The 57124-nt window shown below is 74.6% G+C and carries 52 protein-coding genes (2 of these 52 cut by a window edge); 13 read left to right on the top strand and 39 right to left on the bottom strand.

The genetic code is table 11. The features are described from left to right. A protein-coding gene (locus QWY28_RS07415; protein ID WP_300951679.1) for a 3-isopropylmalate dehydrogenase crosses the window boundary here: on the bottom strand, positions 1-1044 show its 5' portion. 45 nt of this gene lie to the left of the window's left edge; only the first 1044 of its 1089 coding nucleotides appear in the window; it begins with the start codon at positions 1042-1044; its stop codon lies off the left edge, out of view. 11 nt (positions 1045-1055) lie between these two features. After that, entirely contained in the window at positions 1056-1181 is a 126-nt protein-coding gene (locus QWY28_RS07410) for a hypothetical protein (RefSeq protein WP_300951678.1), read from the bottom strand. A 406-nt stretch (positions 1182-1587) separates the two neighbouring features. On the opposite strand from QWY28_RS07410, the gene QWY28_RS07405 reads away from it, so the two are divergent. Further along, positions 1588-2157 carry an O-methyltransferase gene (locus QWY28_RS07405; protein ID WP_300951677.1) on the top strand — a complete coding sequence of 190 codons (570 nt, stop codon included), beginning with the start codon at positions 1588-1590 and terminating at the stop codon, positions 2155-2157. Between the two features lie 102 nt (positions 2158-2259). Here the strand turns inward: QWY28_RS07405 and yczE are convergent, their stop codons facing one another. After that, a complete protein-coding gene (gene yczE / locus QWY28_RS07400; RefSeq protein ID WP_300951676.1) occupies positions 2260-2922 on the bottom strand; it encodes a membrane protein YczE in 663 nt (220 codons plus the stop codon). A gap of 61 nt (positions 2923-2983) precedes the next feature. Between yczE and yczR the strand changes: the two genes are divergently transcribed. Both yczR and QWY28_RS07390 read left to right on the top strand, forming a co-directional pair. After that, positions 2984-4420, top strand: coding sequence for a MocR-like transcription factor YczR (gene yczR / locus QWY28_RS07395; RefSeq protein WP_300951675.1), 1437 nt, complete (start codon positions 2984-2986; stop codon positions 4418-4420). Positions 4421-4604: 184 nt separating this feature from the next. Then, complete coding sequence (locus QWY28_RS07390) at positions 4605-6221, top strand: ABC-F family ATP-binding cassette domain-containing protein (RefSeq protein WP_300951674.1); 1617 nt, start codon at positions 4605-4607, stop codon at positions 6219-6221. Here QWY28_RS07390 and QWY28_RS07385 read toward each other — a convergent pair. Next, the gene (locus QWY28_RS07385) at positions 6182-6652 is read right to left on the bottom strand and encodes an MSMEG_6728 family protein (protein WP_300951673.1); all 471 of its coding nucleotides are present in this window, start codon (positions 6650-6652) and stop codon (positions 6182-6184) included. The genes QWY28_RS07390 and QWY28_RS07385 overlap by 40 nt on opposite strands. An 81-nt stretch (positions 6653-6733) precedes the next feature. On the opposite strand from QWY28_RS07385, the gene QWY28_RS07380 reads away from it, so the two are divergent. Beyond that, positions 6734-7297, top strand: a complete 564-nt coding sequence (locus QWY28_RS07380) for a hypothetical protein (protein ID WP_300951672.1) — start codon at positions 6734-6736, stop codon at positions 7295-7297. Between the two features lie 44 nt (positions 7298-7341). Here QWY28_RS07380 and QWY28_RS07375 read toward each other — a convergent pair whose 3' ends face one another. The 11 genes from QWY28_RS07375 to QWY28_RS07325 form a co-directional block, all read right to left on the bottom strand. Then, a complete protein-coding gene (locus QWY28_RS07375) occupies positions 7342-8061 on the bottom strand; it encodes a DsbA family oxidoreductase (RefSeq protein WP_300951671.1) in 720 nt (239 codons plus the stop codon). 46 nt (positions 8062-8107) lie between these two features. Beyond that, positions 8108-9136, bottom strand: a complete 1029-nt coding sequence (gene ilvC / locus QWY28_RS07370) for a ketol-acid reductoisomerase (protein ID WP_300951670.1) — start codon at positions 9134-9136, stop codon at positions 8108-8110. A 105-nt stretch (positions 9137-9241) separates the two neighbouring features. Further along, positions 9242-9781 (bottom strand): acetolactate synthase small subunit, encoded by a 540-nt coding sequence (gene ilvN / locus QWY28_RS07365; RefSeq protein ID WP_300951669.1) that lies wholly within the window; start codon positions 9779-9781, stop codon positions 9242-9244. Then, complete coding sequence (locus QWY28_RS07360; RefSeq protein ID WP_300952287.1) at positions 9778-11652, bottom strand: acetolactate synthase large subunit; 1875 nt, start codon at positions 11650-11652, stop codon at positions 9778-9780. Before QWY28_RS07360 ends, ilvN begins: the two co-directional genes overlap by 4 nt. Before the next feature lie 290 nt (positions 11653-11942). Next, positions 11943-13154, bottom strand: a complete 1212-nt coding sequence (locus QWY28_RS07355; protein WP_300951668.1) for a VOC family protein — start codon at positions 13152-13154, stop codon at positions 11943-11945. Between the two features lie 31 nt (positions 13155-13185). Next, the gene (locus QWY28_RS07350; RefSeq protein WP_300952286.1) at positions 13186-13908 is read right to left on the bottom strand and encodes a GNAT family N-acetyltransferase; all 723 of its coding nucleotides are present in this window, start codon (positions 13906-13908) and stop codon (positions 13186-13188) included. Positions 13909-13910: 2 nt separating this feature from the next. Further along, positions 13911-14927 carry a S66 family peptidase gene (locus QWY28_RS07345; protein WP_300951667.1) on the bottom strand — a complete coding sequence of 339 codons (1017 nt, stop codon included), beginning with the start codon at positions 14925-14927 and terminating at the stop codon, positions 13911-13913. Between the two features lie 287 nt (positions 14928-15214). Then, positions 15215-16153 carry an FUSC family protein gene (locus QWY28_RS07340; protein WP_300951666.1) on the bottom strand — a complete coding sequence of 313 codons (939 nt, stop codon included), beginning with the start codon at positions 16151-16153 and terminating at the stop codon, positions 15215-15217. A gap of 68 nt (positions 16154-16221) precedes the next feature. Beyond that, complete coding sequence (ilvD, locus tag QWY28_RS07335; protein ID WP_300951665.1) at positions 16222-17919, bottom strand: dihydroxy-acid dehydratase; 1698 nt, start codon at positions 17917-17919, stop codon at positions 16222-16224. A gap of 191 nt (positions 17920-18110) precedes the next feature. Further along, on the bottom strand, positions 18111-19190 hold the full coding sequence (locus QWY28_RS07330; RefSeq protein ID WP_300951664.1) for a hypothetical protein: 1080 nt from the start codon (positions 19188-19190) through the stop codon (positions 18111-18113). A 25-nt stretch (positions 19191-19215) separates the two neighbouring features. Beyond that, positions 19216-20316 carry a WD40/YVTN/BNR-like repeat-containing protein gene (locus QWY28_RS07325; protein WP_300951663.1) on the bottom strand — a complete coding sequence of 367 codons (1101 nt, stop codon included), beginning with the start codon at positions 20314-20316 and terminating at the stop codon, positions 19216-19218. Between the two features lie 42 nt (positions 20317-20358). Here QWY28_RS07325 and QWY28_RS07320 point away from each other — a divergent pair, with 42 nt between their 5' ends. The 4 genes from QWY28_RS07320 (at position 20359) to QWY28_RS07305 (ending at position 23816) form a co-directional block, all read left to right on the top strand. Beyond that, a complete protein-coding gene (locus tag QWY28_RS07320) occupies positions 20359-21228 on the top strand; it encodes an EamA family transporter (protein ID WP_300951662.1) in 870 nt (289 codons plus the stop codon). A gap of 81 nt (positions 21229-21309) precedes the next feature. Further along, on the top strand, positions 21310-21549 hold the full coding sequence (locus tag QWY28_RS07315) for a hypothetical protein (RefSeq protein WP_300951661.1): 240 nt from the start codon (positions 21310-21312) through the stop codon (positions 21547-21549). A 136-nt stretch (positions 21550-21685) separates the two neighbouring features. Then, complete coding sequence (locus QWY28_RS07310) at positions 21686-22612, top strand: alpha/beta fold hydrolase (RefSeq protein ID WP_300951660.1); 927 nt, start codon at positions 21686-21688, stop codon at positions 22610-22612. 1 nt (position 22613) lies between these two features. Further along, a complete protein-coding gene (locus QWY28_RS07305) occupies positions 22614-23816 on the top strand; it encodes a PQQ-dependent sugar dehydrogenase (RefSeq protein WP_300951659.1) in 1203 nt (400 codons plus the stop codon). On the opposite strand, the gene QWY28_RS07300 is transcribed toward QWY28_RS07305, so the two are convergent. The 11 genes from QWY28_RS07300 to gatC form a co-directional block, all read right to left on the bottom strand. Further along, positions 23806-24561 carry an ECF transporter S component gene (locus tag QWY28_RS07300; RefSeq protein WP_300952285.1) on the bottom strand — a complete coding sequence of 252 codons (756 nt, stop codon included), beginning with the start codon at positions 24559-24561 and terminating at the stop codon, positions 23806-23808. The two genes, QWY28_RS07305 and QWY28_RS07300, sit on opposite strands and share 11 nt — an antisense overlap. 65 nt (positions 24562-24626) lie before the next feature. Beyond that, positions 24627-26195 (bottom strand): ABC transporter ATP-binding protein, encoded by a 1569-nt coding sequence (locus QWY28_RS07295; RefSeq protein ID WP_300951658.1) that lies wholly within the window; start codon positions 26193-26195, stop codon positions 24627-24629. Beyond that, positions 26192-27310 (bottom strand): CbiQ family ECF transporter T component, encoded by a 1119-nt coding sequence (locus QWY28_RS07290; protein WP_439117234.1) that lies wholly within the window; start codon positions 27308-27310, stop codon positions 26192-26194. Before QWY28_RS07290 ends, QWY28_RS07295 begins: the two co-directional genes overlap by 4 nt. 7 nt (positions 27311-27317) lie before the next feature. Next, positions 27318-28313: a hypothetical protein gene (locus tag QWY28_RS07285; RefSeq protein ID WP_300951656.1), complete on the bottom strand. Its 996-nt coding sequence runs from the start codon at positions 28311-28313 to the stop codon at positions 27318-27320. Further along, entirely contained in the window at positions 28253-29335 is a 1083-nt protein-coding gene (locus tag QWY28_RS07280) for a prenyltransferase/squalene oxidase repeat-containing protein (RefSeq protein WP_300951655.1), read from the bottom strand. Before QWY28_RS07280 ends, QWY28_RS07285 begins: the two co-directional genes overlap by 61 nt. 280 nt (positions 29336-29615) lie before the next feature. Beyond that, positions 29616-30959, bottom strand: coding sequence for a phospholipase D-like domain-containing protein (locus QWY28_RS07275; protein ID WP_300951654.1), 1344 nt, complete (start codon positions 30957-30959; stop codon positions 29616-29618). Between the two features lie 134 nt (positions 30960-31093). Then, positions 31094-31834: a calcium-binding protein gene (locus tag QWY28_RS07270; RefSeq protein WP_300951653.1), complete on the bottom strand. Its 741-nt coding sequence runs from the start codon at positions 31832-31834 to the stop codon at positions 31094-31096. Between the two features lie 31 nt (positions 31835-31865). After that, positions 31866-33275 carry a phospholipase D-like domain-containing protein gene (locus tag QWY28_RS07265; protein WP_300951652.1) on the bottom strand — a complete coding sequence of 470 codons (1410 nt, stop codon included), beginning with the start codon at positions 33273-33275 and terminating at the stop codon, positions 31866-31868. 216 nt (positions 33276-33491) lie between these two features. Then, positions 33492-35000 carry an Asp-tRNA(Asn)/Glu-tRNA(Gln) amidotransferase subunit GatB gene (gene gatB / locus QWY28_RS07260; RefSeq protein WP_300951651.1) on the bottom strand — a complete coding sequence of 503 codons (1509 nt, stop codon included), beginning with the start codon at positions 34998-35000 and terminating at the stop codon, positions 33492-33494. Continuing rightward, complete coding sequence (gatA, locus tag QWY28_RS07255) at positions 34997-36547, bottom strand: Asp-tRNA(Asn)/Glu-tRNA(Gln) amidotransferase subunit GatA (protein ID WP_300951650.1); 1551 nt, start codon at positions 36545-36547, stop codon at positions 34997-34999. Before gatA ends, gatB begins: the two co-directional genes overlap by 4 nt. Then, positions 36544-36843: an Asp-tRNA(Asn)/Glu-tRNA(Gln) amidotransferase subunit GatC gene (gatC, locus tag QWY28_RS07250; RefSeq protein ID WP_300951649.1), complete on the bottom strand. Its 300-nt coding sequence runs from the start codon at positions 36841-36843 to the stop codon at positions 36544-36546. The genes gatA and gatC overlap by 4 nt, the downstream gene beginning before the upstream one ends. A 101-nt stretch (positions 36844-36944) precedes the next feature. Here gatC and wrbA point away from each other — a divergent pair, with 101 nt between their 5' ends. From wrbA to QWY28_RS07235, 3 genes are all read left to right on the top strand, one after another. Next, complete coding sequence (wrbA, locus tag QWY28_RS07245; protein ID WP_300951648.1) at positions 36945-37544, top strand: NAD(P)H:quinone oxidoreductase; 600 nt, start codon at positions 36945-36947, stop codon at positions 37542-37544. A 201-nt stretch (positions 37545-37745) separates the two neighbouring features. Continuing rightward, positions 37746-38267: a SigE family RNA polymerase sigma factor gene (locus QWY28_RS07240; protein ID WP_300951647.1), complete on the top strand. Its 522-nt coding sequence runs from the start codon at positions 37746-37748 to the stop codon at positions 38265-38267. After that, a complete protein-coding gene (locus QWY28_RS07235; protein ID WP_300951646.1) occupies positions 38260-39399 on the top strand; it encodes a hypothetical protein in 1140 nt (379 codons plus the stop codon). Before QWY28_RS07240 ends, QWY28_RS07235 begins: the two co-directional genes overlap by 8 nt. 21 nt (positions 39400-39420) lie before the next feature. On the opposite strand, the gene ligA is transcribed toward QWY28_RS07235, so the two are convergent. Further along, the gene (gene ligA, locus QWY28_RS07230; RefSeq protein WP_300951645.1) at positions 39421-41589 is read right to left on the bottom strand and encodes an NAD-dependent DNA ligase LigA; all 2169 of its coding nucleotides are present in this window, start codon (positions 41587-41589) and stop codon (positions 39421-39423) included. Between the two features lie 169 nt (positions 41590-41758). On the opposite strand from ligA, the gene QWY28_RS07225 reads away from it, so the two are divergent. Both QWY28_RS07225 and QWY28_RS07220 read left to right on the top strand, forming a co-directional pair. Beyond that, the gene (locus QWY28_RS07225; protein ID WP_300951644.1) at positions 41759-42370 is read left to right on the top strand and encodes a TetR/AcrR family transcriptional regulator; all 612 of its coding nucleotides are present in this window, start codon (positions 41759-41761) and stop codon (positions 42368-42370) included. A 20-nt stretch (positions 42371-42390) separates the two neighbouring features. Continuing rightward, on the top strand, positions 42391-44025 hold the full coding sequence (locus QWY28_RS07220) for an MFS transporter (RefSeq protein ID WP_300951643.1): 1635 nt from the start codon (positions 42391-42393) through the stop codon (positions 44023-44025). Between the two features lie 15 nt (positions 44026-44040). Here QWY28_RS07220 and QWY28_RS07215 read toward each other — a convergent pair whose 3' ends face one another. The 12 genes from QWY28_RS07215 to QWY28_RS07160 form a co-directional block, all read right to left on the bottom strand. Continuing rightward, positions 44041-45060 (bottom strand): uroporphyrinogen decarboxylase/cobalamine-independent methonine synthase family protein, encoded by a 1020-nt coding sequence (locus tag QWY28_RS07215; RefSeq protein WP_300951642.1) that lies wholly within the window; start codon positions 45058-45060, stop codon positions 44041-44043. After that, the gene (mnmA, locus tag QWY28_RS07210; RefSeq protein ID WP_300951641.1) at positions 45057-46166 is read right to left on the bottom strand and encodes a tRNA 2-thiouridine(34) synthase MnmA; all 1110 of its coding nucleotides are present in this window, start codon (positions 46164-46166) and stop codon (positions 45057-45059) included. Before mnmA ends, QWY28_RS07215 begins: the two co-directional genes overlap by 4 nt. Next, positions 46163-47350, bottom strand: a complete 1188-nt coding sequence (locus QWY28_RS07205) for a cysteine desulfurase family protein (protein WP_300951640.1) — start codon at positions 47348-47350, stop codon at positions 46163-46165. The genes mnmA and QWY28_RS07205 overlap by 4 nt, the downstream gene beginning before the upstream one ends. Before the next feature lie 79 nt (positions 47351-47429). Next, complete coding sequence (locus QWY28_RS07200; RefSeq protein WP_300951638.1) at positions 47430-48434, bottom strand: endonuclease/exonuclease/phosphatase family protein; 1005 nt, start codon at positions 48432-48434, stop codon at positions 47430-47432. Positions 48435-48447: 13 nt separating this feature from the next. Then, the gene (proB, locus tag QWY28_RS07195; protein WP_300951637.1) at positions 48448-49575 is read right to left on the bottom strand and encodes a glutamate 5-kinase; all 1128 of its coding nucleotides are present in this window, start codon (positions 49573-49575) and stop codon (positions 48448-48450) included. Further along, positions 49568-51097, bottom strand: coding sequence for a GTPase ObgE (obgE, locus tag QWY28_RS07190; protein ID WP_300951636.1), 1530 nt, complete (start codon positions 51095-51097; stop codon positions 49568-49570). Before obgE ends, proB begins: the two co-directional genes overlap by 8 nt. A gap of 115 nt (positions 51098-51212) precedes the next feature. Further along, on the bottom strand, positions 51213-51467 hold the full coding sequence (gene rpmA, locus QWY28_RS07185) for a 50S ribosomal protein L27 (protein WP_166189404.1): 255 nt from the start codon (positions 51465-51467) through the stop codon (positions 51213-51215). A gap of 43 nt (positions 51468-51510) precedes the next feature. Then, complete coding sequence (gene rplU, locus QWY28_RS07180; RefSeq protein ID WP_300952284.1) at positions 51511-51819, bottom strand: 50S ribosomal protein L21; 309 nt, start codon at positions 51817-51819, stop codon at positions 51511-51513. A gap of 174 nt (positions 51820-51993) precedes the next feature. After that, entirely contained in the window at positions 51994-55527 is a 3534-nt protein-coding gene (locus QWY28_RS07175) for an Rne/Rng family ribonuclease (RefSeq protein WP_300951634.1), read from the bottom strand. Positions 55528-55821: 294 nt separating this feature from the next. Beyond that, positions 55822-56550 carry a TIGR03936 family radical SAM-associated protein gene (locus QWY28_RS07170; protein ID WP_300951633.1) on the bottom strand — a complete coding sequence of 243 codons (729 nt, stop codon included), beginning with the start codon at positions 56548-56550 and terminating at the stop codon, positions 55822-55824. A gap of 9 nt (positions 56551-56559) precedes the next feature. Then, on the bottom strand, positions 56560-56982 hold the full coding sequence (locus tag QWY28_RS07165; RefSeq protein ID WP_300951632.1) for a DUF4190 domain-containing protein: 423 nt from the start codon (positions 56980-56982) through the stop codon (positions 56560-56562). Continuing rightward, positions 56979-57124, bottom strand: the end of a protein-coding gene (locus tag QWY28_RS07160; protein ID WP_300951631.1) for a winged helix DNA-binding domain-containing protein. The gene runs 1006 nt beyond the window's last position; 146 of the gene's 1152 nt are visible here — the last part of the coding sequence; the start codon falls outside the window, past its right edge; the stop codon is at positions 56979-56981. Before QWY28_RS07160 ends, QWY28_RS07165 begins: the two co-directional genes overlap by 4 nt.

The following is a 57124-nucleotide window of genomic DNA, read 5'->3' as shown; positions in this document are numbered from 1 at the left end:
GCTCCGGACGGTGCCCGGCTCGCGCCCGGCGAGGTCGGCGACGACCGCGGCCTCGATGACCGCGGCGGCGTCGGCGTGGCCGAGGTGGTCGAGCAGCAGCGAGGCCGAGAGGATCGCCGCGGTCGGGTCGGCCTTCTGCTGGCCGGCGATGTCGGGCGCCGAGCCGTGGACCGGCTCGAACATGCTCGGGGCGGTCCGGTCGGGGTTGACGTTGCCGGACGCCGCGAGGCCGATGCCGCCGGTGATGGCGGCGGCGAGGTCGGTGATGATGTCGCCGAAGAGGTTGTCGGTGACGATCACGTCGAAGCGCTGCGGGTCGGTGGTCAGGTGGATCATCGCCGCGTCGATGTGCATGTAGTCCGTGGTCACGTCGGGGTGCTCGGCGGCGACCTGCTCGAACAGCCGCCACCACACCGACCCGGCGTTGACCAGGACGTTGGTCTTGTGGACCAGGGTGAGCTTCTTGCGGGGCCGGCGCTCGGCGCGCGCGAACGCGTCGCGGACGACCCGCTCCACGCCGTACGCCGTGTTGACCGACACCTCGGTGGCGACCTCGTGCGGGGTGCCGACCCGCAGGGCGCCGCCGTTGCCGGTGTAGGGGCCCTCGGTGCCCTCGCGGACGACCACGAAGTCCACCTCGCCGCGACCGGTCACGGCCTCCGACAGCGGGGAGACGCTGCCGGGGAAGATGCGCGACGGACGCAGGTTGACGTAGTGGTCGAGCTCGAAGCGCAGCCGCAGCAGCAGCCCGCGCTCGAGGATGCCCGGGGGCAGGTTCGGGTCGTTCGGCTTGCCACCCACGGCGCCGAGCAGGATCGCGTCGTGGTCGCGGACCTCCGCCAGCACCGAGTCCGGGAGCACCTCGCCGGTCGCGAGGTAGCGCTCGGCGCCGAGGTCGTAGCGGGTCTGCTCGAACTTCACGCCGGCGGGCGAGGCGACCTCGAGGACCTTGAGGGCCTCGGCGGTGACCTCCGGGCCGATGCCGTCGCCGGGGATGACGGCGAGACGGACCGTGCCAGTGGGGCTGGTGGTGTGGGTGGTCATGGGGCCGGACGTTAGTTGTCGTCGGGGCGCTGGCCGCCGTTGTCCCGCAGGTCGAGAGAGCGCTGCACGGCCTCGTGGCTGCGCGGGTTCTCCGGGTCGTGGCTCGCGGGTCCCCACTCGGGATACATGTCGTACATCGGTCGTCTCCTTGCGGTCTGGGTGTCGTCTCGGGTCGAACGTCCGAGGACGCCCCGCGGAGGAACGACGGCCGCACGGGTCGCGTGGGCCGAGGACCGACAGGGATGCGGATCGCGCACGTGCTGGGGCTGATCCGCCGCGGTGGCGTCTTCGGGCTGCTGCTCGCTCGTCGGGGCGAGCGGCAGGTGGTGCGAGGAGTGAGGCCCGGGAGCAACGCCGACCACCGCGGCGAGGGGGCCTCACGTGGCAGTGGTTACTGCTGGGCCTCGCCGCGGCGCTCGATGAGTACGAAGACGCTCCGCATGATGGCGACGAACCTACGCCGCCGCGTCGGCCCCGCACCACTGGTTTCACCGAACCGTCCGCGATCCGAGACATCCGTCCCGGGATGGGAGACTCCCCGGCATGAGCGCGCCGCCCGACCTCCCCGACGTGGTGTCCCGTGCGTTCGCGGTCTCGCGGCGCTCCGGCTACGTCTCGTTCTGCCGCAACGAGACCGGGCGCCTGCTGGCCACCCTCGCCGCGACCCGCGGCGGGACCATGGCGGAGTTCGGCACCGGCTGCGGCGTCGGCACCGCCTGGCTGCGCTCGGGGGTCCGCGACCGGGCCACCCGCATCGTCACCGCCGAGCTCGACGCCCGGCTCGCCGGCGCGGCCGCCGAGATCTTTGCCGACGACCCCCAGGTCGAGGTGCTCTCGGCCGACTGGTCGACGCTGCTCGACAAGGGCCCCTTCTCGCTGCTCTTCCTCGACTCCGGCGAGCCCACCGAGGTCGGCGTCGACGCCGTCGCGGACCTCGTCGAGGAGGGCGGCATCGTCGTGCTCGACGACTTCACCCCCTGCGAGATGTGGCCGCCGGTCACCGACGGCCGTGTCGACACCCTGCGGGAGCAGTGGCTCACCGACGAGCGGTTCACCTCCGTCGAGGTCATGGTCGCCTCCGACGCCTCCACGCTGATCGCGACCAAGCGCTAGCCGCTCACCGGCCGGCCCCGACGGTCGCCGCGAGCCCTCTCCAGCGACCACATGGTCGCTGCACACGCGTCAGGACGCGTGTGGAGCGACCCCAAGGACGCTTCACACCGGCTCGGTGCGCCCCAGCTCCACGGTCCAGGCGGGCAGCCAGGCCTGGGTGAGCGGACCGATGGCGAGCGCGTAGAGCACCGTGCCGAGGCCGAGCGCGCCGCCGAGGGCCAGGCCGGCGAGGACGACGACGACCTCGATGCCGGTGCGGACCAGGCGCAGGGACCGGCCGGTACGTCGCGCCAGGCCGGTCATCAGCCCGTCGCGCGGCCCGCGGCCGAGCTGCGCGCCGATGTACATCGCCCCGGCGTACCCGCACAGCGCGACGCCGCCGACCACCAGCGCCAGCCGCAGGAGGACCGCGTCGGGCGGGTCGAGCAGCCACAGGGTGGCGTCGGCGGCCAGCCCGACCACGAGCGCGTTGGCGATCGTGCCGAGGCCGGGCACCTCGCGCAGCGGGATCCACAGCAGCAGCACCACGAAGCTCATCCCCACGACGGCCTGGCCCAGCGTGATCGGCACGTGGCGGATCAGGCCCGAGTGCAGGACGTCCCACGGCGCGACGCCGAGCCCGGAGCGCACCATCAGCCCGAGCGAGACGCCGTACAGCACGAGCCCGACGGACAGCTGCACCAGCCGGCGGGGCATCCGGCCGGCGCGCAGCTGCGCGAGCGGGCCGAGGTCGGCGAGGGCGGGCGGGGAGGCGAGGGCGGTCACGTGACCACCATCCGCCAGATTGGACTGCCGCCCAATAGCCAATCGTGGGACAGTGGCCTGCATGCAGCAGTCCATCAGCGCGGCCCGGGTGGCCACCCTGGTCGCGGACTTCCCGCGCACCCCGGCCTACGCCGGCCTCGCCGACGCCCTCACCCTCCTCATCGGCGACGGGCGGATCCCCCTCGGCACCCGGCTCCCGAGCGAGCGCGAGCTGACCCAGGCCCTGGGCGTCTCGCGCACCACGGTGACCCGGGCGTACGCCGCGTTGCGCGAGGGCGGCTACGCCGAGGCGCGCCGAGGTGCCGGGACCTTCACCCGGGTGCCCGGCGGGCGGGCGCGGTCCCACGACCGGGCGCTGCTCCCCCGGCCCGAGGACGAGGCGGCCATCGACCTCAACTGCGCGGCCGCGTCCGCGCCGGCCGGCCTGGCGGCGGCGTACGCCGAGGCGGTGGCCGAGCTGCCGGCGTACCTCGGCGGCCACGGCTACTTCCCCGCAGGGCTGCCCGGGCTGCAGGCGCAGGTCGCGGCGGCGTACGAGCGGCGCGGGCTGCCGACCGACCCGGCCCAGGTGATGGTCACCCCGGGCGCGCTCAGCGCCGCCGGCATCGTGGCCGCGGCGTTCGCCGGGCCCGGCCGGCGCGCGCTCGTCGAGTCGCCGGTCTACCCCAACGCCACCCAGGCGCTGCGGCGCACCGGCGCGCGCCTGGTCGAGGCGCCGGTCGACCCCGACGGCTGGGACCTCGACGCGGTCGGGTCGGTGCTGCAGCAGGCCCGGCCGGCGCTGGCCTACCTCGTCCCGGACTTCCAGAACCCGACCGGGCACCTGATGAGCGACGCCCAGCGCGAGGCGTACGCCGCGCACCTGCGGCGGGCGGGCACGGTCGCGGTGGTCGACGAGGCGCACCAGGCGCTGGCGCTCGACGGGCAGGAGATGCCGCTGCCGTTCGCCGCGCACGCGCCGGGGACGATCACCATCGGCAGCGCGAGCAAGAGCTTCTGGGGCGGGCTGCGCCTGGGCTGGATCCGCGCGCCGCACGAGCGGATGGCCGACCTGACCGAGGCGCGGGTGGCGATGGACCTCGGCGCGCCGGTGCTCGAGCAGCTGGTGCTGGCGCGACTGCTGGCCGACGGCCCGGCCCTCCCCGACCAGCTCACCCGCCTGCGCGAGCAGCGCGCGGCCCTGGCGGCCGCCCTGGCCGAGCACCTCCCGGAGTGGCGCTTCCGGCTGCCCGGCGGCGGCCTGGCCGTGTGGTGCGAGCTGCCCGGACCGCTCGGGACCGCCGTCGTCGCCGAGGCCGAGCTGCGCGGCGTGATCGTCGCGCCGGGGCCGGTCTTCGCGGTCTCCGGCGGGCTCGACCGGTTCGTGCGGGTGCCGTGGACGCGGCCGGTGGCCGAGCTCGAGGAGGCCGTCCGCCGGCTCGCCGCCGCCTGGGCGGTCGTCCGGGACCGGCCGGCCGGGGCCGCCCGGCGACGTACCGGCCGGGTCATGGTCGCCTGAGAACACAGGTGGTCCGAGGGACCCGGGGGCCTGGGAAAACCGGTGGAGCCCGGCCCGGGACGTCCCTAGGATCGCGGTGTCCCATCCCCGACGACAGGAGCCGCGTTGTTCCGCTGAGGTGATCCCCGCGCCGCGTGAGCCGACCCGGCCGCGCGACGCATCCCCCACCTCCCCGGGAGCAACCGTGCCCTCGTCCCCTGTCGTCGCGCTGTCCTCCGTCGGCCTCACCTGGCCCGACGGCACCCCCGCCCTGCGGGACCTCGACCTCCTCCTGCCGCCGGGTCGCTCCGGCCTCGTCGGCGCCAACGGCTCCGGCAAGTCGACGCTGCTCCGGCTCGTCGCCGGCGTCCTGGCGCCCACGACCGGCCGGGTCACCGTGACCGGCGAGGTCGGCCACCTGCCCCAGGACCTCACCCTCGACGCCGACCGCCCCGTCGCCGACCTGCTCGGCCTGACCGAGGTGCGGCGGGCGCTCCGCGCGGTCGAGGCCGGCTCGGTCGACCAGCACCACTACGACGTCATCGGCGACGACTGGGACGCCGAGGACCGCGCGGTCGCCGAGCTCGGGCGGCTCGGGCTGCCCGCCGGCGTCCTGGACCGCCGGCTCGGCGAGCTGTCCGGCGGCGAGGTCACCCGGCTCGGCCTGGCCCGCGTGCTGCTGGGCCGCCCCGACGTCCTGCTGCTCGACGAGCCGACCAACGACCTCGACGCCGCCGCCCGCGCGCAGGTGCACGACCTCGTCGCCGGCTGGAGCCGGACGCTGCTGGTCGTCAGCCACGACCGCGACCTGCTCGAGCACGTCGACCGGATCGGCGAGCTGCGCGACGGGACGGTCCGCTGGTACGGCGGCGGGTGGTCGTCCTACGCCGCGCAGGTCGCCGCCGAGCAGGAGGCCGCCGCTCAAGCCGTCTCGACCGCGCGGGCCGACCTGCGGCGCCAGCGGGCCGACCGTGAGGAGGCCGAGCGGGTCCTCGCGCAGCGCCGGCGGCGGGGCCGAGCCGTGCAGCTGTCGGGCAGCCTGCCGCCGATCGTGGCGGGAGGGAAGCGCAACGCCGCGGAGCGGTCGGCGGCGACGTACCGCAGGGTGCACGAGGAGCGGCTCGAGGCGGCCCGCGGTCGGCTCGAGGACGCCGAGGCCCGGCTGCGCGAGGACCGCGAGATCCGGGTCGACCTGCCCGGCACCGAGGTGCCGCGCGGCCGGCTCGTGCTCAGCACCGACGCGCTGGTGCTGCGCACCGGCCGAGCGGTGTCGCTCGACGTGGCGGGGCCGGACCGGGTCGCGGTCGTCGGCCCCAACGGCGCGGGCAAGACGACGCTGCTCCACACCCTCGCCGGCCGGCTCGCCCCGGCCGCCGGGTCCGCCCGGGTGCACGTCCCGGTGGCACTGCTCCCCCAGCGGCTCGACCTGCTCGACGACGACGCGACGGTGGTCGAGAACGTCGCCGCGCGGGCGCCCGGCCACGAGCCCGGCGACGTGCGGGGGCGGCTGGCCCGGTTCCTGTTCCGCGGCAGGGCCGGCGACCGGCGGGTGGGGACGCTGTCGGGCGGTGAGCGGTTCCGCGCGACGCTGGCCGCGCTGCTGCTGGCCGACCCGGCACCGCAGCTGCTGCTGCTCGACGAGCCGACCAACAACCTCGACCTCGCGTCGTACGACGCCCTGGTCTCGGCGCTGGCGTCCTACCGCGGCGCGCTGGTCGTGGCCAGCCACGACCAGCGCTTCCTCGCCGACGTCGGCGTGGACCGGGTGCTGGACCTGGGCGCTCAGGCCGCGGAGGAGGTCGGGTCCGGCGGCCAGACATAGGGCAGGTCGCCGGGCACCCCGGGGAAGAGCGGCCCGTAGTGGTCGGGGTCCTTGCGCACGAGGTTCGACTGGTGGCTGCGGTGCAGCGCCTCGTCGCCGAGCCACGGCGGCAGCTCCCCGGCCTCGGCCAGCTCGGCCTGCGTGCGCACCTCCCGCACACCGGCCGCCGCCAGGTCGCTGCCGATGGTCGCCGCGCAGGTGTCGCCGTACCCCAGCTCGACCCACGCCTCGCAGCAGGCGAAGGAGTACCGGCCCAGCGCCTCGAGGTGGCCGCGCCACATCTTGACGGCCGGGTGGTTGCGCCAGCCGTACGTCGGCACGGTCAGCCCACGCAGCACCTGGATGCACTCCACCCGCTGCTTGCCCAGGCGCTTCTGGTCCAGCACGCGGGCGGAGCGGTCGAAGTCGGCGTACGGGAGGAACGTCTGCACCCCGCCCCGGTGCCCATCGGGTGCTCCGGGACACCGGGCGCCCTGCTGGGGCGGAGCCCCCAGGCGTGGCAGGATCCGGCCGTGCCCGAGCCCACACCCGACCATGCCGGCCCGGACGCCCCTCGGGGGCGCAGCGAGGTGCTCACGCCGGCCCTGCCCGTCCGGGTGGCGGCCACCCTCGTGGGGGCGCTCTTCGGGGCGGCCCTGGTGTGGGCGCTGGCGCAGGTCGCCACCGGCGACCTGGAGTGGACGACGACGAACGTCATCGGCTTCCCGCTGGTGGTGCTGATCGGGGTGGCCTCGGTGGCCGGCGTCGTGCAGGCGTGGACCGCGAAGGTGTGGGTGGACCACGACCGCGACGAGCTGCACCAGGTCGTCTTCGGCAAGGACGTCGCGATGACCCTGCTGCCCCCGACGACGGCCCGCCTCGACCACAAGGGCGCGGCGGTCGGCTCGACGGTCAGCGGCACCTGGAAGGTGGTCGTGACGCATCCCGACCGTCAGCTCACCGTCAACACGCCGTACGTCCGCGACATCGCCGACGTCCTGCGGATCCTGCAACCGGCCCTCGAGCGCAACCCCGGCCTGCCTGCCGACGAGGTCACCCGCCGGGCCCTCGCCGACCCTGCGGGCGCGACCGGCTGACCGCGGCGGGGCGCTCGCCTGCCGGTTCCGGCCGAGGGGTCAGCTCAGATCGCGCAGCCGTCGGGGCCGCAGGCGTCCGCGTCGCCGCCGACCGTCTGCAGGACCGGGTTCGCGTCGGCCCACGCGGTGGCGAGGACCTGCTCGAAGACCTCGGTCGGCTGGGCGCCGGAGACGCCGTAGCGCTGGTCGACGACGAAGAACGGCACGCCGGTGGCACCGTACGCGCGTGCCTGGGCGACGTCGGCGGCGACCGCGTCGGCGTACTCGCCGTCCGCGAGCACCGCGTCGACCCGCTCCTGCCCCACGGCGTCGACGACGCCGGCCGTGCGGGCCGCGGCACGGAGCACGTCGTGGTCGCCGACGTCCTCGGCGCGCAGGAAGTACGCCGCCAGCAGCTGCTCCTTGAGCTCGCGCTGCAGCGCAGGGCCGCCGGCCTCGAGCGCGAGGTGCAGCAGCCGGTGGGCGTCGACGGTGTTGGTGTGGACGTTGTCGAAGAGCCGCATCTCCAGGCCCTCCCCCGCCGCGGTCTCGATGAGCGACTGCATGCCGGCGCGCATCTGCTCCTCGGACTGGCCGTACTTCTTGGCCAGCTGGCTCAGGGTCGACTCGTGCCCGTGCTGCGGGGCCGACGGGTCGAGCTCGAAGGACCGGTAGACCACCTCGACCGCGTCGCGGTGCTCGAAGCCGGCCAGTGCCTTCTCCAGACGGCGCTTGCCCACGTAGCACCACGGGCAGACGACGTCGCTCCAGATCTCGATGCGCATGAGATCCAGAACGCGTCGCCTGCCCGCGTTTGTTCCTGGTGCCGGGTCAGCGCGAGGCGGTGCCCTCGGTGTAGTCCGAGTCGTGGCTCTTGACCCACGACATCAGCTTGCGCAGCTCGCGACCGGTCTTCTCGATCGGGTGCTGCTCGGCCTGCTCGCGGAACTTCTTGAACTCCGGCGAGCCGTTCTCCTGGTCGGTGATGAAGCGCTCGGCGAAGGCGCCGTTCTTCACGTCCTCCAGGACGGCCTTCATGTTCTCCTTGACGCGCTCGTCGATGACGCGGGGGCCGGAGACGTAGTCACCGAACTCGGCGGTGTCGGAGACCGACCAGCGCTGCTTGGCGATGCCGCCCTCGTACATCAGGTCGACGATCAGCTTCAGCTCGTGCAGGCACTCGAAGTAGGCGACCTCCGGCTGGTAGCCGGCCTCGGTGAGGACCTCGAAGCCGTACTGCACCAGCTGCGAGGCGCCACCGCACAGGACGGCCTGCTCGCCGAACAGGTCGGTCTCGGTCTCCTCGGTGAAGGTGGTCTTGATGCCGCCGGCGCGCAGGCCGCCGATGCCCTTGGCGTAGGACAGCGCGAGGTCCCAGGCCTTGCCCGAGGCGTCCTTCTCGACGGCGACGAGCACGGGAACGCCGCGCCCGTCGACGTACTCACGACGGACCAGGTGGCCCGGGCCCTTCGGGGCGACCATGAAGACGTCGACGCCCTCGGGCGGGGTGATGTAGCCGAAGCGGATGTTGAAGCCGTGGCCGAAGACCAGGGTGTCGCCCTCGGCGAGGTTCGGGGCGATCTCCTCGGCGTAGAGCTTCCGCTGGTGCTGGTCGGGGGCGAGGATGACGATGACGTCGGCCTCCTCCGCGGCCTCGGCCGGCGTGAGGACGCGCAGGCCCTCGGCCTCGGCCTTCTCGCGGCTCTTGGAGCCCGGCTGCAGGCCGACGCGCACGTCGACGCCGGAGTCGCGCAGCGACAGCGCGTGGGCGTGGCCCTGGCTGCCGTAGCCGATGACGGCCACGTTCTTGCCCTGGATCAGGGACAGGTCGGCGTCGTCGTCGTAGAACATCTCAGCCACGAGGGCTTCTCCTTCTGGTTGGGTCCTGCCGGTTGGCGGCAGTGGGCGTCGGTGGTGCTGGTCCGGGTGGGTGCTGCGGCTGGTGCGGGTGCCGGGGTACGGCGGTCAGCCGACGGCCGGGCGGGCGGGGACGGTGACCGGGCGCAGGTTGCGCTCGGAGATCGACCGGGAGCCCCGGCCGATGGCGACCATCCCGGACTGCACGAGCTCGCGGATGCCGAACGGCTCCAGCACGCGCAGGAAGTCCGCGATCTTGCCGGCGTTGCCGGTGATCTGGATGGTGACCGCGTCGGGGGCCACGTCGATGACCTTGGCGCGGAAGAGCTGGACGGTGTCGAGCACCTGGCCCCGGGTCTCCGCGGTGGCGGCGACCTTGACCAGGACGAGCTCGCGGTCGACCGATGCGGTCGGGTCGAGCTCGACGATCTTGATGACCTCGACCAGCTTGTTGAGCTGCTTGGTCACCTGCTCCAGCGGGGAGGACTCCACGTTGACGACGATGGTCATCCGGGAGACGTCGGCGTGCTCGGTCGGCCCGACCGCGAGCGAGTCGATGTTGAAGCCGCGGCGGCTGAAGAGGCCGGCGATCCGGGCGAGGACACCGGGCTTGTCCTCCACCAGGACGCTCAGGGTGTGCTTCGTCATGCCGGTCGGACCTCCCAGTCGTCCTCGACCCGGTCGAAGTCGGGTGCGAGGTCACGTGCGTACTTGATCTCGTCGTTGCTCTTGCCGGCGGCGACCATCGGCCAGACCATCGCGTCGCGGTTGACGCGGAAGTCGACCACGACCGGCACGTCGTTGATCGACATGGCCTTCTCGATGACCGAGTCGACGTCCGCGGGGCTCTCGCAGGACAGGCCGACGCACCCGTACGCCTCGGCGAGCTTGACGAAGTCCGGGATGCGCTTGGAGTGCAGGTCGGTGTTGGAGTAGCGGGAGTTGTAGAACAGCGTCTGCCACTGCCGCACCATGCCGAGCGACTCGTTGTTGACGACCGCGACCTTGATCGGGATGTCGTTGATCGCGCAGGTGGCCAGCTCCTGGTTGGTCATCTGGAAGCAGCCGTCGCCGTCGATCGCCCACACGGTGGTGTCGGGGGCGCCCACCTTGGCGCCCATCGCGGCCGGCACGGAGTAGCCCATGGTGCCGAGCCCGCCGGAGTTGAGCCAGGTCATCGGCTTCTCGTAGCCGATGAACTGCGCGGCCCACATCTGGTGCTGGCCGACGCCGGAGGTGTAGATCGTGTCGGGGCCGGCGATCTCGCCGAGCCGCTGGATGACGTGCTGCGGCGCCAGGCTGCCGTCGGCCGGGGTCTCGTAGCCGAGCGGGTAGCGGCGCTTGATGCCCGCGAGGAACTCCACCCACGCCTCGTAGTCGCCGGTGTGGCCCGCGTCGGCCTCCGCGCGGAGCAGGGCCACCAGGTCGGCGATGACCTCGCGGCAGTCGCCGACGATCGGGACGTCGGCGTGCCGGTTCTTGCCGATCTCCGCGGGGTCGATGTCGGCGTGGATGACCTTCGCGTTCGGCGCGAAGGAGTCGAGCCGGCCGGTCACCCGGTCGTCGAAGCGCGCGCCGAGGCTGATGATCAGGTCGGACTTCTGCAGGCCGGCGACCGCCGAGACCGAGCCGTGCATGCCCGGCATGCCGAGGTGCTGCGGGTGGCTGTCGGGGAACGCGCCGCGCGCCATCAGGGTGGTCACGACCGGCATGCCGGTCAGCTCGGCGAGGGTGCGCAGCTCGGCGGAGGCGCCCGAGCGGATCGTGCCGCCGCCGACGTACAGCACCGGTCGGCGGGCCTCGAGGATCAGCCGGGCAGCCTCGCGGATCTGCTTGGCGTGCGGCTTGGTGACGGGTCGGTAGCCGGGCAGATGCAGCTCGGTCGGCCAGCGGAACGTGGTGAGCGCCTCGAGCGCGGACTTCGCGACGTCGACGAGCACCGGGCCGGGTCGGCCGGTGGAGGCGATGTGGAAGGCCTCCGCGACGCGCTGCGGGATCTCTGCGGGATCGGTGACCAGGAAGTTGTGCTTGGTGATCGGCATCGTGATGCCGCGGATGTCGGCCTCCTGGAAGGCGTCGGTGCCGATCATCGACGCGCCGACCTGGCCGGTGACGGCCACCATCGGGACCGAGTCCATGTGGGCGTCCGCGATCGGGGTGACCAGGTTCGTCGCGCCCGGCCCGGAGGTCGCCATGCACACGCCGACGCGGCCGGTCGCCGCGGCGTACCCCTGAGCGGCGTGGCCGGCACCCTGCTCGTGGCGGACCAGGATGTGCCGGATCGAGGAGTCCATGAGCGGGTCGTACGCCGGGAGGATCGCGCCGCCCGGGATCCCGAAGACGTCGGTGACCCCCGCGGCCTCCAGCGACGCGACCAGGCTCTGGGCGCCCGTGATCTGCTCGGTCATCTTCTCGCTTCCCCGTTCCGGTGGTGGTGCGTGGTCATGCGCGTGCCCAACAAAAAACCCCTCGGCCGCAGGCGGGCGAGGGGTGACGCGTCGGCTGGAGCGTCTGCTCAGCCCACGCGTCGCGTGCGTACAAGGAGGTCCTGGCGCATGCGACCACGGTAGCCGCCCGGCCCCGCGCCCGTCACCCGGTCACGGCTGCCGTCCCAGCATACGGGACGCGGGTCCCACATGTTGGCACGGGGTGGGGCCGGGGGGCGGCAGTTTTGTCGGCCGGCCGATGAAGCTCCCGGTTGGCCGATGAAGTTCCATCGTCCGACCGGGAGTTCTGTCGGCCGGCCGATGAAACGTTCGCTCTGCCGGTTCGCTCGCCGGCCGCCCCACCGAGCGGGGCTGGGCGCGGTTCAGGACTCGCGGCCGAGCCAGGTGGTGATGCAGGCCTGGTTGCCCTGGGCGTCGGCGAGGACCCAGAAGCGCGGGGCGTAGCCGTCGGTCACCAGCGTGCCGCCGGCCTCGACCGCGGCGCGCACGCGCGACTCGGCCACCTCGGGCGGGACCCGGAGGTCGAGGTGGAAGCGCTGCTCGACGTCCTGCGGCGAGCGCGGCCCGGACTCCTGGAACCACAGGGTCGGCCCGTGGCCGCTGGGGTCGCGGAGCTCGTCGGGCACCTCGTCGGTCCCCTCGTAGCCGAGCAGGGCGGCCCAGAACGGCCGGACCGCCTCGAGGTCGGGGGTGTCGAGGGCCAGCTCGAGGACCGAGAGCCGGTGCGGCTCGGGCGTGGCGCCGAGGCGGCCGGCCGCGTCGCTGACCTCGCGGGCGAGCCGGACGTCGCGTGCGGTGACCCCGCCGACGTCGTGGCTGGACAGTCGCACCACGACCCCGGCGTACGTCAGCTCGACGTCGGGGTGGTGGTCCATCGCCTCGGCGGCCTCGCCGATCGCGGCGACCAGGCGCAGCCCCGTGGCGAAGTCACCCGTCGCGAACCGGGCGTGGAGCTGGTCGAACATCACCCGCCAGTCCGCGAGCAGCTCGGCCTCGACGTCGTGGCCGGTCAGCACGGTCCGGTCGTCGCGGTCCTCGCGGTCACCGGCGGCGTTCATCGCCTCGGTGGTCGGCTCCGCGGTCGACTCCCCGTGCGCCTGCGCCCCGGGGTGCGGACCGCCCTGGGCGCCCGGCTCGGAGGGGTCTCGGGGATCGCTCACGGCAGCACCTTTCCGTCCGAGGGGTCCGGGGTTGTACGCGACCTCCCACCGATACCCGTCCGGATCGGCGAAGTAACCGGTGTACCCGCCCCACGCGCGCTCCTCCGCGACGCCGACCGGGTCGGCGCCGGCGGCCCGCGCGGTGGCGAGGACGGTGTCGACCTCCGCGCGCGTGGCGACGTTGTGGGCCAGCGTGAACGGCGGCACGCCGGCTCCGGTCGCGATCGGCCCGACCTCCGCCTCGAACGCGGCCCGGTCCCACAGCGACAGCACGACGTGCTCGCCGACCTCGATCATCACGACGTCGCCGGGCACCTCCAGCGCCGCCGTCCAGCCGAGACCGTCGCAGTAGAACGCCCGGCTGGCGACGAGGTCGGCCGCGGCGAGCGTCACGAAGCTGATCCGTTGGTCCATGCCGCGACCCTGGCACCCGGCGCCGACGTCGTCATCCCTGTGACCGCGGACCGACCTCCAGCGGGCTGCGCTGCTGCCCGGCCTCGTCGAAGTTCGCGGGGTCCAGCCACCGCTGGTGGGCCGCCCGGATCCCCGGCCACTCGCCGTCGACGATCGAGAACCAGTCGGTGTCGCGGGTGCGTCCCTTGGTCACCATGTGCTGGCGGAACCGCCCTTCGTAGGTGAAGCCCAGCCGGAGCGCGGCCCGGCGGCTCGGCTCGTTGAGCGCGTCGCACTTCCACTCCACGCGCCGGTAGCCCCACTCCTCGACCGCGTGGCCGATCATCAGGTGCATCGCCTCGGTCGCCGCGCGCGTGCGCTGCAGGCGCCGGGCGAACAGCACCCCCGAGATCTCGATGACGCCGTGGTCGGGCTCGACGCGCCAGTACGTCGCCAGGCCGGCCGCCTCCTCGGGGCCGGGCCCCTGGGTGGGGACGATCGCGAAGGTCAGTGAACCGGTGTGGGAGGCCAGCGGGGTGACGACGTCACGGGCCATGGCGGCCACGTCGGCCGGCTGCGCCGCGGGCCGGTAGGTCCACAGCGGGGCGTCCTCGGCGCCGCCGAGCGCGTCGAAGAGCGGCGCGGCGTGGGTGGCCGCGACCGGCTCGAGCCGGACGTACCGCCCCTCCAGGACGACCGGGGCGGGCGGGGTCCGCGGCGTCCAGCCGGGGACCTCGTCGCCGACGGCCTGGCCGTGCTCGTCGACGTGGGGCATCCTCACCACTCCTGGGTGATCTCGTGGCGGCCGCCGTCGACGACGACGCGGGCCAGGGCTCCGTTGACGAGCGGCAGGAACGGCTGGACGTGGCCGCACTCGACGTCCAGGACGACCGGCACGTCGAGCGGCCCGAGCGCGTCGGCGACCGCCTCGCGCTGGCTCATCGCCGGGTGGTCGGGGGCACCGGTCCGCCCGACGAGCACCGCGTTGGCGTGGTCGAACCAGCCGGCGAGCCGCAGCCCGTGGAGCGTCCGGGCGATGGTGAACGGGCCGTCCTCGCACGCCTCGAGGTAGACGAGCAGGCCCTCGTCGGCGTGCTCCTCGCCGAACGCCCCCACGTCGCCGTACGGCGTCCCGGCGATCGGCCCCATGATCTCCACGCACCCGCCGACCAGCCGTCCGGTCACGTCGGCCCCGCCGCCGCCCAGGACCGACCAGGTGCCGGCGCCGTCGAGGGTCATCGCGCGGACGCCCGGGTCGCCCTCGTAGTCGTCCCAGCCGCTCGTCCGGTACCGGCCCGGGCTGCGCTGGGTGACCGGCCCGGTCGCCGAGGCGACGTCGGCCCAGTGCAGCAGGCCGGCCGGCGGCTCGTAGCGGGTGTCCATCAGGTTCGCGCCGTGCAGGGTCCCCCAGCCGAGCCGGGTGGTCAGGGCGACGAGCAGCAACGAGGTGTCGCTGAAGCCGACCAGCCAGGTCGGCTCCGCCTGCTCCAGTGCGGCCCAGTCGAGCTGGTCGAGCACGTCGATGCCGAGCTCCCCGCCCCACGGCGGCACGACCGCCGCGATCGTCGGGTCGCACAGCATCGCGGTCAGCTCGGCGGCGCGCTGCTCCTTCGGCGCCGAGGTGACCCCGGCCGTGCCGAGGCACTCTCCCAGCACCGCCTCCAGGCCCCGCTCGGCCAGCGCGGCGACGCCGGCGTCCAGGCGGGCCCTGAGCGCGGGCTCCACGCCGGCCGACGGGGCGGTCACCCCGACCCGGTCGCCGGGTCGGAGCGGGCGGGGGAAGCGGAGGTCCATGGGGCGCATCCTCCCCCACCGCCGGGCACTTCAGCGGCCGTGTTGCCGCTCCACACGCGTTGGACGCCGTGTGCAGCGGCAACGTCGTCGCTGGAGAGGGCTCCCACCGGCCCCGCAGGCGGCGGGCCCAGACGGCAGGCTCAGGCGGGGGGCCGGCGGGCCAGCCCGCCGGGCACTTCAGCGGCTGTGTTGTCGCTGCACACGCGGTGGGCGCCGTGTGCAGCGGCAACGTCGTCGCTGGAGAGGGCTCCCACCGGCCCCGCAGGCGGCGGGCTCAGGCGGCGGGGTCAGGCGGCGAGCCGTTGGGCGGCCCGGCCGACGGCCAGACCGATGACCACGCCGATCACGGTCTCCACGCCGCGGTCGAGCAGCAGCGTGCCGACCGGCACCGGGGAGACGAGGTGGACCATCAGCAGGGCGAGCGGGGTGACCGCGACCAGGGCGACCGCGTAGTTGCGGCCGATGAGCAGCTCGGCGGCCACCTGCAGCGCCACCGCCAGCAGCACGAGCGCGAGCGGCTCGAGGTCCAGGGTGAGCAGTACCGCGGCCAGGCCGAGCCCGAAGGCCGTGCCGACCACGCGGTGCAGGCCGCGCACCACCTGCCGCACCGGGTCCGCGGCGACGAGCGGCACCACCGCGGAGACCATCGCCCAGTACGGGTGGCCGATGCCGCTGCTGGTCGCCACCGCACCGGCCAGCAGCACCGCGACCGCGCTGGGCGCGACGTCGCGCCAGGTGCCGGTGGGGCGCTCGGGCCACGCCGGGGTGGCGGCGTACGACGTCGAGCGGCGGCGCAGCCAGGCGCCGGCGTTGCCGACGACCAGCGCGAACGCCGCGGTCGCGCCGGCGACGAGGGCCGCGACGACGACGTCGCCGGGCTCGCTGGGGATCGAGGCGCACGCGGTGAGGGCGAAGACGGGGAACAGTGCGCCCGGCGGGTGCCACCGCTGCCGGTCCGACAGGACGGCCGAGGCGGCGGTCAGCAGCGCGGCAAGGGGTACGGCGAGCCACGCCCGGTGGGCGCTGGTGCCGACCAGCACGCCGACCGCGACCACGCCGGTGAGCAGCACGCCGACCTCGGTCTGCAGGCGCACCCGCAGCGGCCCGACCCGCTCGCGCCCGTAGAGGGCGGTGAACGCACCGAACGCGGCGTAGATCGACCACTCGAGCCGGTCGGCGGCGAGCAGGACGAGCAGCGGCACCAGCACCGAGACGCCGGCCCGCACGGCGACGCGGTGCGCGCCGGCGTGCGGGCCGAAGCCGAGCAGCTCGCGGGTGAGCGGTCCCGGACCGGTCAGCTCGTGACCGCCCCGTGCGCCGCGGAGCGGACGGTGGCGGCGTACTTGCCGAGGACGCCGCGGGTGTACTTCGGCGGGTTGGGCTGCCAGCCGACCTTGCGGTCCTCCAGGTCGTCCATCTCCACCTCGAGGCTGCGGTTGAGGACGTCGAGGGTGATCGGGTCGCCGTCGCGGACGAACGCGATCGGCCCGCCGTCGACGGCCTCGGGGGCGACGTGGCCGACGCAGAGGCCGGTCGTGCCGCCGGAGAACCGCCCGTCGGTGAGCAGCAGGACGTCCTTGCCGAGCCCGGCGCCCTTGATCGCGCCGGTGATCGCGAGCATCTCGCGCATGCCCGGACCGCCCTTGGGGCCCTCGTAGCGGATGACCACGACGTCGCCGGCGACGATGCGGCCCTCGGCGAGGGCGTCCATCGCGGCGCGCTCGCCGTCGAAGACCCGGGCGGTGCCGGTGAAGACCGACTCGTCGAAGCCGGCCGACTTCACGACGGCACCCTCGGGGGCCAGCGAGCCCTTGAGGATGGTCAGGCCGCCGGTCTTGTGGATCGGGCGGTCCAGGCTGCGGATGACGTCGTCGTCGAGGTCCGGCGGGGCGAGGTCGGCGAGGTTCTCGGCCAGCGTCTTGCCGGTGACGGTGAGGCAGTCGCCGTGCATGAGGCCCGCGTCGAGCAGCGCCTTCATGACCACCGGGATGCCGCCGATCTTGTCGACGTCGTACATGACGTACTTGCCGAAGGGCTTGAGGTCGCCGAGGTGCGGGACCTTGTCGCCGATCCGGTTGAAGTCGTCAATGGTCAGGTCGACCTCGGCCTCGCGGGCCATCGCGAGCAGGTGCAGGACGGCGTTGGTGGAGCCGCCGAGGGCCATGACGACGGTGATGGCGTTCTCGAACGCCTCCTTGGTCATGATCTGGCGCGCGGTGATGCCCTTGCGCAGCAGGTTGACCACGGCCTCGCCGGACTTGTGGGCGAAGCCGTCGCGGCGGCGGTCGACGGCCGGCGGAGCGGCCGAGCCCGGCAGCGACATGCCGATGGCCTCGGCGACGGCGGCCATGGTGTTCGCGGTGTACATGCCGCCGCAGGCGCCCTCGCCCGGGCAGATCGCGCGCTCGACCTTGTCGACCTCCTCGCGGGAGATCTTGCCGGCCAGGCACGCGCCGACGGCCTCGAAGGCGTCGATGATCGTGACGTCCTTGCCGTCGACGTTGCCCGGCATGATGGAGCCGGCGTAGAGGAACACGCTCGAGAGGTCCAGGCGGGCCGCGGCCATCATCATGCCCGGCAGCGACTTGTCGCAGCCGGCCAGCAGCACGGAGCCGTCGAGGCGCTCGGCGCTCATCACGACCTCGACCGAGTCGGCGATGACCTCGCGGGAGACCAGCGAGAAGTGCATGCCCTCGTGGCCCATCGAGATGCCGTCGGAGACCGAGATGGTCCCGAACTCCATCGGGAAGCCGCCCGCCGCGTGCACGCCGTTCTTCGCTGCCTTCGCCAGCCGGTCGAGCGAGAGGTTGCAGGGGGTGATCTCGTTCCAGCTCGACGCGACGCCGATCTGGGGCTTCTCCCAGTCGTCGTCGCCCATGCCGACCGCCCGCAGCATGCCGCGCGCCGCGGCGCGCTCGAGGCCGTCCGTGACGTCGCGGGAACGGGGCTTGATGTCGGGCGTGCCGGTCTTCTGCGGGTCCTGCTCGGTCATGCCCGTCAGCCTAGTCGCGGGCTCCGCCGCTCCCCGGCCGGTCTCAGGGGTTGTGACGTGGTCGACGGGCCGCTGCGTCAACGATCGTTCAATTGCGCGGGAATGTCGCGGGGAAGCGCTTCCACCGGTCCACAACCGTTCAATTGAACGATCGTGGACGTGTGGACCGGATCGTCCGGACCGCGCCAGGATCAGCGGTACGCCGGTGCGGGCCGCAACGCGTGCTCACCCCAGCGGCGGACGAGCTGCGCCGCCGTCTCGGCCGCCCACCGGCGCAGCGGCTCCGGGCCGGGCGTGCGGGCCGCGAGCTCCAACCGGGTGATGACCATCGTCCACCGGCCGGGCCGGCGGTCCTCGTCGGCGTTGCGGGCGGCGGGCTCCTCGAGCGCGCCGGGCAGGAACCACCGGACGCTGACCAGGCACCACAGCAGGGTGGCGGCGTCGAGGTCGGCCGCGAACGAGGTGGGCACCGGCCCGCCGCCGTACGACGCCTCGAGCATGCTCGCGAGCGCGCGGTGAGCGTGGTCGGCGGGCACCTGCCAGGCGCACCAGCAGGACGGCCACGGCACGCGGAGGTACGCCGCGTCCCAGGCGCGGTGGCGGACCTGCGCGTACTCGAAGTCGAGCAGTCGCGCGCCGTCCTCGGCCAGGAGGTTGTTGTCCGGGCAGGCGTCCCCTGGGGAGAGCACCGCGTCGGCGGGATCGGTGAGCGGGGCGAGCGCCTCGGCGAAGGCCGCCGGCACGGCGTCCGACCAGGGGAGGTCGTGGGCAGCCACGAGCGCTGCGAGCCCCGTCGGCGCCTCCTCCACCTCCTCGGCCACCGCATCGGCGCGGAGCCCCGGCCCGAGCGCGGTGGCGAACTCCTCGCCGCGCCCGTGCGTGCGGTGGTGGAGCCGGCCGATCGCAGTCGCCCAGGCGACCAGGCCCTCGCCGGCACGTCGGGGCGCGTCGGCACCCCGGGCGAGCAGGAGGTCGGCCAGGCTGCCGGGGTCGCCGAGGTCCTCCAGGACGGTCACGGCCGGACCGTCGCTCGGGTACGAGACGGCGAGGATGCGTGGGGCGCCCTCGCCGTCCGCGAGCCGGAGCGCGGCCGACTCCCGCCGCCAGGTGCCGAGCGACGGGTCGCGGTAGTGCTTGACGACGACCGTGCGGTCGTCCGCGAGGCGCGCCCGCCAGACCCGGTTGCGGTCGCTGCCCGGCAGGACCGCCAGCGCCTCGATCGCCGGAGACCCGAGGAGGGCCGCAGCCGTCAGGAGCGCGTCGTCGTGCACGCGGCCCACCGTGGCACGCCGCGCCTCAGAGGTCGATCGCGGCGGCGCGCACGACCATGACGTCGGGCAGGTCGGCGACGACGCAGCGCCACGTCTCGCCGGCGTCGGAGGAGCCCCAGACGGTGCCGTTGCGGGCGCCGACGTACAGCCCCGGCGCGGCGTGGTCGTCGGCGCACATGGCGTCGCGGACGACGGCCACGAAGAACCCGTCCGGCAGCGCGCCCGCCTCGGAGCCGCCCAGCTCGGCCCAGGTGGCGCCGGCGTCCTGCGAGCGCCACACCCGCGCCCGGCCGTCGGGCGGGAACCGGCCCTCGCCGAGGGGAAAGACGTAGAGCGTGTCGGGGTCGTGGGGGTGGACGACGACCGGGAACCCGAAGTCGCTGGGCAGTCCCGCGGCGATCGAGGTCCAGGTCGCGGCGTGGTCGTCGGAGCGGTAGACCCCGCCGTGGTTCTGCAGGTAGAGCCGCTCGGGGCGCGCGGGGTGCCGCGTCACCTTGTGCACGCACTGGCCGAACTCGGGGAACTGCTCGCCCTCGGGCAGGAACTCCGCGCGGATGCCGGCGTTCCGCGGCTCCCAGGACTCGCCGCCGTCGGAGGTCTGGTAGACGCCGCCGGTCGAGATCGCGACGGTCACCGAGGCCGGGTCGCTCGGGTGCGGCAGCACGGTGTGGAACGCCTGCCCGCCGAACCCGGCACCCCACTGCTCGCGGTGCGGGTGGTCCCACAGGCCCCGCTGGAGCGCGAACGTCTCACCGCCGTCCTCGGAGCGGAACACCGCCCCGGGCTCGGTGCCGGCCCACACGACGCCGGGCTCGGTGCCCGGCGCCAGCTGCCAGACCCGCTCGACGGAGGCGTCGACGTCCTCGGGGAAGGCCACGGCCCCGCCGGGGGTGTCCGTCCAGGTCGCGCCGAGGTCGTCGGAGCGCCAGACCTGCGGGCCCAGCCAGGTCGAGGAGGCACCGGCCAGCAGCCGCGGCCGCCCGCCCCGGGTGTCGACGAGGCAGGAGTAGACCTCCTCCATCGCGAAGTGCGGGCCGCTGACCTGCCAGTCCTCGCGCGCCTCGTCCGAGCGCGCCACCCAGAGCCCCTTGCGGGTGCCCACCATCACCATCGTCCCGCGGGCCATCCCCGCTCCTTCCGTCGTGGAGGTGTCCCCTACCTTGACCCGGTGACGCGGACGAACTCATCGGCGGCGCTGTCGCCGGTCTGGCTGGTCCTCGTCGGCATCGCCTCGGTGCAGCTGGGCGCGAGCGTCGCGAAGAGCCTCTTCGACGAGGTGTCGCCCTCGACGATCGTGTGGCTGCGGCTCGTGACGAGCGCGCTGGTCCTGGTCGCGGTCGCCCGGCCGGCGCTGCGCGGCAAGACCCGTCAGGACTGGCTGGTGGTGCTGGGGTACGGCGCGTCGCTGGGGTGCATGAACTGGGCGATCTACCAGTCCTTCCAGCGGATCCCGCTCGGCCTCGCGGTCACCATCGAGTTCGTCGGCCCGCTGACCCTCGCGGTCCTCGGCTCGCGACGCCTGCGCGACCTCGCCTGGGTCGGCCTCGCCGGGCTCGGCGTGCTGCTGCTCGGCTTCGAGCGCACCGACCTCGACCTCGCCGGCGTGGCCTACGCCGTCCTCGCCGGCGCCGCGTGGGCGGCGTACATCCTGCTCAGCGCGGCGACCGGCGCCCGCTGGCGCGGCCTGGACGGGCTGGCCGTCGCGAGCGTGGTGGCGACGCTGCTGCTCTCCCCCGTCGCGCTGGGGAGGTACGGCGACCAGCTGGCCGACCTGCACGTCGTCGCCATCGGCGCGCTGGTCGGGCTGCTCAGCTCGGTCGTGCCCTACACCTGCGAGCTGGTGGCGCTCCGGTCGATCCGGCCCTCGACGTTCAGCATCCTGATGTCGCTGGAACCGGCCGCCGCGGCGGTGGCCGGCATCGTGGTCCTGGGCGAGCTGCTGGCGCCCGTGCAGTGGGCGGCGATGGCGTGCGTGGTGGTCGCCAGCGTCGGGGCGACCCGCTCCGGCCGGGCCCTCGCGGAGCCGGTCCCGGACTAGGGCGGGCCGGCGCCGCTGCCGTTCACCCAGACGTCACACGCAGGTGACCCCGGTGACGTCGCCGCCACCTAGCGTCGAGCCATGGCCCTCCCCGCGACCCTCCCGCTCCTCCCGGCTCTCGTCCGTCGGGTCCGGGAGTGGCCCCAGGAGTCGCAGCTGGGGGCCAGGCGCAACGCCATGGTCGCCTCCACCGCGCTGGCCCGACGACGTGCCGAGCGGCTGGAGGTCGAGGAGTTCCTCGCCGCCCTGGCGGGGACGGCGAGGACGACCGTCCCGACGACCGCCCCGGCGGTCGCGACCAGGCACGCGGCGCACGGCTGAGACCGCCGGCTCGGCACCTCCCTGCCGGGCCGGCGGTCTCGTCCACCGCCACCCAGGAGCCATGAGAACCCGGAGCAGTCCGTGGGGTCCGCCACGCTTCCGGTCCCGGGTCGGCCCGCTCTGGCACCCTGGAGGCATGCAGTCCACCGCCCGCAGCGCCCCGGCCGCCACGATCGCCTTCCGTGACGTGCTCTCCGACGACGGCACGCGGCTCCGGGCATGGACCAACGACCCCGAGGAGCGCATCGACGGCCCGACGGTGCTGCTGTGCAACGGCCTGGGCACCAGCCCGTTCGCGTGGCCGGCGCTGCTGGACCCCGCCTGCGGCGTGCGCGTGGTCTCCTGGAACCACCGCGGCACCGGCGGCTCGGACCGGCCCACCCGCGCGGAGGCGTGCGGCGTCGACGAGCTGGTCGAGGACGCGCTGTCGGTGATGGACCACTTCGGGCTCGACCGCGTCGTCGTCGTGGGCTGGTCGATCGGCGTCAACACGATGTTCCAGCTCGCCGTCGACCACCCCGAGCGGGTCAGCGCGCTGTTCGCGGTCGCGGGCGTCCCGGGCGACACGTTCTCGACGATGCTCGGCCCGCTGCGCCTCCCCCGCGCCGCCGCGCGGGCCGTCACCGTCAACCTCTCCCGCGCCGTCCGGCTCGCGGGCCGGGCGATCACGCCCGTCACGACGCGGTTGCCGGTCGGCGAGAAGACGATCGCCGTGCTCAGCCACTCCGGCTTCATGCTCCCCGTGGCCGACCCGCAGCTGACGGCCGCGGCGGTCAAGGAGTTCCTGTCCACGCCGATCGACTGGTACTTCCACATGGCGCTGACCACCTCGCTGCACCGTCGGGTGCCGCTGAGCCGCGTCGAGGTCCCGTGCGTGTTCGTCGCGGGCCGCTGGGACCTGCTGGCCGGCGCGCGGCACATGGCCACCGCCGCCGACCGGATCCCGGGCGCCAGCTACGTCGAGCTGCCGGGCACCCACTTCGTCCAGATGGAGCACCCCGACGAGGTGCACCGGCTGCTGCTGGACCTCGTCGGCCGCGTCTCGGACGACAAGGTCGCCTGACGTGGCGTCCCGGCGCCGGTCGCTGGCGACGTACGCCGTCGCGACGCTCGTGCTGCCCCTCGCGCTCGCCGCCTGCGGGCAGGGCGGCGACGAGGTCGACGTCGACGTCACCGGCACCGCGCCGGCCACCCCGGCCGGCAGCTCGCCGGCGAGCCCGTCGGCGGGCGGCTCGAGCGGCCCGGGCGCGCCCCCGAGCGGGCGCACGGAGCTACCGACGTCGAAGCGCCCGACGGTCGTCGGGACCGTGGTCACCGGGCTCGAGGCGCCGTGGGGGCTGGACTTCCTGCCCGACGGCGACGCGATCGTCACCGAGCGCGACACCACGCGCGTCCTGCGGGTCACCGCCGACGGCGAGGTGACCGAGCTCGGCACGATCGACGCGGCGGCGCCCGAGGGCGAGGCCGGCCTCCTCGGCGTCGCGGTCTCGCCGGGCTTCGCAGACGACGGGCTGGTCTACCTCTACGTCTCGACCGCCGAGGACAACCGCGTCGTCCGCGCCGAGCTGCGCGGGGACCGCCTCGGCGCGACGGAGGACGTCCTCACCGGCATCCCGAACGGGTTCATCCACGACGGCGGGCGGATGGTCTTCGGCCCCGACGGCCATCTCTACGTCTCCACCGGCGAGACCGGCGAGCCCGAGCGCGCCCAGGACCGCGAGGACCTCGGCGGCAAGATCCTGCGGATCACCACCGACGGTGACCCCGCGCCCGGCAACCCGTTCGACTCGCCGGTCTGGTCGTGGGGCCACCGCAACGTCCAGGGGCTCGCGTTCGACGGCGAGGGCCGGCTGTGGGCCTCGGAGTTCGGCGACAGCACCTGGGACGAGCTCAACCTGATCGAGGCCGGCGCCAACTACGGCTGGCCCGAGGTCGAGGGGCGCGACGAGGGGACCATCGAGGGCGGCCCCAGCGGCGACTACGTCGACCCGCAGGCGCAGTGGCGCACCGACGAGGCCTCCCCGTCGGGCCTGGCGTACGCCGACGGGCACCTCTACCTCGCGGCGCTGCGCGGCGAGCGGCTCTGGCGGGTCCCGGTCGGCCCCGACGGGGCAGGCGAGCCCGAGGAGTTCCTGGTCGGCGACCACGGCCGGATGCGCACCGTCGCGTTCGCCCCCGACGGCCGGCTGTGGCTGACGACCAGCAACCGCGACGGCCGCGGCACGCCGGCCGAGGGCGACGACCGGATCCTCGTCCTCAAGCCCTGACCGACGGCTCCTCGGCGGGCCCCCGCACGACGCCGACCACCGTCGCCCGCCGGGCGGCCCGGCGCAGCGTGGTGAGCACCGCCGGGCCGAGCAGCACGATCGCCACGACGTTGGTGATCGCCCGGACGGTGTCGAAGCTGCCGGTCGACGTGACCAGCGTGTAGGTCAGGAACGTCGTCAGGTTGTCGACCAGGGACGCCCCCGGCACGAACGCCAGCGACCCCTCGTGGCCGGGCACCTGCACGCCGAGCAGGAACGGCCACGACGAGAGGTTCATCAGCGCGCCGAAGAGGTACGCCGCCACGACGCCGTACGCCGCCAGCATCGCGATCTCGGCCTTCCCGCGCACCCGCCGCGGGAGCAGGCCGGCCCCCATCCCGATCCAGGCCGAGCACATCATCTGGAACGGCAGCCACGGCCCGACGCCGGCGGTCATCAGCGCGGAGGTGAACAGCGACGTGCAGCCGAGCACGAACCCGAACCCCGGTCCGAAGACCCGGCCGGCGAGCACGAGCAGGAAGAACACCAGCTCCACGCCGGCCGTGCCGGCCGAGACCGCGCGCAGCACCGCCTGCACCGCGCTGAGCACGCCGAGGACGGCCAGCACGCGCGCGTCGAGCCCACCCTCGGTGAGCTCGGCGAGCACCACCGCGACGACGACCGGCAGCAGGGCGAGGAACAGGAACGGCGGGTCGACCCGCGCGTCGGCCGGCACCTCCAGGAGCAGCGGCCAGCACAGCATCATCAGCCCGGCCAGGGAGGCCACCGCGAGCACGAGCGCGGAGCGGCGCGAGACGCGCACGGCCGCCGTCACGCCGGCTCCAGCGCGGCCGCGACCTCGTCGACCCGCATCCAGGGCGGGCCGAGGACCTTGGTGACCTGCGGCGCGAACGACGGCGACTCCGCGACGACGCGGCGGGCCGGCCCGGCCGAGACCACCTCGCCCTCGGCCAGCACGACCGCCTCGTCGGCGGCATGGGCGACGAACTCGACGTCGTGGGTGGCGACCAGCACCGCGTGCCCGTCCGCGGCGAGGCGCCGCAGGGTGGCGGCGAGGACCTTCTTGGCGGCGTAGTCCAGGCCGCGGGTCGGCTCGTCGAGCAGCAGGACCCTCGGCTCGGCGGCGAGCACGAGCGCGAGGGCCAGCGCCAGCCGCTGGCCCTCGGAGAGGTCGCGCGGGTGGGCGTCGTCGGGCACGCCCGGGACGAGCGAGTCGAGGATCGCGCGGGTGCCGGGCCCGCCGGCCGCGCACTCCTCGGCGACGGTCTCGAGGTAGAGCAGGTCCGCCGCGTCCTGCGGCAGCAGCCCGACGACCGCGCGCCGGCCGGCCGGGTCGAGGCGCGCCGGGTCGGCGCCGGCCACGTCGACGGAGCCGCCGTGCCGCTTGCGGCTGCCCTGCAGCGCCCACAGCAGCGAGGACTTCCCGGCCCCGTTGCGTCCCATCAGTGCGGTCACCCGGCCGGCGTCGAGCGCGAGGTCGACCTCGCGCAGCGCGGTCGTCCGCCCGTGCACGACGGTCAGGCCCCGCGCGCCGAGGAGGGGTACGGCGGCCGGCTCGGGACGCGGGTCGGGTGCGGCGAGGTGCAGCGAGCGCGCGCGGCGCCGCGCGTCGCGGACGCTGAGCGGCAGCGGGCGCCACCCGGCGAGCCGGCCGAGCTCGACGATGGGCGGGGCGACCGGGGACGTCTCGAGCAGCTCGGCGGTCTCGCCGACCCGGACCGCGCCGGAGCCGTCGAGCAGCACCATCCGGTCCGCGAACGGCACCACCCGCTCGAGCCGGTGCTCGGCCAGCAGCACCGAGACGCCGAGGTCGTGGACGAGCCGGGTGAGCGTGGCCAGCACCTCCTCGGCCGCGGTGGGATCGAGCGCGCTGGTCGGCTCGTCGAGCACGAGCAGCCGGGGGTGCATGGTCAGCACAGCGCCGATCGCGACCCGCTGCTGCTGGCCGCCCGAGAGGGTCCGCAGGTCGCGGTCGCGCAGCGCGGCGATCCCCAGCAGGTCGAGGGTCTCCTCGACGCGTCGGCGCATCGTCTCCGGGGGCAGGCCGAGCTGCTCCATGCCGTAGGCGAGCTCCTCCTCGACGGTGTCGGTGACGAAGCCCGCGGCCGGGTCCTGCCCGACGTACCCGACGACGTGCGCGCGGTCCCGCGGCGGAGCGTGGAGGACGCTGGCGCCGTCGAGCAGCACGTCTCCGGTCAGCACGCCGCCGGAGAACCGCGGCACCAGGCCGGTGACCACACCGAGCAACGTGGACTTGCCGACCCCGGTCGGACCGCTGACGAGGACGAGCTCGCCCTCCTCGATCGTGAGGTCGACGCCGTCGAGGACGGCCGGCCGGTCCCCGCCGTAGCCGAAGGTGATCCCGCGCAGCTCGATCACGCGCCCACCGTCCGGGGCTCGGGCGCGACGACGGCGGCGAGGACGCCGACCAGCACCCCGGCGAGCAGGGCGATGCTGATCTCCGGGACCCGGGTCAGGTCCGGGTAGGCGATGGGGACCTGGTGGCGGCTGGCCCAGACGCCGACCGCGCCGACGACGACGCCGGAGGCCACGACGACCACCTCGGGCCAGCGCCAGCGGTCGGGGCGGTAGCGGGTGCGGTCGACCCGGCGCCCGGCGGTCGCCAACCCGGCGACCGCGGCGACCAGGCCGAGGCCGAGCATGGGGCCGGCGAGCACCCGCGGGGCGGTCTGGTCGAGCACGCCGTAGACCCCGACGCAGATCCCGCCGAGACCGACGAGCAGCAGCGCGCCGGTCGTCCACCGCTCGGCACGGGTCTGGCCGGGCGCCCGGCCGTAGCCGCGTGCGTCCATGCCGGCCGCGAGCGCCAGCGACCGCTCGAGCGCGTCCTCGAGCACCGGCACCAGCACCCGCCGCAGGCCGCGGACCCGCCGCTCCTCCCCCGCCCGGAGCTGCTGGGCGGCGCGGACCCGGCGGACGCTGTCGGCCAGCTGGGGCAGCACGGTCACGGCGACGACGAGCGCCGTGCCGACCTCGTGCAGCGCCGGCGGCACCGAGCGCAGCAGCCGCTTGGGGTTGGCCAGCGCGTTCGCGGCGCCGATGCAGACGATGATCGTGGCGAGCCGCAGCCCGTCGTACACCCCGCTCAGCAGGCCCTCGCGGGTCAGCGGGCCGAGCAGCCGGATGCCCAGGACCCAGTCCGGGAGCGGCACCTCCGGCAGGTCGAGCAGCACGGTGCCGGGGTAGCTGCCGCCGAAGACGATGCGGAAGACCACCCGCGTCACCAGCACGACGACCGCGAGCCAGAGGTAGAGGCGGAACGACGCGGCCCACGGCTGGTCCGAGCGGCGGGCGACGACCACCAGGGTGGCGACGGCGAGGAGCAGGCCGAGCACCAGCGGGTTGGTGGTCGAGGAGGCGGCGGTCGCCAGGCCGATCGCCCAGACGTACCACGCGACGGGGTGCAGGTCGCGCGGCAGCCGGGCCGCACCGACCCGCTCCCGTGCTCCCGCTGCACCCGTCACTGCCGGCATCGCGCGGTCACGGCCTCCCAGACGCGCGCCGGCGCTGGAGCACCATCGCGACCGCGACGAGCAGCAGCGCCACGAAGACCAGCGGCACCCAGGCGGGCAGCCCCTGGTCATCCGGCTCGGCGGCCGTCGGGGCGGTCTCGTCGTCGACGGCGGGGTACGTCGTCGCGCCGGCCTCCGACGGGCTCGGTGCGGCCGGGGCCGAGGTCTCCGCGCCGGACCGGTCGCCCTCGCGGTCGCCCCGGCGGTCGCCCTTGCGCCCGGCCGCGCCCTCGCCCGGCGACGCGGTGGCAGACCCACCGGCGCTCGGCGAGGCGCCCGGCGTCGAGGCGCCGGTCGGCGCGGCGGGGCCGCTCGCGCCCGGTGAGCCCTGCGGACCGCGGGTGGGGCCCGCGCCGGAGGGGGCCTGGGGCGCCGGTTGGCCGGACGGGCCGGCCGGCGCGGCGGGGCTCGGCGTGGCGGCGGGCGCCCGGTGCGGGGCGGGGGTGGTGCTCGGCGGGCTCTTGCTGGTCGAGCCCTGCCAGGAGAACCCGACGTACCCGCCCTCGGGGACGGTGAGGCTCCCCGCGCCGGCCGAGGCGTAGATCCAGGACCCGTTCTTGCCGTCGGACCAGTAGAGCGCCCAGTAGGCGTCGGCGGGCGAGGCGTTGACGCACGGGTCGTCGGCGGGGACGCCGGCCACCCGGCAGACGAAGCCCGGGTCGCGCTGGGCGTAGGTCAAGGGGTACCCGGCCGCGGCGAAGACGGCTGCGGCGGTGTCCCCGCCGCCGTCGGCCACGCAGACCTGCTGCACGCCGCCGCCGAGCTCGTTGTGGTCGACCACGGCGGTGACGCCGTCGGCGCTCGAGCAGGCCGCGGCCCCGGCCGGCGCGGCCGGGACCACCGCACCCGCCGCCGCGGCCACGAGGATCGCGGCGGCGAGCCGGGCGAGCAGGCGGCGCAGCATCAGCGGCAGCCGGCGACGTACGACAGGCCGGGCGCGCTCTGCGCGGTGGCGCGGCGCCACTGGTCGCGCTCCTCGACCGAGATGCCGTCGCGGCCGGCCTTCTTCGCGGCCCGGTCGAAGGCGACGGCGCCCTTCTCGCCCGCGAGCGGCGTGCCGGCGTTGGCGCTGGTCAGCTGCAGCTTCGCGACGGCGCGGGCGGCCGTGCGGGCGGCGCCGCAGCGGCCGGAGTCGCCGAGCGCCCAGGCGGCCAGCCCGGTGCTGTTGGCGTTCGGGTCGCCGCCGGTGCGCTGGCCCTGGCTGGCGTAGAGGCCGTCGCGCTGCTCCCGCTTCGCGAGCCAGGCCAGCGCCGCCGTGACCGCGCGCTTGACCTTGGTCGTCGGCTGCGGGACCTCGCGCAGGCTGAGCACGGCGGCGGCGGTGGCGTCGACGCTCGGCTTGGCGTTCGCCCGCGGGGCGTCGGCGCAGCTCTGGGTCGCGGCGTCGGCGGCGTCCAGCGTCACGCGGAAGAAGCCGGCACCGCACTGCTGGGCGAGGAGGAACCGGACGGCCGACCCGGCCCGCGGGGAGCCGGCCACCGAGAGCGCCTCGGCGGCGAACGCCTGGCCGAGGGTGTTGGCGTAGTCGGCCGACCCCTGGTCCTGGATGCGTCCCTTCGCGGCGCCGGTCGCGACGACGCGCGCCTCGAGGCGCTCGACGAGGTCGACCCCGCCGAAGGCGCGGGCGTCGCCGCCGGTGCGCTGCGCCACGACGGCCGCCTTCGCGACCGACCCGGCGTAGACGTCGTCGGAGCCGAAGTCGACGCCGGTGGTCCAGCTGTCGACGTGCGGGGCGAGCGCGCGGCGGACCTTGCGGGCGTCCGCGGCCCGGCCGCCGACGGCGTCGAGCGCGATCGCGACGTCCGCGGTCAGCCCGTAGTCGTCGAAGTCGTACTGGTCGTTGTGGACCAGGCCGTCGGTGAGCTCACCGGTCAGCCACCGGGCAGCGGTGTCCTCGGCGGCGGCGTGGGCCGGCGCGGCGACGAGGCCGCCCGACAGCACGGCTGCGGCGATCCCTCCGGCGAGCAGGCGAGCGGCGTTGCGCATGTGTTCCTTCCCGCTGCGACAACGGGACGGCTGCGGCCGGGGACCCGGCGTGGCCACCCGCTGCGTTCCTCGACAGCGTGTGATCAGGCGTCGCGCACCAGGTGCTCCGGCTCGCCGCGTGGTCCCGTGGTGCTCGTCGTGCTGGGGACCGTCGGCCTACGGTTGCGGGTCAGCGCCGGAATCGGACCGGCTTCCCCTGGGTGCGGACGGTGTGGATGTCGCCAGGAGCGTACTCCACCGCCGCCCGCACCCACTCCCCCGCGGACGGGTGAGGAAGGCCTCAGCCCGCCTGGAGCAGCGCGTACGGGTCGACCCCGTCGACGCGCGTGCCGAGCGGCAGGTGCTCGGGCAGCACCACCGGCGCCGCGCCCGACCGGGCGCTCGTGCCGCGGGCGGCGGCCCGGCCACGGGGCGGCGGGTTGTCGAAGAGGCGCTCGACGAAGCGGTTGTACCGCTGCAGCGGGCCCTTGCCCTGCAGCCGGATCAGCACCTCGTCGCTCGGCAGCGCCGCGGGCGACCAGTTCGCCGAGCCGTTGAGGGTCATGGTGGCCCGGCGGTCCGCGCCGTACCGCCCGCGGACGGTCAGCACCTTGGTGTGGAGGTAGCGGTCGTAGACGCCGTCCCCGTTGAAGTCCTGGGTGATCTGGCGCAGCGGCACCGGGCGCGGGCCCTCGCGGCGCAGGATCCGCAGCACCTCGTTGCCGGCGACGGCGTACACGATCTTCACGTTGCAGCCGGCATTCTGCTTGCGGCGCACGGCCCAGGCGATCTTCTTGCCGCGCTCGCCGTGCCAGGAGGTCATCGAGATCCGGACCTTCGTCCGGCCGCTGGCGGTGTTGCGGGCGCCGGTGCAGGAGATCCGCGACATCTCGCGCAGCACCGGGTCGCCCTTCGTGCCGCGCCCGCGCCACGGGTAGACCATCGTGGTGAGCCCGCGGCCGAAGGACCGCTGGCGGTAGCCCTGCTTGACGTTGTCGTCCTGCCACATCTGCGCGAACACGGTCCGCAGCTCCTGGTAGACGGGCTTGCGGCCGACGACGGTGTACATGTCGTTCCACTGGCCGTACGCCGCGAGGTCGGTGGCGTTGAACGAGCCGTTCATCACCACCCACCGGGCCTTGCCGGCCTGGCTGAACAGGAAGAACTTCGAGTGGGCGATGCCGCCGCGGCCGCGGCAGGCGCTGACGCACTTGCGCAGGCCGCTGCGGAGGTAGGGCTTGCGCGAGGCGTTGCCCTTCTCCAGCGCGCGCTGCAGGCGGTTGACGCCACGGTTCGGGTTCTCGGGGTTGGCGTTGAGGCGGTCCATGACCACCTTGACGCCGACCTTGCGCTTGGCGTGGGCGCGGATCAGGGCGTCGACGACGTCGTCGCTGCGGACGTTCCAGCTCGCGATCCGGATCTGGCCCTTGCGCGGCACGGCGTCGATGGACTTGATGACGTGCCCGATCACCGCCCGCCGGGCGGCGCGGTCACCGAGCGGGTCGTTGGTCCGCACCCCGGCGGCCGGGGTGTAGCGCGCAGCCTCCGCCGGCACGGCCAGCGGGCCGGCGAGCAGGGCGAGCACGGCGACCAGCACGGTCGTCGCGGTGGCACGCGCAGGAGAGATGGGCAGGCGGTTGGTCATCGACGAGGCACCCCGGGATCGGCTCGGTCGTTGGGTCAGCTGCCCGACGACCGTAACAAGCACGACCCGCGCGTCCGCGGACCGGGGCGGGCTCGGCCCGTCGATGGCCGGCGGGCTTGCTCACTGGCAGCCGGTCAGCCCTCGGGCGCGGGGACGACCGTGACGACGCAGTTGCGCAGCGCGTCGAGCGGGTCGCGCTGCCCGACGTAGGTGATGCGTCCCGGCGGCCCGCCGAGCGTCGCGCAGAAGATGTCGTCGCGCACGCCGTCGTCGGTGGCGACCACCTCGTTGTCGCCCTCCTCGCCGTAGACCTCGTCGGCCCCGTCGCCGGGGTGGATCACGTCGATGCCCTCGTCGCCGGTGACCTGGTCGTCGCCGTCACCGGCGTCGATGAGGTCGTCGCCCTTGTCCCCGTCGAGCTCGTCGTCGCCGGCCCCGCCGGAGACCCGGTCGTCCCCCGGCCCGCCCTGCGGGTGGTCGTTCCCGTCGCCCCCGGAGACCACGTCGTCGCCGTCGCTGCCGTGCAGCCAGTCGTCCCCGGCACCGCCCAGGAGGCTGTCGGGGTCCGGCCCGCCGAGGAGCCGGTCGGCGCCGGCCGCCCCGCGGAGCGTGTCCGCGCCCGAGCCGCCCTCGATCCGGTCGTTCCCCGCGCCACCGTCACCGGTGTCGTCACCCGCGTTGAGCAGGACGACGTCGTCGCCGCCCCGGCCGAGCACGCGGTCGTCGCCCGCCTTGGCCTTGACGGCGTCCGCGGACGCCGTGCCGACGATCCGGTCGTCGCCCGGCGTGCCGCTCAGGGTGTCGGCCGACGCCGCGGCCGGCAGCAGGAGGACGAGGGTCGCCGCGGCGGTGAGGACCCGGTGAGAGGCGCGCATGCGGTCACGGTACGCCGCCGGCGTACCCCCGTCAGTCGACCTCGATCTCGGCGTAGGGGTCGAGCACGCCGAGCCGGCGACCGAGCAGCGGCCCGATCAGGCCGGGGTCGGGCGGGTTGCGGTAGAGCTTCTCGATCCACCGGTTGTAGTCGCGGAGCACCGGGGCGCGGCGGATCCGCAGCACCGCCTCGTCGCTGTTGAGGACCGCGGGCGACCAGTTCGCCGAGCCGTTGACCACGACGGTCGCCCGGCGGCTGTCACGGTAGCGGCCCTTGATGGTCAGCACCTTCATGTGGAGGTAGCGGTCGTAGACGCCGTCGCCGTCGAAGTCCTGGACCACCTGCTGGAGCCGGACGGGCCGGCGGCCCTCGCGGCGCAGAATCCGCAGCACCTCGTTGCCCATCACGGCGTAGACGACCTTCACGTCGCAGCCGTTGTTCTGCATCCGGCGCACCCGCCAGGCCAGGCGCGTGCCCCGCTCGCCGAACCAGCTGGTCATCGCGATGCGGACCTTGGTGCGGCCGCTGGAGGTGTTGCGCGCACCGCGGCAGCGCACCGCCTTGAGCTCGCTCAGCGCCGGGTCGAGGCGCTTGGCGCGCGGCCCGGCGTAGGGGTAGAAGAACGCCGTCACGGGGCCGACCCGCGTGCGGCTGTAGGCCTTGCGCACCGGCTTGTCGCGCCACATCTCGGTGAAGGTGCGGCGGAAGGCGCCGTACACCTTGGGCTTGCCGCGGACGACGTACACGTCGTTCCACTGGTTGCTCGAGGCCAGGTCGGTGGCGTTGAACGACCCGTTCATCACCACCCAGCGCGAGGCGCCGGCACGGCTGAAGAGGAAGAACTTCGAGTGCGAGATGCCCGTCGTGCCGCGGCAGGAGCTCACGCAGGACTTCACGTGGCTGCGGCGGACCGGGCGGCGCAGCTTGTTGCCGTTGACCGACAGCTCGCGCACGAGGCGGCGCACGCCCGGGTTGGGGTCCTCGCGGGTGCCGAGGTTGCCGCGCGACATGATCAGCCGGACGGTGACGCCACGGCGGTGGGCCGAGGCGAGCGCGCGGGTGATGCCGGCGTTGCGGACGTTCCAGCTCGCGATCCGGATCTCCCCGCGCCCCGGCGTGTGGTCGATCGCCTTGATCACCTGGCGCACGATCCGGCGACGCTGCCCGCGGTCACCGAGCGGGTTGTTGAAGACGACCCCCGCCCGCGGCTTCCACGGCTTGCCCTTCCCTCCCCTGCGGCCGGGCGCCGCCAGGCTCGAGAGCGCCGGCGCGGGTGCCGCCTGGCGCGCGGCGGCGGGCGCCGCGGCGGGCGCGGCCTGCGCCGGCGTACCGAGCGGCACCGGCCCGAGGAGGGTGGCGGTCAGCGTGAGGACCAGCGTGATGACCAGGGCGAGGACCGTGCTCAGCGCGAGCAGGCCCCCGGTGCGGCGGACGACGGACACGACTCTCCTGACGGCAGCAGAACGGCACGGTCCCCCAATGACCGTGAGAGCCCAGGGTACGGCGTCGTCACATCCGTCCCACGCGTCACACGCCGGTCGGCGCTCGACGAGGAAGTTTCGTCGGCCGGCCGTTGAACCTGTCGGTTGGCCGCTGGAACTTCATCGGCCAGCCGGGAGCTTCATCGGCCGGCCGATGAAGATCCCGGCCACCGCGACCTACGTGAGCTTCTCGAGGATCAGCTCGCGGACCCGGCCGGCGTCGGCCTGGCCGCGCATCTCCTTCATCACCGCGCCGATGAGCGCACCGGCCGCGGCGACCTTGCCGTCGCGGATCTTGTCGGCGACGTCGGGGTTGGCGGCGATCGCGTTGTCGACGGCGGTCGAGAGCGCGCCCTCGTCGGAGACGATCGCGAGCCCGCGCTTCTCGACGACCTCGTCGGGCGTCCCCTCGCCGGCGAGCAGGCCGTCGAAGACCTGGCGGGCCAGCTTGTCGTTGATCGAGCCGGAGTCGACGAGCGCCTGGACGCGGGCGACGTCGAGCGGCGAGACGCCGAGCGCCGCGAGCTCGGTGCCGGCCTCGTTGGCACGGCGGGCCAGCTCGGAGAGCCACCACTTGCGGGCGGCCGACGGCGTCGCACCGGCGGCGATCGTCTCCTCGACCAGCCCGAGGGCGCCGGCACCGACGGTGTCGCGCATCTCCAGGTCCGAGAAGCCCCACGCGGCCTGCAGCCGGGCCCGCTTCTGGGTCGGGTTCTCCGGCAGCGTCCCGCGCAGCTCCTCCACCCACGCCCGCGAGGGCGCGACGGGGACGAGGTCGGGCTCGGGGAAGTACCGGTAGTCCTCGGCGTCGGACTTCTCCCGGCCGCTGGTGGTGATCCCGGTGTCCTCGTGCCAGTGCCGGGTCTCCTGCAGGATCGAGCCGCCGCCGGAGAGGATCGCGCCGTGGCGCTGCATCTCGTAGCGGACCGCGCGCTCGACCGACCGCAGCGAGTTGACGTTCTTGGTCTCGGTGCGGGTGCCGAGCTCCCCGGTGCCCGTCGGCGCCAGCGACAGGTTGACGTCGGCGCGGATCGAGCCCTGGTCCATGCGGGCGTCGGAGACGCCGAGGGCGACGATCAGCTCGCGCAGCTGCGCGACGTACGCCTTGGCGATCTCCGGCGCCTTCTCCCCCGCGCCCCGGATAGGCTTGGTGACGATCTCGATGAGGGGGATGCCGGCGCGGTTGTAGTCGACCAGGGAGTACTCCGCGCCGTGGATGCGCCCGGTCGCGCCGCCGACGTGCAGCGACTTGCCGGTGTCCTCCTCCATGTGCGCGCGCTCGATCTCGACGCGGAAGGTCTCACCCTTGACGTCGACGTCCATGAAGCCCTCGAACGCGATCGGCTCGTCGTACTGCGAGGTCTGGAAGTTCTTCGGCATGTCCGGGTAGAAGTAGTTCTTCCGCGCGAACCGGCACCACTCCGCGATCTCGCAGTTGAGCGCCAGCCCGATCCGGATCGCCGACTCCACGGCCTTGCCGTTGACGACCGGCATCGCGCCTGGCAGCCCCAGGCAGGTCGGGCAGACCTGGGTGTTCGGCTCGGCGCCGAACTCCGTCGGGCAGCCGCAGAACATCTTCGAGGCCGTGTTCAGCTCGACGTGGACCTCCAGGCCGAGGGCGGGGTCGTACGCCGCCAGCACGTCGTCCCAGGGCAGCAGCGCCTCGCGGGTGCTCGTGGTGGTCATCGGTCGTCCTCTCGCTGGTCGAGCTTGTCGAGACCGCGGGCCTGGGCCAGCAGCGGGCCGCCCCAGCGCGCGTGGAGGGCTGCCTCGAGGGCGGCCCCGACGCGGTAGAGCCGGTCGTCGGCCAGCGCCGGTGCGAGCACCTGGAAGCCCGCGGGGAGGCCGTCCTCGTCGGCGAGGCCACTGGGCAGCGAGATGCCCGGCACGCCGGCGAGGTTGGCCGGGATGGTGGCGAGGTCGTTGAGGTACATCGCCACCGGGTCGTCGAGCTTCTCACCGAGCTTGAACGCGGTGGTCGGCGCCGTCGGCGAGACCAGCACGTCGGCCTGCTCGAAGGCGGTCGCGAAGTCGCGGCTGATCAGCGTGCGGACCTTCTGCGCCTGCCCGTAGTAGGCGTCGTAGTAGCCGCTCGAGAGGGCGTAGGTGCCCAGGATGATCCGGCGCTTGACCTCGTCGCCGAAGCCGGCGTCGCGGGTCGCCCGCATGACCTCCTCGGCGCTCGGGTTGTCGATGCCCTCAGGGAGGACGCGCAGGCCGTAGCGCATGGCGTCGAACTTCGCCAGGTTGCTCGACGCCTCGCACGGCATCACGAGGTAGTAGGTCGCGAGCGCGTGCACGAAGCTCGGGCAGGACACCTCGACGACCTCGGCACCGGCCTCGACCAGCAGCTGGACGGCCTCGGTGAACCGGGCCTGGACGCCAGCCTGGTAGCCCTCGCCCTGCAGCTCCTTGATCACGCCGACCCGCAGGCCGGCGAGGTCGCCGGTCGCGCCCTGCTCCGCGGCGGCGACGAGCGCCGGCAGCGGCTGGGCGATGCTCGTGGAGTCGAACGGGTCGTGCCCGCCGATCAGCTCGTGGAGCAGCGCGGAGTCCAGGACGGTGCGGGTCACCGGGCCCACCTGGTCCAGCGAGTTGGCCATGGCGACCAGGCCGTAGCGGGAGACGCCGCCGTACGTCGGCTTGACCCCGACGGTGCCGGTGACCGCGCCGGGCTGGCGGATCGAGCCGCCGGTGTCGGTGCCGAGGGCGAGCGGGGCCTCGAAGGCCGCCACGGCCGCCGCGGAACCGCCGCCGGAGCCGCCCGGGATCCGGTCGAGGTCCCAGGGGTTGCGGGTGGGCCCGTACGCCGAGTGCTCGGTCGAGCTGCCCATCGCGAACTCGTCCATGTTGGTCTTGCCGAGGATCGGCAGGCCCGCGTCCTTGAGCCGCTTGACGACCGTGGCGTCGTACGGCGGCAGCCAGCCCTCGAGGATCTTCGAGCCGCACGTCGTCGGCATGCCGACGGTCGTGAGCACGTCCTTGACCGCGATCGGCACGCCGTCCAGGCGCGAGGCCGGCGCACCGGCCGCGCGGCGCGCGTCGGACTCGGCGGCCTGGGCCAGCGCGGACTCGGCGTCGACGTGGAGGAAGGCGTGGACCGCCCCGTCGACCTCGGCGATGCGGTCGAGGTGGGCCTGGATCAGCGCGACCGAGGTGGTCTCGCCGGCCGCCAGGGCGTCGGCCAGCGCGGCGGCGGTGCGGGTCTCGGGACCCGGCGTCGCGGCGCTCACTGCTCGTCCCCCAGGATCCGCGGCACGGCGAAGCGCTGCTGCTCGACGGCGGGCGCCATCGCGAGCGCCTCCTCGGGGGTCAGGGACGGGGTCACGACGTCCTCGCGGAACACGTTGGTCAGCGGCAGCGGGTGCGACGTCGGCGGGACGTCGTCGCCGGCGACGCCGGTGATCGAGGCGACCGACTCCAGGATCACCGACAGCTGCGGCGCGAGGTGGTCGAGCTCGGCGGCGTCCAGGTCGATCCGGGCGAGGTTCGCCAGGTGCGCGACCTCGTCACGCGTTATCTCAGGCATGGGTCGATCTTAGGATCCCGGCCGGTTTGCCTCGTCGCCGGTCGGGCACCGGAATGTTGAAAGGTCAACGAGACGACTCCCGACCCGGACGGAGCCCCCGCATGCCGAGCACCAAGCTCACGATCGTCTACTACTCCTCCTACGGCACGACCCACCGCATGGCGCAGCGCATCGCCGAGGCCGCCGAGAAGCAGGGCGCCGAGGTGCGCCTGCGCCACGTCGCCGAGACCGCGCCGACCGAGGTCGTCGAGGGCCAGGAGGCGTGGGCCGCCCACCGGCGCGAGGTCGAGGGCCAGCCGGTCGCCACGCCCGAGGACCTCGACTGGGCCGACGCCGTGGTGTTCGGCTCGCCGACCCGCTACGGCCACGTGACCAGCCAGCTGCAGTCCTTCATCGACACCCTCGGCCCGCTGTGGGCACAGGGCAAGCTGGCCGACAAGGTCTACACCGCCTTCACGTCCTCCCAGACCCGCCACGGCGGCCAGGAGTCCACGCTGCTGGCGATGCACACCACCTTCGCCCACTTCGGCGGCATCATCGTCCCGCCGGGCTACACCGACCAGCTGAAGTTCAACGACGGCAACCCGTACGGCGTCGGCAAGGTCACCGGCCAGTCCACCGAGCTCGACGAGCACGACCTCGCCGCCCTCGACCACCTGGTCGTCCGCGCCCTCACCGTGGCCGAGAAGCTGGCCGGCTGAGCCTTCGCTCCACCTCGCTCCACCGCTGCAGGAGTCCCCGGTCAACCGGGGACTCCTGCACCTTTCAGGGGAGATCCCCCCTGAGAAGTGCAGGACTTCCCTGAGAAGTGCGACGGCTGGGACGTACGCCGCCGGGCGGCCCAACCGATCCTGGTCGCCGCGGCATCTGTTCGGGTAGACACCTCCCGACAGGAGCCGCCCGTGCCACGACCACCCTCCGACGCCGAGTTCGGCGAGCTCGTCCACGCGACGTGGCCCTCGCTGTACCGCACGGCGTACCTCCTCCTCGGCGACCGCGCCGAGGCCGAGGACCTCGTGCAGACGGCCCTCGCCAAGACCTACGCCTCGTGGTCGCGGGTGCGCACGGTCGAGGCGGCCCCGGCGTACGCCCGGACCGTCCTGGTGAACACCGCCGGCTCGTGGTTCCGCAAGCGCGGCTGGCGCAACGAGCGCCCGACCGGCGAGCTGCCCGAGCACGTCGCACCCGCCGCCGACCCCGCGGACCGCCCGACGCTCGTGGCCGCCCTCGCCCGCCTCGCCCCGCGCCAGCGCGCGGTCGTGGTGCTCCGCTACTACGACGACCTCTCGGTCGCCCAGGTCGCCGCTGCGCTCGGGTGCAGCGAGGGGACCGTCAAGAGCCAGACCTCCGACGCCCTCGCCCGGCTGCGCGTGCTGCTCGGCGACGCCGTCGTCCCGCACACCTCAGGAGCCCACCGTGACTGACCGTCTCTCCGCCCTCCTCCGCGCCGAGGCCGACGAGCTCCGCGTGCCGCCCGCCGACGCCGCCGCCGTGCTCGCAGGCGGTCGTCGGCTCCGGCGTCGCGGCCGCGCCGCGTCGGGCGCCGCCGCGCTCGCCATCCTGGCCCTCGTCGGTGGCACCGCCCTGGTGGCGACCGGCGGCGACGACCCGGCCGACCGAGTCGTCGACCTGCCGGTGGCCGCGCAGCCGGGGATCACCTGGGCGGTCGGCTCGGGGTCGACCGTCCACCTCGACGACGGCTCGAGCGTGGAGGTCGAGGGGGTGGTGACGTCGCTGTACTACACCTCCGCCGGCGTGCTCGTGCGGACCGGCGCCACGTCCTCGGCCGGGCAGGACGACCACCACTACGAGCTCGTCGACGGCGACGGCGAGCCCACGACGTTCGACCTCGACCTCGGCGACCGGGTCGCCAGCACCGACCCGTCCCTGCCCCTGATCGCCTACACCCGCTCCGGCGGGGACGCGCGCAGCTGGGAGGTGGTGCTCCGCGACGTGCGCAGCGGCGAGGAGGTGCGCTCCGTCCCGGTCGAGGGCGCCTTCACCTGGGCCGGCTGGGTGTCCCCGCCCGTCGCCCTCGACGGGGACACCGTGTACGTCGGGCTCGACGAGGCGACCCTCGCGGTCGACTGGCGCTCGGGCGAGGTCAGCACCAGCACGCTCCCCGGCAGCACGATGCCCGCGGTCCGCGGCGGCCGCGAGGTCATCGACGTCTTCGACGGACCGCGGGGAACGGAGGCCGAGGCCGTCGTGGACGTCGTCGGCAGCGCGGATCCGCTCGTGACCACCGCTCCCGACCAGCTGGCCAGCCTGTCCCCCGACGGCAGCACGGCCCTGCTGCACGGCTACCGGATGTGCCAGGACGATGACCGCTGCCGGTTCACCGAGGACGGCGTGCTCGTGGACCTCGAGACCGGTCGGCGCAGCGAGGTCGCCCTGGACGGCGCCTCCGGGTCCGGCTGGACCACCGACGGCCACCTGGTCGTGGTCAGCGAGGAAGCCGTCGAGGTCTGCGACGACGCCGGCACCTGCGAGCCCACCGCGGTCACCGTCGACGACGCGGGGCTGCGCGTCGCCGGCAGCCTGTACGAGGCGTGACGCGCGCCTGCCGGGGGCGGCTCAGCCCTCGGCAGGCTCCGGCGCGGGCTCGGGCTCGGGCTCGGGCTCGGACTCAGCGTCGGACTCCGCGTCGGCCTCGGGCGGGCGCACGGCGTCCGGGCCACCCTCGAGCAGGGCGCGGAAGCCGTCCTCGTCGAGCACCGGCAGGCCCAGCTGCTCGGCCTTGTCGGCCTTGGAGCCGGCGTTCTCCCCGACGACCACGAAGTCGGTCTTCTTCGAGACCGACCCCGCCGCCTTGCCGCCCCGGGCGAGGATCGCCTCCTTGGCCTCGTCGCGGCTGAAGCCGGCGAGCGAGCCGGTGACGACCACGGTCAGCCCCTCGAGCGTCCGCGGCGTCGACTCGTCGCGCTCGTCGGCCATCGAGACGCCGGCGGCGGTCCACTTCTCCACGATCTGGGCGTGCCAGTCGACGCCGAACCACTCGATCACCGCCTCGGCGATCGTGGGCCCCACCCCCTCGGCGGCGGCGAGCTCGTCCTCGGTCGCCGCCCGGATCCGCTCCATCGACCCGAACTCCTGCGCCAGCGCCCGCGCGGCGGTCGGCCCGACGTGGCGGATGGAGAGCGCGACGAGCACCCGCCACAGCGGCACCTGCTTGCGCTCGCCCAGGTTGGCGAGGAGGCGCTGGCCGTTGGCGTTGAGCACCGGCCCGTCGCCCTCGCCCTTCTTCGGCGCGCGGGTGAACAGCGGCGCCCGCAGCAGCCCCTCCTCCGCGATGTCGAAGACGTCGCCCTCGTTGTCGATCACGCCGGCCTCGAGCAACGCGGTCGCGGCCTCGTAGCCGAGCCCCTCGATGTCGAAGGCGCCGCGCCCGGCGACGTGGAAGACGCGCTCGCGCGCCTGCGCGGGGCAGGACTCGTGGTTGGGGCAGCGGAGGTCCCGGTCGCCCTCCTTCTGCTGGTACAGCGGCGTCCCGCAGGCCGGGCACTCGGTCGGCATCACCCACTCCGGCAGGCCCTCGGGCCGCAGCGCCAGCACCGGCCCGACGATCTCGGGGATCACGTCGCCGGCCTTGCGCAGGACGACGGTGTCGCCGGGGCGCACGTCCTTGCGCTTGACCTCGTGGGCGTTGTGCAGCGTGGCCTTCTCCACCGTCGACCCCGCCACGCGGGTCGGCTCCATCCGCCCGAACGGCGAGACCCGGCCGGTGCGGCCGACCTGCACCTCGATGGCGTGGAGCAGGGTGTTGACCTCCTCCGGCGGGTACTTGAACGCGATCGCCCACCGGGGCGCCCGGCTGGTCGACCCGAGCCGCCGCTGCTGGCCGACGTCGTCGACCTTGAGCACGACGCCGTCGATCTCGTGCTCGACGTCGTGCCGGTGCTCGCCGTAGTGCTCGATGAACTCCTGCGCCTCGGCCAGCGACTCGACCACGCGGGCGCGGTCGGAGGTGGGCAGCCCCCACGCGCGCAAGGCGTCGTACGCCGCCGACTGGGCGCGCGGCTCGAAGCCCTCGCGCTTCCCGAGACCGTGGCAGACCATGCCCAGCGCACGGGTGGCCGTGACGCGCGGGTCCTTCTGGCGCAGCGACCCGGCGGCCGCGTTGCGGGGATTGGCGAAGACCGGCTTGCCCGCGTCGGTCATCGCCTCGTTGAGGCGCTCGAACGCCTCGACGGGCAGGAACACCTCGCCCCGCACCTCGACCAGCCGCGGGACCGGGTGCTCGTCGCTGTCAGTGAGCCGGTGCGGGACCGAGTCGATGGTCTTGACGTTCGGCGTGACGTCCTCGCCGGTCCGGCCGTCGCCGCGGGTCAGCGCGCGGACGAGGCGGCCGTCCTCGTAGAGCAGGTTGATCGCGAGCCCGTCGACCTTGAGCTCGCACAGCAGGGCGGGGTCCTCCACGCCGTCGCGCCGCAGCCGGCCGTACCACGCCTCGAGCTCCTCGGTGGAGAAGGCGTTGTCGAGGCTCTCCATCCGCTGCAGGTGGTCGACGGCGGTGAACTCGGTCGAGACCGCCCCGCCGACCTTCTGCGTCGGGCTGTCGGGGGTGCGCAGCTCGGGGTGCTCCTCCTCGAGCTCCTCGAGCCGCCGCATCCGGGCGTCGAAGTCGGCGTCGGAGAGCGTCGGTGAGTCCAGGACGTAGTAGCGCCAGCGGGCGTCGTCGATCTCCTCGGCCAGCCGCCGGTGCTCCTCGCGGGCGTCCTCGCTCGCCGGGGTCGGGTCGGTCATGGACACATCTTGCCGGGCGCCTCCGACAGTGCTGCGAGGAGCGCCCGCGAGGACCTGGGGCGGACTGGTCCAGACCGGCGGGAACAACGGTCGGTGGTGCCTGGTTGGCTACTCGATGGAACGAAACCGTTCCGTTTCGTCCAGGTGAACGAGAGGTGGACGACCCACCATGGTCCCGACCGGCGCCGACGCCGAGCACGCTCCCCGACCGCGCGTCGAGGGCGACCGCGAGCAGGAGATCCTTGCAGCGACCCTCGAGGTGCTCGGCGACGTCGGCTACGACCGGCTGACCATGGACGCGGTGGCCACCCGAGCCCGGGCGTCGAAGGCCACGCTCTACCGGCGCTGGTCCAGCAAGGCCCGGCTGGTGGTCGAGGCGCTGCACTCGACCAAGACCCCGACCGAGGTCCCCGACACCGGCAGCCTCCGCGAGGACCTGACCCTGCTGTTCTGCGGCTTCGGTCCCGGGGACGGCCTCATGGATCGCGAGCAGGTCGGTCTCTTCGCCAGCGTCATCACCGCCATCGCCCGCGACGCCGACTTCGCCGCCGCCTGGCGCGAGCACGTCGTACCCCTCAAGCAGGCGCCCTCCCGCGAGGTGTGGGAGCGCGCCGTACGCCGTGGTGAGGTCCGCGCGGACGCCGACCTCGACCTGCTCGAGGCGGCCCTGCCCGGGATCGTCCTGCACCGCGTCTTCGTCCTCGGCGAGGAGCCCACCCCCGAGCTCGTCGCCCGCGTCATCGACCAGATCGTCCTGCCCGCCGCCACCGACGGCCACTGAGAAGAGAAAGAGGACCACCCATGTCCGACACCACCACCACCGCCGACGCGGCGGCCGAGCCCGGGACGGGGCGCGCCCGGCACCTGGGCTGGGCGCTCGTGCTGATCTCCATCGCGCAGCTGATGGTCGTGCTCGACGCGAGCATCGCCAACATCGCGCTCCCCTACATCGGGACCGACCTCGACATCGGCGAGGCGAACCTGACCTGGATCGTCACCGGCTACTCCCTCGCCTTCGGCGGCCTGCTGCTCCTCGGCGGCCGGCTCGGCGACCTCTACGGCCGGCGCCGGATCTTCATGCTCGGCCTCGTCGTCTTCGCCGTCGCCTCCCTGCTGGGCGGCTTCGCGACCAACGAGCCGCTGCTGCTCGGCGCCCGCGGCCTCCAGGGCCTGGGCGCGGCGCTGGCCTCCCCCGCCGCCCTGGCGCTGATCACCACGACGTTCCCGGCCGGCCCGCAGCGCAACCGCGCCTTCGCGGTGTACGCCGCGATGTCCGGCGCCGGCGCGGCGGTCGGCCTTATCCTCGGCGGCTGGCTCACCGGCCTCGACAGCGTCTTCGGCGTCGACAGCCTCTTCGGCGTGGACCTCAACGGCTGGCGCCTGACGTTCCTGATCAACGTGCCGATCGGCATCGCCGCCGCCCTGCTCGCCCCGCGCTTCCTGCCCGAGTCGGAGTCGCACCCCGGCCAGCTCGACGTCCCCGGCGCCGTCACCGGCACCCTGGGCCTGCTCGCCCTGGTCTTCGGCTTCACCCGCGCCGGTGAGGAGGCGCACGGCTGGGGCGACCCGACGACGATCGCCTCGCTGGTCGCCGGTGTCGCGCTGCTCGTCGCGTTCGCCGTCGTGGAGTCCCGCGTCTCCCACCCGCTCCTGCCGGTGCGCATCTTCCAGAACCGCACCCGGGCCACCAGCTTCGCGGTGATGATGCTCGTCCCCGCGGCGATGTTCGCGATGTTCTACTTCCTGAGCCTCTTCATCCAGCAGGTCGTGGGCTACAGCCCGCTGCGGACCGGCTTCGCGTTCCTGCCGTTCTCGGTCGGCATCGTCATCGGCGCCGGCCTGTCGTCCAACCTGGTCAACCGGATCGACGCCCGCTACATCGCCGGCACCGGCAGCTTGATGGCTGCGGTCGCGCTGTTCGGCTTCTCCCGGCTGGACGTGGACGACTCCGCGCAGGCGCTGCTCACCGCCACCAACGGCCACGTCGGCGCGGACCTGAACTACTGGGCCTCGCTGTTCCCGTTCATCCTGCTGATGGCGGTCGGCATGGGCCTGACGTTCGTCCCCATGACGCTCACCGCGGTGCACCACGTCAAGGCGGAGGACTCCGGCATCGGGTCCGGCGTGCTCAACACGATGCAGCAGGTCGGCGGCGCGCTCGGCCTGGCCATCCTCAGCACGGTCTCGCTGCACTTCGCCACTCGCACCGGTGACGACCTCGCGCCGCAGCTGGCGCAGGCGGCCGGGAACGAGGCAGACGCCGGGACGATCGGCTACCTCTCGTTCGTCGGCTCCTTCACCGACGGGGCGACCGCGGCGTTCCTCGCCGGCGCCGTGATGATCCTGGTCGGCTCGCTGCTGATCTGGACGCTGCTCGACGTCAAGCACACCGAGCTCGCGACCGACGGCCCCGAGGGCGGGGTCCACGTCGGCTGATCCCCCGGGCTGTGCTCAGCCCGCTCGCACGTTCGCGGCGCTCGTCCTGACCAGGGCGAGCGCCGCGCGTGCGTACGTCGCGTCCGCGCCCGCCAGCCCGCAGGCCGGGGCGACGACCAGGCCCGGCAGCTCGGCGGGGTCCAGCCCGAGCATGTCGAGCCACCGCAGCACCCGCTCGGTCAGGTGCGCGTCGCTCGGCAGCGCCCCACCCGCGCCGGGCACCAGTCCCAGGGCGACGGACTCCCCCGCCTCGAGCGCCGCGGCCAGCACGTCGTGGTCGGCGGCGGCCAGCACCTCGACGTCGACCGACAGCCCGCGGGCGCCGGCGCCGCGCACCAGCCCCCACGGCGTGCCCGGGGCGCACGCGTGCACCCACGGCTCCGCGCCGGCGTCGGCGATCGCTGCCAGCACCCACTCGAGGCCCTGGGACGCCTCCGGCAGGTCGACGGTGCGGTGCCGGCCGAAGCCGGAGGCGGTCGGGACGGAGCCGGTCACCACGGCGGCGAGCGCCGGCTCGTCGACCTGCACGACGAGCCGCTCGATCGACGGCAGCCGGCGGCGTACGTCGGCGACGTGCGCGCCCACGCCCTCGGCGAGCGCCTGCGCCAGCTCGCGGCGGGCACCGTGGTCGGCGACCAGCTTGTCGCCGCGGGGCCGCTCGACGGTGGCGGCGAGCGTCCACGGCCCGGCGACCTGCAGCTTGAACGCGCCGGTCAGTCCGTGCGCCTGCTCCTCGAGCGTGTCGAGGTCCTGGGCGAGCAGGCTGAACGCACGGCGGTGGTCGAGGCCCGGCGAGCCGGAGGAGCCGGTGAGCCGCCACCCGGCGGGCTGCAGGTCGGCGTCGAGCCCGTCGACGACCGCCAGCCCGCGCCCGGTCATGGTGGCCGTCGCCCCGCGGCCGGGCACCTCGGGCAGGTACGGCAGGCCGGGCTCCTCGCCGAGCTCCCCGAGCACCACGCGGACCGCCTCGTCGAACCAGCGCTGGTCGTCACCCGGGTGGGACCCGACACCGGTCGCCCGGACCCCGCCGCTCACGCGGGCACCCGGTCGGTCGCGGCGATGGTCGCGGACCCGACGACCCGGGTGCCGTCGTAGACGACGGCGGCCTGGCCGGGGGCGATGCCGTACGCCGGGTCGAGCAGGTCGACCTCGACCTCGCCGCCGGGTGTGACGACGACCCGGGCGCGGTGCTCGTCGCCGTGCGCGCGGAGCTGGACGGTCACGCCGGGCCCGTCGAGCGCGGTCGGCACGGTGCCGCACCAGCGCGGTCGGATGCCGCGCAGGCGGGTGACCGCCAGCCGCTCCCGGGGGCCGACGCGGACCGTGCCGGAGACCGGCTCGATGTCGAGCACGAACCGCGGCCTGCCGTCGGGCGCCGGCGTGCCGATCCGCAGGCCCTTGCGCTGGCCGATCGTGTAGCCGTAGGTGCCCTCGTGGCTCCCGAGCACCTCTCCGGTCGCGTCGTCGACGATGTCGCCGCCGTGGTTGGGCGCCCGGTCGCCGAGCTTCTCGCGCAGCCAGCCGGCGTTGTCGCCGTCGGCGACGAAGCAGATGTCGTGGCTGTCGGGCTTGTCGGCCACGAGCAGCCCCCGGGCGGCCGCCTCCACGCGGACCCGGGACTTCGGGGTGTCGCCGAGCGGGAACAGCGAGTGCCGCAGCTGCTCCTGGTCGAGCACGCCCAGGACGTAGGACTGGTCCTTGCCGCCGTCGGCCGCGCGGTGCATCTCGACCAGGCCGTCGGGCCCCTCGCGCAGCTGCGCGTAGTGGCCGGTGGCGACCGCGTCGAACCCGAGGGCCAGGGCCCGGTCGAGCACCGCGGCGAACTTGATCTTCTCGTTGCACCGCAGGCACGGGTTGGGCGTGCGCCCGGCGGCGTACTCGTCCATGAAGTCCTCGACCACGTCGGCGTGGAACCGCTCGCTCATGTCCCAGACGTAGAACGGGATCCCGATGACGTCGGCCGCGCGGCGGGCGTCGTTGCTGTCCTCGATGGTGCAGCAGCCCCGCGCGCCGGAGCGGTACGACGCGGGGTTGCGCGAGAGGGCCAGGTGCACGCCGGTGACGTCGTGACCGGCCTCGGCGGCACGCGCGGCGGCGACGGCGGAGTCGACGCCGCCGGACATGGCGGCGAGGACCCTCATGCGCGTGCGGCCCGCGCCCGCTCGACGACGGGGGCGATGGCCTCGACGACCGCGTCGACGTCCGCGGCGGTGCTGGTGTGGCCCAGGGAGAAGCGCAGCGAGTGCCGCGCGGACTCCTCGTCGCAGCCCATGGCGAGCAGCACGTGGCTGGCCTGCGGCACGCCGGCGCTGCACGCCGAGCCCGTCGAGCACTCGACGCCGCGCGCGTCGAGCAGCATCAGCAGCGAGTCGCCCTCGCAGCCCGGGAAGCCCAGGTGGGCGTTGCCGGGCAGGCGCCCGGGCGCCGAGCCGTCCAGCGGGGCGCCGTGCAGGTGGGCGTCGGGCACCTGCTCGACGACCCGGCGCACGAGGTCGTCGCGGAGCGCGGAGACGCGGGCGGCGTGCTCGGCCTGGTTCTTGACCGCCAGCTCCACCGCGGCGGCGAAGCCCGCGATCGCCGGCACGTCGAGCGTGCCGGAGCGGATGTCGCGCTCCTGCCCGCCGCCGTGGACGATCGGGGTCACGCCGAGCTCGCGACGTACGACCAGGGCGCCGACGCCGTAGGGCCCGCCGACCTTGTGCCCGGTCAGCGTCAGCGCGTCGACGCCGGTGCGGGCGAAGTCGACGGGGACCTGGCCGACCGCCTGGACGGCGTCGGTGTGGACCGGGATGCCGTGCGGCGCGACCGTCGCGACGACCTCCTCGACCGGCTGCAGCGACCCGACCTCGTTATTGGCCCACATCACCGAGACCAGGGCGACGCTCGCGGGGTCGCGCTCGACGCTGGCGCGGAGCGCGTCGAGGTCGAGCACCCCGTGCGCGTCGACCGGCAGCAGCTCGACCTCGGCGCCCTCGTGCTCCTCGAGCCAGTGCACGGTGTCGAGGACGGCGTGGTGCTCGACGGCGGTGGTGAGCACGCGGGTGCGGCGCGGGTCGGCGTCGCGGCGGGCCCAGAACACGCCCTTCACGGCCAGGTTGTCGGCCTCGGTGCCGCCGGAGGTGAAGACCACCTCACCGGGCCGGCAGCCGATCGCCTGCGCGATCGTCTCGCGCGACTCCTCGACCACCCGCCGGGCGTGCCGGCCCGAGGCGTGCAGCGAGCTGGGGTTGCCGACCGCGAGCATCCGCGAGGTCATCGCCTCGACGGCCGCGGGGACCATCGGGGTGGTCGCGGCGTGGTCGAGGTAGACGGTCCTGCTGGTCATGACGCCCCCAGCCTACGGCGCGCCCCTCCACCCCCGCCGAGGTGGCAGCCCCGCAGGCGCCACCTCGGCGGTCGGGGGGTCACTGGGGTGCGAGCTCGGCGACGACCGCGCGGTGGTCGGTGCCGCCGAGGGCGACGGCCCGGGCGGAGCGGGCGGCCAGGTCCTCGCCGACCAGGACGTGGTCGATCTGGACGAGGGCGGGGAGGAACGAGAGCGGCCCGAACAGCCCGTTCTCGGGCCAGGTGGGCTGGAAGCCGGCGTTGGCCAGCTCCACGGCGTCGCGGTAGCCCGCGTCGACCAGCCGCCGCAGGGGCGCGTGGTCCAAGGTGGCGTTGAGGTCACCCACGACGAGGTCGGCCCCGCCCCGCACCGCGGCCCGTCGCAACGTGTCGTGGTCGCGGCGCCAGTCCCCCGCGTCGAGCGGCGCGGACGGGTGCACCGCGAGCAGGGTCAGCCCACCCGGTCCCCCGACGTCGACCTTGTACGACGCCAGCGGGGTGTCCAGCCGGCGCGGCTCGGACAGCGGCACCCGGCTGAAGACCATCGTGCCGACCACCGGGTCCTCCTCGGGCCCGCCGACCGCGTACGGCAGCACGTCGTCGATCCCGGCCGAGCGCATCTGCCGCAGCGCCGGCCCGGTGATCTCGTTGACCACGAGCAGGTCGGCCTCCTCGGCGCTCGCCAGCTCGACCAGCCCGAGCGCGTCGCCCTCGCCCTGGAAGAGGTTCGAGGTCACGACCACCAGCGGGTCGGCGCCGCGGGCGGCGGGCGGGTTGGGACCGAGCCAGTACGGCGCGACCCACCACCCGTGCGCGGCCAGGCCGGCGGCGGCGAGCACCACCGGCACGAGCTGCACCCGGGACCGCCACCGGGCGTGCCGGATGCCGGCGACCACCAGCGCGGCGGCGTACAGGGGCAGGGCGTAGGGGACGAACGAGGTCAGCCGCACCGCAGGTCCCCAGGACGGGTCGGTCAGCCGCAGCGCGGTGAGCACCGCCGCGGGCACCAGGACCAGCGCGAGCAGGACCAGCCCGAGGTGGTCGCGCAGCCACCAGCCGGTGGCACCGAGCGCGCGGCGCAGCATCCCGGCCGGCGCCTCAGACGAGCGCGAGGTCGTCGCGGTGGACGACCTCCCGCTCGTAGGCCGCGCCGAGCTCCCGCGCGAGGTCGCCCGAGGAGCGCCCGAGCAGGCCGGGCAGCTCGTCGCTGTCGAAGTTCACCAGGCCGCGGCCGACCAGGACCCCGTCGGGCCCGACGACGTCGACGGGGTCGCCGGCGTGGAAGGACCCGGTGACCGCGGTGATCCCGGCGGCCAGCAGCGAGGCGCGCCGCTCGACGACCGCGCGGACCGCGCCGGCGTCGAGGACCAGCGAGCCCAGCGGCTCGGTGGCGTGGGCCAGCCACAGCAGCCGGGTCGGGCGACGCCGCCCGGTGGCGTGGAAGAGCGTGCCGACCTGCTCCCCCGCCAGCGCCTCGCCGGCGCGGTCGGCGGAGGTGAGCACGACCGGGATGCCGGCGCCGGTGGCGATCCGGGCGGCCTCGACCTTGGTCTGCATGCCGCCGGTGCCGACGCCGGCCGCGCCGGTGCCGCCGATGTCCACGGCGGCGAGGTCGGCCTCGGAGGCCACGTCGGTGAGCAGCCGGCTGCCGGGGCTCGACGGCGCGGCGTCGTACAGCCCGTCGACGTCGGAGAGCAGCACCAGCAGGTCGGCGTGGACCAGGTGCGCGACCAGCGCGGCCAGTCGGTCGTTGTCGCCGAACCGGATCTCGGTGGTGGCGACCGTGTCGTTCTCGTTGACGATCGGCAGGACGGCCAGCTCGAGCAGCTTGGCGAAGGTCTGGTGGGCGTTGCGGTAGTGCGAGCGCCGGGTCACGTCGTCGACCGTCAGCAGCACCTGACCGGCGACGACGCCGTGGCGGGCCAGCTCCTCGGTGTAGCGGTGCACCAGCAGCCCCTGGCCCACGGACGCTGCCGCCTGCTGGGCCGCGAGGCCGCGCGGCCGCGTGCGCAGGCCGAGCGGCGCGAGCCCTGCGGCGATCGCGCCGGAGGAGACCAGCACGACCTCGGCGCCCCGCGCCCGGGTGGCGACCAGGACGTCGACCAGGCGGCTCATCCGGGCCGGGTCGATCCCGCCGGCGGCCGTGGTCAGCGAGGAGGAGCCGACCTTGACGACGACGCGCCGGGCGTCGGTGACCTGGGCCCGGCCGGACGCCGCCTCACTCACCGGGGTCGTCCTCGTGCCAGTCGGGGTCCTCCGCGCTCCCGATCTCGTACGACGTCGGGCCGCCCGGCCGGTCCAGCCGGCGTGCCACGTCGGCGCGCGTCTCGTGCTCGGCGCGCTCGTCCATCAGCTCGTCGATCGCGCGTCGGCGGCGCGCGGCGGGCCGGGACTCGTCGAAGCGCTGGTCCTCGCCGCGCCGGCCGAGCATCTCCGCCCCGGCCTCCATCCCCGGCTTGAAGTCGAAGACGACCGCGTTGTCGGGGTGGCCGATGAGGACAGTGTCGCCCTCCTCGGCGCCGAGCTTGACCAGCCGGTCCTCGACGCCGAGCCGGTTGAGCCGGTCGGCGAGGAACCCGACGGCCTCGTCGTTGCTGAAGTCGGTCTGGCGCACCCAGCGCTCGGGCTTGGTGCCGCGCACCCGCCAGCCCTCGCCGGTGGCGGTGACGGTGAAGTCGTCGCCGCCGTCGGCCGCTGCCGGGCGGATCACGATCCGCTTGGTCTCCACGACCGGCTTCGCGGCGCGGGCGGCCTCGACGATCGAGGCCATTGCGAAGGTCAGCTCGCGCAGGCCGGCGCCGGAGGCGGCCGAGACCGGGATGACGGTGAGGCCGCGCCCGCGCAGGTCGTCGATGGTGATGTCGGCGAGGTCGGAGCCGTCGGGGACGTCGACCTTGTTCAGCGCGACCAGCCGCGGCCGGTCCTCCAGGCCGCCGTACCGGTGGAGCTCGTTCTCGATGACGTCGAGGTCGTCGAGCGGGTTGCGGCCCGGCTCGATGGTGGCGGTGTCGATGACGTGCACGATCGCCGCGCACCGCTCGATGTGGCGCAGGAAGTCGTGCCCGAGGCCGCGGCCCTCGCTGGCGCCCTCGATCAGGCCCGGCACGTCGGCGACGGTGAACGTCGTGTCGCCGGCGGTCACCACGCCGAGGTTGGGCACCAGGGTGGTGAACGGGTAGTCGGCGATCTTCGGCCGCGCCCGCGAGATCGCGGCGATCAGGCTGGACTTGCCGGCGCTCGGGAAGCCGACCAGGCCGATGTCGGCGACGACCTTGAGCTCGAGCACGATGTCGAGCTCCTCGCCGGGCTCGCCGAGCAGCGCGAAGCCGGGCGCCTTGCGCTTGCTGCTGGCCAGCGCGGCGTTGCCGAGGCCGCCGCGGCCGCCCTGCGCGATCACCATCTCGGTGCCGGCGCCGACGAGGTCGGCGAGGACCGTCCCGTCGCGGAGGCCCACGACCGTGCCGTCGGGGACGGGCAGCACGAGGTCGGCGCCGTGGCCGCCGTTGCGGTGGGCGCCCGCGCCGTGGCCGCCGTGCTCGGCGCGGCGCTTGGGGCTGTGGTGGTAGTCGACGAGCGTGGTGACCTGCGGGTCGACCCGGAGGATCACCGACCCGCCCGGCCCGCCGTTGCCGCCGTCGGGGCCACCGAGCGGCTTGAACTTCTCGCGGTGGACGGACGCGACGCCGTTCCCACCGCGCCCGGCAGCGACGTGCAGGGTCACGCGGTCGACGAACGTGGGGACGGCCATGGGATCTACCTACTTCTGGCGGCGGTGCGCCGGGTGGAAATGACGAAGGGCGCCCCGGAACCGGGGCGCCCAACGGTTGTCGGCTCGGGGCCGACCGACGATGTGTCGCCTCAGGTCACTCGCCCGGGACGATGTTCACGACGCGACGACCCCGGCGGGTGCCGAACTCGACCGCACCGGGAACCAGCGCGAACAGCGTGTCGTCGCCGCCGCGGCCGACGCCGCTGCCCGGGTGGAAGTGGGTGCCGCGCTGGCGGACGATGATCTCGCCGGCGTTGACGGCCTGGCCGCCGAAGCGCTTGACGCCCAGACGCTGCGCGTTGGAGTCGCGACCGTTCTTGGTCGACGCCGCGCCCTTCTTGTGTGCCATGTCGTGTCCTTGGGTGTGGGTTGCTGACCTCGAGCGGTGAGGCTCAGAGGGAGATGTCGGTGACCTTGACCTGGGTGTACTTCTGGCGGTGACCCTGGCGCTTCTTGTAGCCGGTCTTGTTCTTGTACTTCTGGATGATGATCTTCGGGCCCTTGGTGGCGCCGACGACCTCGACGGTCACCGACGCCTTGTCCAGCGCCGCGGCGTCGGAGGTGACGGTGTCGCCGTCGACCACGAGCACGACGGGGAGGGTGACCGAGTCACCGGCGGCCGTCGCGACCTTGTCGATCTCGATGACGTCGCCCACGGCAACCTTCTGCTGCTTGGCGCCTGCGCGCACGATCGCGTACACCGCGGTCTCCTTCGTCGGTCTCTGCATTACGTCGGGGTCCCCGGGCGCGCACGCTTGCGCGCCGCACGGAGAGAGGGCGCGCCGTCCAGCGCGCACCGAGGGTCAATACTACGGACGCGGGGCGGCGACCGCAAAACGCCGGTCGGCCGCCCCGTCAGCCCTCGCTCGCGCGGTTCAGCGCTTGCGGGGGCCCTTCTTCTTCACCGGCACGTGCTCGACCGAGGGCTCGTCCACGCCCTCGCCCGACCCGGTGCCGTCCGTCGTGGGTACGCCGTCGGCCGGACCCTCGTGGCCGACGCCGCCGCTCGCACCGTCCGCCGCACCGTCCGCCGCGCCGCCGGCGGGCGGACCCGCGGGCCGGGTCGCGCTGCGGCCCCGCGTGCGGGTGACGACCTTCGGCGCGGGCGGCGTGACCACCGCGGTGGTGTCGACCGGCTCCACGGCCTCGGCCGTCGCCGGCGCCTCGGGCGTGGCCGGCTCGCTGATGGAGACCGGCTCGGTCACCGTCACGGTGGCCGGTTGGCCGGCCGGGCGGCTGGCCGCCCGGCGCCGCGTCCGCGTCACCACGCGCGGCGCTGCCGGCTCGGCGGCCGGCTGGTCGAGCGGCTGCTCGGCCTCCGGCGTCGCGACGGGCTCGGCCACGGGCTCCACCAGGGTTTCGGCGACCGGCTCGGCCACCGGCTGCTCGGTCGGCTGCTCGGTCGGCTGCTCCGTCGGCTGCTCGGCGGCCGGCTCGGCCGTCCGGGACCCGCTGCGACGACGCGTGCGGGTCACCACGCGGGGCGCCTGCGGCTCCGGCTGCGCCTGCGGCTCGCGGTCGGCCTCGACCTGGGACTCGGACGCGGCCTCGGTCTCCGCCGGCGCCTCGGCCTGTGGCTCGCGGTCGGCCTCGGGCTTCTCGTCGTGGCGCGCCATCGCGGCGAGCTCGGCCGGGGTCGGCACCTTGCCGCCGCCGCCGCCGCCGTTCGGCTTGTCCTGCCCGCCGTTGCGGCCCGAGCCCTGCTGGCCGCCCTGCTGGTTGCTCTGCTGGCCGCCCTGCTGCGGCTGGTCGTCGTCGCGACCCTTGCCGCCACGGCGCCGGCCACCGCGGCCGCGACCCTCGTCGTCGGCCTTGCGCGGCTCGACGGGCGCCTCGTGGATGACCACGCCGCGGCCCTGGCAGTGCTCGCAGTTCTCGCTGAACGACTCCACCAGGCCGGTGCCGATCCGCTTGCGCGTCATCTGCACCAGGCCGAGGGAGGTGACCTCGGCGACCTGGTGCCGGGTCCGGTCGCGGCCCAGGCACTCCACCAGCCGGCGGAGCACCAGGTCGCGGTTGGACTCCAGGACCATGTCGATGAAGTCGACGACGATGATGCCGCCGATGTCGCGCAGCCGGAGCTGGCGCACGACCTCCTCGGCCGCCTCCAGGTTGTTCTTGGTGACCGTCTCCTCCAGGTTGCCCCCGGAGCCGGTGAACTTGCCGGTGTTGACGTCGATGACCGTCATCGCCTCGGTGCGGTCGATGATCAGCGACCCGCCCGACGGCAGCCAGACCTTGCGGTCGAGCGCCTTGGCGATCTGCTCCTCGACCCGGTACGCCGCGAAGACGTCCCTGCCGTCGTTGTCCGACGGCTCGTACCGCTCGAGCCGCTCGGCGAGGTCCGGCGCGACGTGCTCGACGTAGCCCTGGACGGTGTCCCAGGCGTCCGGTCCCTCGATGACGAGCTTGGAGAAGTCCTCGGTGAACAGGTCGCGGACCACCTTGAGGGTGAGGTCCGGCTCGCCGTACAGCAGCTGCGGGGCGCTGCCCTTGGCCTTCTTCTCGATGTCCTCCCAGCGCGCCTTGAGCCGCTCGACGTCGCGGGTCAGCTCGTCCTCGCTGGCGCCCTCGGCCGCGGTGCGCGCGATGACGCCGGCGGTGTCGGGGACGATCTCCTTGAGCAGCGCCTTGAGGCGACTGCGCTCGGTGTCGGGGAGCTTGCGGGAGATGCCGCTGGTGGTGCCGTCGGGCACGTAGACCAGGAACCGGCCGGCCAGGCTGATCTGGCTGGTGAGCCGGGCGCCCTTGTGGCCGATCGGGTCCTTGGTGACCTGGACGAGCACTGACTGGCCCGAGGAGAGGACCGACTCGATCTTGCGCGGCTGGCCCTCGCGGTGGCCGAGCGCGGACCAGTTGACCTCGCCGGCGTACAGCACCGCGTTGCGGCCCTTGCCGATGTCGATGAAGGCCGCCTCCATGGAGGGCAGCACGTTCTGCACGCGGCCGAGGTAGACGTTGCCGATCAGCGAGGTCTGGGACTCCCGCGCGACGTAGTGCTCGACGAGGACCTTGTCCTCGAGCACGCCGATCTGGGTCAGCTCCTCGCGCTGGCGGATCACCATGACCCGGTCGACGGCCTCGCGGCGGGCGAGGAACTCCGCCTCGCTCACGATCGGGGCGCGCCGGCGGCCCGCCTCGCGGCCCTCGCGGCGGCGCTGCTTCTTCGCCTCCAGGCGGGTGGAGCCGGAGACGGCGGTGATCTGGTCCTCGCCCGTGCGGCTCTGGCGGACCCGGGTGACGGTCTTCTCCGGGTCGTCGCCGCCCTCGCCGTTGTCCCCGCCCTCACCGGAGCGGCGGCGACGGCGCCGGCGCCGCGAGGTGGAGCCCTCGCCGGACTCCGCGTCGCCCTTGTCCTGGTCGCCCTTGCCCTGGTCGGCCTTGTCCTGCTCGGAGGTCTCCTCGCCGGACGTCTCCCCCGCGCCGGTCTCGCCGGCGTCCTCGGCCGCGGCGCCCGAGTCGTCGGAGTCGGCATCCGCGTCGGACTCGGCGGATCCGCCGTTGTCCCCGCCGCCGGACTTGCGGCGACGACGCCCACCACGGCGGCGGCGACGACGGCCGTTGCCGCCACCCTCGCCGTCCTGGTCCTGGTCCTCGTTCTGGTCCTCGGCCTGGTCCTCGGCCTGGTCCTCGGCCTGGTCCTCGGCGGCGTCCGACTCGTCGGCCTGCGCCTCGGTCTCGGCCGCCGGCGGCTCGACGGTCGGCTCGCCCGGCCCGGTCTCGGTGAGCCCGGTCTCGGTGAGCGCGGCGTCGGTCCCGTCCTCGTCGGTCGGCTCCTCGACCGGCGCCGGCTCGGGCGCGGGCGCCGTCCGCTTGCGGGTCCGGCGGGCGGGGGCCTTGACGGGCTCGGGCGCCTGGAAGAGCGGTACGGCGGCGGACCGGGCCGCCTCGGCAGCGGGAGCCTCAGGAGCGGGGGCCTCGGCGGCGGGCGCGTCGACAGTCGGCTCCGCGACCGGCTCCGCGACCGGCTCGGCGACGGCGGGCTCGGCGGCCTTTTTCCTGGCCGGGGCCTTCCTGGCGGCGGCCTTCTTCGTGGTCCGCTTCGCGGCGGCCTTCTTCGCCGGCGCGCCCTCCTCGGACAGGGGAGCCCCGGTGGCCTCGGCGGGCGCCTCAGCAGGCACGTCGACCGGCACGTCGACGGGCGCCTCGACCGGAGCGGCGTCCCCGATCGGGAGCTCGGCGTCGCCGGCAGCGGCGGCCTTCTTGGTGGTCCGCTTGGCCGGGGCCTTCTTCGCCGCGGCCTTCTTGGTGGTGCTGGACTTCGCCGTCGTCTTCTTGGCGGCGGTCTTGCGCGCGGCGGCCTTCTTGGCCGGCGGCGCGTCCTCCGCGGGCGGGTCGGCGGGGGTGGTCCCGGCCGGCGCCTCGGCGGTGGTGTCGGTGGGGGCGACCTGCAGGTCGTCGTCAGCCATGTGCTGCTCCTCGGCCCGGGCCCCGCAGGGCGACCGGGCGGTCAGACGCCGCCCACCCGGGTGCTCAAGGTCGACGGCGCAAAGCCTTCGGTGGCGGCGACACCCTCCGCGGTGTGCGTCACTGGGTGTGGGAGGTCACCTGCCGCGGTCGCCGGGCCCTGTCACGGCCGCGTCGCGGTCTGGCGACGACCTGCACCCACCGTGCCGGCCCACAGGCTGCGGACCAGGCGAGAACGTCGTCGGGTCGACGGGGTCGACCGTCGCCGAGTATCGCACACCACACGTGCGTTGCGGTCATGCCCGCGCGTGCAGCGGGTCGCGGACCTCCCCGGTCGCCTCGTCGAGCGGGCCCTGCGCGACCCGGGTGAGCAGCGGCGCCGGGCCGAGCGCGACGGCAGAGACCTGCGCCAGGCCGCTGAGCACGTCGTCGGGACGGACCGCGGGCACGGCGTGTCGCAGCACCAGCTCGAGCCGGGCGCCCGCCGCCGAGCCCTCGGGCGCCGGCACCGCGACCAGGGACACCACCGGCACCCGGCAGTCCAGCTGTCTCAGCCCCTTCTTGGTCATCCGCCCGACCGTCACCGACCCCGCCGCGAGGAACGCGTCGACGGCGGTGGCCGCCTCGGTCGGCTGGGCGGCCACGTCGGCCCACCAGCGGCTGGCCTCGAGCAGGTCGGCGAGCGAACCGCCGGCGGACTCCACCACCTCGAGCACGTCGAGCCCGGGCGGCAGTGCCTCCTCGAGCTGGGCGTGCACGTCGGCGGGGTCGACGACCGCGGCGAGGGCGATCTCGAGGTACTCCGCCTCGCTGGCCGACCCGGTCGGCGCGGCGCCGGCGTAGGAGATCCGGGGGTGCGGGTTGAAGCCGGAGGAGTACGCCATCGGCACCCGCGCCCGGAACACGGCCCGCTCGAAGGCCCGGCTGAAGTCGCGGTGGCTGGTGAACCGGAGCCGGCCGCGCTTGGCGTACCGGATCCGCAGCCGCTGGACGGGAGGGGCCTGCTGCTCGGGCTGCTGACGCACCCGCGGATCCTACGGCCGGCAGTCCTCGAGCAGCGGATCCCCGGACGCCGGGCCACCGGGGCCGCAGGCGCTGGGGCTCGGCGTGATCTCGCCGAGCTCGTCGAAGGTCCGGTCGACCGCCACCCCGAAGACCACGACCATGCCGACGAGGACGACCAGCGCCAACGCGGAGAGGATCGTGCCCACCAGGCCGGTGACGAAGCCCGCGGTCGCGACACCGGCCCCGCCGAGCCGCCCGCCCGAGGCCGCGATCTCCCGCTCGGCGGACTTGCCGAGGATCATCGCCGGCACGCCGGTGAGGAACCCGAAGCAAGTCAGCGACAGCACGCCGAGCACCAGCGCCGTCGTGGCCTGGCCCGGCGTGGGCGCGGGTGGGGGCGGCGGCGCCCACCCGCCGGGCGGTGGGGGCGGCGGCTGCGGGGGCAGGGTCACGGACTCTCCTCCAGGGCGGGCCTCATGGCGGGCGAGGGGTAGACGGTGCCGACACGCTCCCCCGCCAGCCACCCGCTCAACCGTGCCGCCTCGACGTCGAGGCGGGCGCGGACGGCCACCGGCACGTCCTCGACCAGCCGGA

It is taken from the genome of Nocardioides oceani, assembly GCF_030412965.1.
GTDB classification, from domain to species: Bacteria; Actinomycetota; Actinomycetes; order Propionibacteriales; family Nocardioidaceae; genus Nocardioides; species Nocardioides oceani.
The sequence above is the reverse complement of the archived record's forward strand: the minus strand, read 5'-3'. Positions and strand labels throughout refer to the sequence as shown.

Excerpts from the sequence above, each read along its gene's own strand:
- QWY28_RS07405 (WP_300951677.1), top strand. The coding sequence starts at position 1,588 with ATGAGCGCGCCGCCCGACCTCCCCGACGTGGTGTCCCGTGCGTTCGCG.
- QWY28_RS07200 (WP_300951638.1), bottom strand. The coding sequence starts at position 48,434 with ATGCTGCGCCGCGCGCTCGGTGCCACCGGCTGGTGGCTGCGCGACCAC.
- QWY28_RS07205 (WP_300951640.1), bottom strand. The coding sequence starts at position 47,350 with ATGACCAGCAGGACCGTCTACCTCGACCACGCCGCGACCACCCCGATG.
- obgE (WP_300951636.1), bottom strand. The coding sequence starts at position 51,097 with ATGGCCGTCCCCACGTTCGTCGACCGCGTGACCCTGCACGTCGCTGCC.
- QWY28_RS07345 (WP_300951667.1), bottom strand. The coding sequence starts at position 14,927 with ATGGACCTCCGCTTCCCCCGCCCGCTCCGACCCGGCGACCGGGTCGGG.
- gatB (WP_300951651.1), bottom strand. The coding sequence starts at position 35,000 with ATGACCACCACGAGCACCCGCGAGGCGCTGCTGCCCTGGGACGACGTG.
- QWY28_RS07355 (WP_300951668.1), bottom strand. The coding sequence starts at position 13,154 with ATGGACCAACGGATCAGCTTCGTGACGCTCGCCGCGGCCGACCTCGTC.
- QWY28_RS07375 (WP_300951671.1), bottom strand. The coding sequence starts at position 8,061 with ATGCGCATCGAGATCTGGAGCGACGTCGTCTGCCCGTGGTGCTACGTG.
- wrbA (WP_300951648.1), top strand. The coding sequence starts at position 36,945 with ATGCCGAGCACCAAGCTCACGATCGTCTACTACTCCTCCTACGGCACG.
- ilvN (WP_300951669.1), bottom strand. The coding sequence starts at position 9,781 with ATGACGAAGCACACCCTGAGCGTCCTGGTGGAGGACAAGCCCGGTGTC.
- QWY28_RS07325 (WP_300951663.1), bottom strand. The coding sequence starts at position 20,316 with ATGGCCCGCGGGACGATGGTGATGGTGGGCACCCGCAAGGGGCTCTGG.
- QWY28_RS07280 (WP_300951655.1), bottom strand. The coding sequence starts at position 29,335 with ATGCGCAACGCCGCTCGCCTGCTCGCCGGAGGGATCGCCGCAGCCGTG.
- QWY28_RS07300 (WP_300952285.1), bottom strand. The coding sequence starts at position 24,561 with ATGATGCTGTGCTGGCCGCTGCTCCTGGAGGTGCCGGCCGACGCGCGG.
- QWY28_RS07315 (WP_300951661.1), top strand. The coding sequence starts at position 21,310 with ATGGCCCTCCCCGCGACCCTCCCGCTCCTCCCGGCTCTCGTCCGTCGG.
- QWY28_RS07350 (WP_300952286.1), bottom strand. The coding sequence starts at position 13,908 with ATGCCCCACGTCGACGAGCACGGCCAGGCCGTCGGCGACGAGGTCCCC.
- gatC (WP_300951649.1), bottom strand. The coding sequence starts at position 36,843 with ATGCCTGAGATAACGCGTGACGAGGTCGCGCACCTGGCGAACCTCGCC.
- QWY28_RS07175 (WP_300951634.1), bottom strand. The coding sequence starts at position 55,527 with ATGGCTGACGACGACCTGCAGGTCGCCCCCACCGACACCACCGCCGAG.
- rpmA (WP_166189404.1), bottom strand. The coding sequence starts at position 51,467 with ATGGCACACAAGAAGGGCGCGGCGTCGACCAAGAACGGTCGCGACTCC.
- QWY28_RS07310 (WP_300951660.1), top strand. The coding sequence starts at position 21,686 with ATGCAGTCCACCGCCCGCAGCGCCCCGGCCGCCACGATCGCCTTCCGT.
- ilvD (WP_300951665.1), bottom strand. The coding sequence starts at position 17,919 with ATGACCGAGCAGGACCCGCAGAAGACCGGCACGCCCGACATCAAGCCC.
- QWY28_RS07275 (WP_300951654.1), bottom strand. The coding sequence starts at position 30,959 with ATGACCAACCGCCTGCCCATCTCTCCTGCGCGTGCCACCGCGACGACC.
- QWY28_RS07270 (WP_300951653.1), bottom strand. The coding sequence starts at position 31,834 with ATGCGCGCCTCTCACCGGGTCCTCACCGCCGCGGCGACCCTCGTCCTC.
- QWY28_RS07220 (WP_300951643.1), top strand. The coding sequence starts at position 42,391 with ATGTCCGACACCACCACCACCGCCGACGCGGCGGCCGAGCCCGGGACG.
- QWY28_RS07290 (WP_439117234.1), bottom strand. The coding sequence starts at position 27,310 with ATGCCGGCAGTGACGGGTGCAGCGGGAGCACGGGAGCGGGTCGGTGCG.
- QWY28_RS07225 (WP_300951644.1), top strand. The coding sequence starts at position 41,759 with ATGGTCCCGACCGGCGCCGACGCCGAGCACGCTCCCCGACCGCGCGTC.
- QWY28_RS07410 (WP_300951678.1), bottom strand. The coding sequence starts at position 1,181 with ATGTACGACATGTATCCCGAGTGGGGACCCGCGAGCCACGACCCGGAG.
- ligA (WP_300951645.1), bottom strand. The coding sequence starts at position 41,589 with ATGACCGACCCGACCCCGGCGAGCGAGGACGCCCGCGAGGAGCACCGG.
- mnmA (WP_300951641.1), bottom strand. The coding sequence starts at position 46,166 with ATGAGGGTCCTCGCCGCCATGTCCGGCGGCGTCGACTCCGCCGTCGCC.
- yczR (WP_300951675.1), top strand. The coding sequence starts at position 2,984 with ATGCAGCAGTCCATCAGCGCGGCCCGGGTGGCCACCCTGGTCGCGGAC.